Below are 56,925 nucleotides of genomic sequence, written 5' to 3'. Positions count from 1 at the left end.
ATGCCGCTGGGCGACAGGGTAGACCTCAACGAGCTGGCACGCACCACGTACGGCTTTGTCGGCGCCGATCTGGCGGCACTCGCCCGCGAGGCGGCGATCGAGGCGGTGCGCAAGATCATGCCGCGGCTGAACCTGTCCGAAGGGACGATCCCGCCCGAGGTGCTCGATACGCTGGCCGTGACGCGCGAGGATTTCCTCGATGCGCTGAAGCGCGTCCAGCCCTCGGCGATGCGCGAGGTGATGGTCGAGGCGCCGCGTGTCCGCTGGGAGGATGTCGGCGGGCTCGACAAGGCCCAGGCGCGCCTGAAGGAAGGCGTGGAGCTGCCGCTGAAGGATCCAGACGCTTTCCGCCGGCTCGGTATCCGTCCGGCCAAGGGCTTTCTGCTCTATGGCCCGCCGGGGACCGGCAAGACCTTGCTGGCCAAGGCGGTCGCGCGCGAGGCGGAGGCGAACTTCATCGCCACCAAGTCGAGCGACCTGCTGAGCAAATGGTACGGCGAATCCGAACAGCAGATCGCCCGGCTGTTCGCCCGCGCACGGCAGGTGGCGCCCTGCGTCATCTTCATCGACGAACTCGATTCGCTGGTCCCGGCGCGCGGTGGCGGGCTGGGCGAACCCCAGGTGACCGAGCGGGTGGTCAACACCATCCTGTCCGAGATGGACGGGCTGGAGGAACTCCAGTCGGTTGTGGTGATCGGCGCAACCAACCGGCCGAACCTGATCGACCCGGCGCTGCTGCGCCCGGGCCGATTCGACGAGCTGGTCTATGTGGGCGTGCCGGACAAGGCGGGTCGTCGGCGTATCCTGGCGATCCAGACCGGCAAGATGCCGCTGGCGGCCGATGTCGACCTCGACGAGATGGCCAGCCGCACCGAGCGTTTCACCGGCGCCGACCTCGAAGACCTGGTCCGCCGTGCGGGCCTGACCGCACTGCGCCAGGCGCTTTCCGCCACCGAGGTGACGATGGCGCATTTCGAGGAAGCGCTGGCCGATTCCCGCGCTTCGGTGACGCCGGAGATGGAACGGGAATATGAGCAGATGGCGGCGCGACTGAAGCAGGAAGCCTCAGCCATCCAGCCGATCGGCTTCATCTCCCCCGGCCAGCTTCGTCCCCATGGGCCGAAGGGCAATGACTGACGAATCCCGCAAGGCGAACCAGCAATAGCCTAGCAGCAGAAGGAGCGCGGCACCCGCTGTCAGATAAGGCAGTGCGTGCTGCGCCTCATATAGCCCGACCCCGATCGACGGCCCGAGCACGAACGAGGCGCCGTTGATCGAGGTCACTTTGCCCGCGACCGAGCCTTGCGCGGCATGCCCGACCGCAAGCGAGGAGCCGGCGGTGAAGCCCGGCCGGGTGAAGCCAAAACCGATCGACGCCAGCGCATAGGCGGTCGCGATGCCGTAGAGCGAGGTCGCGATGCCGGTGAGCGCACACCCGGCCGCGCCGACGACCAGGCCGGTCAGCATCAGTTGGCGTGGCTTCATGTCGAGCAGCGGGATGATGCCCCATTGAACGAGCAGCGCGGCGCCCGCGCCCATCATCAGGACGATGCCGGTCGGCTGGAGCGCTTCGGCCGGCGCGAGGTTCAGCCGGTCGATGACGAGGAAGCCAATTGCCTGGCTCGTCATCGCCTGGGCATGACCCATCACCAGCCCGGCGATCATCCAGTTCCGGACGCGTGGATCGAAATAACCGACCCGCTCGCTGTGCGGCTCGATCGCGGCGGTGATGCTGGCGCCGGTGCTCTGACCGCCGATCGAGGGATAGGCATTGGCGGCGCCGTGCGTGCCCGGCTGCGCCGTCCGGTCGTTGGGCAGGCGCTTGACCACGGCGACATAGATGAAGGCGGCGAACAGCGCGAAGATGAAGGCGGGGCCCGACAGGCCGATCTCGACCGCGCCGATGCTGCCCAGGATAAGGAAGGGCGCGATCGCCGGCCCGAGAATCGTGCCAAGCCCGAAAGCCGAGCCGAGCAGGGTCAGCGCGCGCGTGCGCTCCTCACGGCTGGTGCTGCCGGCGACCAGCGCCTGAACCGCCGGTGGCGCCGCCGCGCCGAAGGTGCCGTAGATCAGACGGCCACCGATGAAGCAGATAAAGGCGGCGGTGCCGCTGATCCAGCCATTGATGCCGGCAGCGAGGAACAGGCCGCACAGCAGCAGCGACACGCAGAAGCCGCCGATGCCGAGCAGGATCATCGCCCGCCGCCCATGCCTGTCCGAGCGGTTCGCCCAATAGGGCGCTGCGATCACCCAGAGCAGCGCCGACACCGAAAAGGCGGCGGCGACCGCGCTGTCGGGCACTTTCAGCGAACGGCCGAGCGCGGGCAGGATCGATTGCAGCGCGGTGTTGCCAGCCGCGATCGTCAGCATCACCAGGAACAGCAGTGCGAAATCGCGATTGACCTCGGGCGCTTTCACCCCTTTTTCCAGGCATAGGACCGCTCGGCCGCGCAGACGATCACTTCGTAGCTGTCGTACCAGCGATCGCGTCCGCGATCGCGGATCGCCTTGTGCTCGGGATGCGCCCGCCAGGCGAGCGCGCTTGCCTCATCGGCCCAGAAGCTGAGCGTGATGCCGTGTCGGTCGGTACCGCGTGTGCTTTCGATGCCGCGATAGCCGGGCTGGGTCTTCGCAAGCGCGTCCATCGCTTCGGCGGCGGCCGCATAGCCTGCATCGTCCACGGCAGTGCGCCGGGAGAGGAAGATCACCACGATCTGGCCGGTCCGGTCGTCGCGCATGCGCCTCGCTTAAGCGCTTCCCGGCCGTGCGCAACCCCGAACGGGGTGCTCATCGCGCGTCAGGCGGACCCTAAGACTTGAATGTTCGTTACAGGATTGCGACAGACGATCGTGAATCATGACAAACAAGGATCGCCAGTGACCGTTTCCACCACTGCCGCGCGGCGTCAGCGCCGGGCCGCCGCCGGAGTGTCCTCACCCTGGGCCATGTTCCTGAAAGGGTTCATGAAACATCCGGTGATGGTGGGATCGATCGTCCCCTCCTCGGGTAAGCTGATCCGCAAGATGCTCGGCCCGGTCGACTGGCAGAACACGAAGCTGTTCGTCGAATACGGCCCCGGGGTCGGCACCTTCTGCCCGCACATTCTCGAGCGGCTTGCCCCTGACGCGACATATATCGCGATCGACACCAATCCCGATTTCATCCGCTACCTGCGCCATGAGATCACCGATCCCCGTTTCCTCGCGGTGAGCGGATCGGCCGCCGATGTACGCCAGATCGTCGAGGACCATGGTTTCGACCATGCCGATTATGTGCTGTCCGGCCTGCCCTTTTCCACGCTGCCTGCCGGTGTCGGCGATGCGATCGGCCAGGCGACCGCGGACGTGCTGCGTCCCGGCGGTGCCTTTCTGGTCTATCAGTTCTCGCCCAAGTGCCGCGACTTCATCGAACCCTATATTCCCAAGGTCGATCACGACATGGAGTGGTGGAACGTGCCGCCGGCCCAGCTTTACTGGGCGTGGAAGGAATAGGGCTCAGGGCTTTTCGGTGAGCCGCCGGCGCGGCCCGAAATTGAGCCCCTTCGTCACATTATAGTCGAGCACGGTCATCACGAAGAAGGCGGCCGCCTGCTTCGTGCGGACCCACCAGTTGGTGCGCGCCTTGTAGAGCTCGGCGGTGATGCGTTCGGACTGGGCGACCTCGCCATCGACATAGGCGCGGACATGCGCCGCGAAGACCTTGTCGTCGATCCGCAGCATCATCTCCAGGTTCAGGAACAGGCTGCGGATGTCGTAATTGGCCGATCCGATATAGACCACATCGTCGATCACGAAGAGCTTCGTGTGGAGCTTGGTCGGCTGATATTCATAGATCTGCACCCGCTTGCGCAGCAGGCCGGCATAGGTGAAGCGCGAGGCCCATATCGCCGCGCCATGATCGTTCTTCGACGGCAGAACGATCCGCACCCGTCCGCGCATGCCGGCACTGTCGAGCCGTTTGAGCATGCCGGAACTGGGCGCGAAATAGCCGGCGATGATATCGATCGCCTGCGCTGCCTGAAGATCCTGCTTCACCGCGCGCGCCCAGGGCGACAGGCGCCTCGTGGGGCCGCCGAACAGCCAGCGTGCCTTGCCCTCCGGCTCGCTCCAGGTGCCGAGCGCGCGGCGGAGCGAGCGGAGCGGCGCCTTGGGCTGTTTCGACCAGCGCGACAACGCGTCGAAATAGCCGGCGATATGCTCGGCGGCGGGCCCCTCGACCAGCAGCCCGAGATCACGCCATGCCTGTTCCGCCGGCGTGCCGAAATAGCTGTCCTGCACGTTGAAGCCGCCGATGATCGCCCGCGCCTCGTCGGCCAGCGCGAGCTTCTGGTGGTTGCGCAGCAGGTAGCGCCGGCCCCAGCGCGGCACGAAGCGGCAGACATTGACCCCTGCATCGCGCAGCGGCTCGAAGAAATGATGCTGCTCGGCCTGTTCGCTGCCAAGGCCATCGACCACGAGCGAGACCTTGACCCCGCGCGCCGCCGCATCGAGCATCGCCTGGCGCACCCGGGCGCCGGCATCGTCGTCGACATAGATGTAGTAGATGATGCGCAGCGTGCGTTCGGCGCCCGCGATCAAGGCGATCAGCGCCTCCAGTCGACGCGGTCCGGTATCGAGCATCGTCAGTGTGTTGCCGTCAACTGTGAAGCTCGGCTGGACGGCGGGTTCGGTCATCTGGCTGATGTGGCCGTCCGCGGAGACGGGGGCAAGCCGGATTCCTTGACTCTTTGCCAGTCGCGCCCTAGATCGCGGGTCTTCATTCTATCGTTGTTTGCGAAGGAAGCCATTCATGGCGCGCGTCACTGTCGAGGATTGCGTCGACAAGATTCCCAACCGGTTCGATCTGGTGCTGTTCGCAGCCCAGCGTGCGCGGCAGATTTCCGGCGGCGCCGATCTGACGATCGACCGCGATCGCGACAAGAACCCGGTCGTCGCGCTACGCGAGATCGCCGAAGAGACGGTGCGTCCGAATCACCTGGAAGAGGCGGTCGTTTCCGGCCTGCAGCGGGTCCAGGTCGATGACGAGGACACGCCCGACGAAATCGGCTCGCTGGCCGCTTCGGCCGAGGCGCTCCGCCTCACCGCCGCAGCACCGCCGCGCAACCAGAATCTGGGCGGCGACTACGAGGGCTGAGGCCCTTTGGTCACCGGACGAACAAAAAGGCCCGCGGAGCGATCCGCGGGCCTTTTTGTTTCCTCCTGTCGCCACGCTGGACGGCCGACATCCTTACGAGGCTGATTCACTTTCGGGTGCGGCGTCACGCCGCCCCTTGAAGCCCTGCGCGACCACATACCACTCGGACGAACCCTTGCGGCTGGCGGGGGGCTTGGCGTGCTTCACCGTCTTGAAGTTGCGCTTCAGCTCGGCAACCAGCGAGGCGTCGGCGCCGCCAGCGAAGACCTTGCCGACAAACACGCCGCCCGGCTCGAGCACGTCGACCGCGAAGGCAAGCGCGGTCTCGACCAGCGCCATCGTCCTGAGCGCGTCTGTCTGGGGATGGCCGACGGTATTGGCCGCCATGTCCGACAGCACCAGATCGGGCGCCCCGCCAAGTGCTTCGGTGAGTTTCCCCGGTGCCGCGTCATCCATGAAGTCCATCTGGAAGATCGTGACATCGTCGATCGGATCGACCGGCAGCAGATCGATGCCGACAATGGCGATCTTGGGCGAGCGGCGCCGTATGACCTGGCTCCAGCCGCCCGGCGCGATGCCGAGATCCACCACGCGCTTCACGCCGCGCAGAAAACCGAATCGCTCATCGAGCTCGATCAGCTTGTAGGCGGCACGGCTACGATAACCCTCCGCCTTGGCGCGCTTCACATAGGGATCGTTGAGCTGCCGATCGAGCCAGCGCGTCGATTGCGCGGTGCGCCGTCGCGCCGTCTTGACGCGGACCCGCAGCCCGCCACCGTCCTTGTTCACAATATCACCTTCATAGCGCCTTCCCACCGATCAGTCGGCGCAAAATGCCTTCGCGGATGCCGCGATCGGCGACGCCCAGCCGTTCGGCGGGCCATAGATCGAGGATCGTCTCGAGGATCGCACAGCCGGCCACGACCAGATCGGCGCGCTCATTGCCGATACAGGGCAAGGTAGCACGCTCGGCAAGGCTCATGCGCGAAAGGTCCGAACTGATGCGGCGCATCGAGGCCGCCGGCACGATCAGCCCGTCGACCGCCGAGCGATCATAATGCGACAGCCCCAGATGCACGCTGGCAAGCGTCGTGACGGTGCCGCTGGTGCCGAGCAGCCGCGGAGAGTCCAGGTTGGTCGGCAGGCGGCTGGCGAAGCCGGCAAAGCTCTCGGCGACCAGGCTCCGCATATGGGCATAGGCAGCGGCCAGCCCGTCGGCCCCGGTGCCCCCGCCCGCGAACTCGGTGAGCGATACGACACCCCAGGGCGCGCTGTGCCAGTCGAGCACCACCGGCACCTTCGGCCGGGTATCGACCAGCACCAGTTCGGTCGAACCACCGCCGATGTCGAACACCAGAGCAGGGTCCTCACCCGGCTCGATCAGGGCATGGCACCCGAGCACGGCAAGCCGCGCCTCCTCCTCGGCCGAGATGATGTCGAGATGGATGCCCGTCTCTTCATAGGCGCGCGCGATGAACTCCTGGCCGTTGGTCGCGCGCCGGCAGGCCTCGGTCGCGACCGAGCGCGACAGGGCGACATTGCGGCGCTTGAGCTTGTCCGCACAGACCTTCAGCGCGGCGAGGGTCCGGTCGATCGCTGCATCGCTCAGCCGGTTCGTTGCGGCGAGCCCCTCACCGAGGCGCACGATTCGCGAAAAGGCATCGACCACGGCAAAGCCATTGCCCTGCGGCCGCGCGATCAGCAGGCGGCAATTATTGGTGCCGAGATCGAGGGCGGCGAAATGCCGCGCCTCGGGCCAGCGCGCGCGTGGTGCCCCCGCTGTCTTGCCGGGGGGCGGCGCCGAACGGGCAGGTCTGTCCTGCCGGTACGGCATCTTGGGCGAATGATCCCCCATGCCGTCTGTACTCGCTTTTTATGTTCTGCCGTCGCGGCAGGCCTTTATGACCTGACGTTCGGTGCTTGGCCAAAGAGGTAGCGCAGCCTGTCATGCACGGCAAGCAGCGCACCCACAGTTGGTTGACAGCCTCCGCCGAGGCCCCTAGATCGCCCCCCACGTTGCCCCGTCGTCTAATGGTAAGACTACGGACTCTGACTCCGTCTATTGAGGTTCGAATCCTCACGGGGCATCCATCTACCATCGCCATGTATGTGATATGTAACGGCATTTCGCCAATATGGCGTATTCGTTCCCACATTCGCTCCCACTTTGCACATTTGAAGCAGTCGGGCGAATGGCTTATTGAGCGCGAGGGTTGCGCGAAATCAGCCCCCAGGCGGAACGGTCAGAGTCGGACGTGCGGCAATCCATTTCGATGAGCAACTCTGCTGTCGCGTCCACCGATGCGCCGATCGAGGCCGACAATGTGTTCATGCTCCTGAACTGATATTTCGGGTCCATGAGCAGTTCCCGGAGCCGAGTTCGCCTCTTCTCCGCCAGGCCATTGGCTCGCCTGCCGCTCAACCAATGCGTTACGATGTTGCCACCGATTGTCGCCGCAAAGCCCAAGGCTGCGCCAATTATGCCAGCCCACCCAGCGTCCAATTGCATGGCTCCTCCGCAATTTGGGTCTCAAATCGGCTCGAGCTTAACCCGGAAACCCCATCTGAAACGTTCCATCGGTTCGGAGGTGTAGGGAGCCCTGCCCAATAATGTCCATCCCGAGCAATACATCGAAGAATCGATTGTTGCCCACATCGATCCCGACGATCTCATCGCCGATTCCAAAGACAGTCTGTGGCGTACCATTCTCAGCTTCTGGCCAGATTCCAACGTGAAACATGTACGTCCAGTGCAGTTCCGGTCGCTTTATGTTCCATATCTCTTCGCGGCCTCGGCGTTGGAGCCCAAGCTTCTGTACAACATTTTCAGTGACGCACGTGCGCGTTGCGCCAGTATCTACCAGAGCAATGAACTGGGTATATTCGAGCGCAAACGGGGTCGAATTACCGTCGACGGGACTGTAGTCCCGAAAAGGTCTGATACCGACCTTTATCCGAATGCGGCCGCTTTCCAGCTTACCCGTTATATAACGCATATGAATAGAAGCCTAGATCAATTGGCTCATCGGTTACAAGCTGAACCGAATATGGAGCTTCTTTGAACTGGGCATATCCGGCGCGCTCGGCATCGCCAGGAGTGGCATAAATGCCCTTAAGCTCTTGATCGTGTAGTAATGCGTAGCTGCCGGCATTCTGCGGAAGAAGCTTCGCGAGCATGTCCTTGAACGCAGCGAAATTGCGTTCAATTTCGACCTCGATCGCGTGAGCCATGCGTAACACTCCCTTTCCATTTGAGATGCTACGCCTGACGCCACACGATGTCACGATGAACCGAGACAAAATAGCGGTGAGCCGACTCATCCGCGCGGTGAGGCACTTTATCCACAGCCTGCGATTAAAAAATGATTGCGACGCGTCGGATATGCCTTCGTGGTTGGCGCGGCGATCACCTGACGATCGCGGCTACTTTTTAGCTCGAGGCGCCTTGGGAAGAGCGCTGGTCTGCTCCTTAAGTGCGATGATGTTCTTGTCAGCCTCCATCTGGCGCTCAGCTTTGCGAGCCGCGCTATAGATCTCATACTGACGTTCAGCGCGCCGCTTTGCATCGCTAGCCGACACGCTTCCGCCGTGGGTGAGCAAGACGCGCCCGAGAGACTGCAGTTGCTGGTCGAGGATCCGCCGCGCGTCGTCCATCATCACAAGTCGGCCCAGGTCGGCCTGGTCCTCGAAGATGTCGAGAAGTATGGTAGTGAGGCGGTTAAGCTCCTTAACCTCCGCATCCCCAAAATAGTTCTTAGAGACGGTTACGTCGTTTTTTCGAATGTTGTCATGAGGCCAGGTCGTGAGCCCCATGTTTGGCTGTCTCGCATCTGCTCTGGTTTGGAGGATCTCCGCGGGCGTGTGAGATGTGACGGCATAGACGATCTTCGCCTGCGTTTTCGTGTAAAAGTCCCGCCAAGCTTCGGATTCGCCATCATAATCCTGGCACATCGCGCATATGCTTCGCAGTTCGCGATAGACGTTTGCCTCATCCGATCGGATGTCGCGAATAATCTCGCGCAGCTCGGCAAGGCGGTCGGCATTCTCGGGTTGCTTAAGCCGCGTTGAATCGATCACGAAGCCCTTCGTCGCAAACTGAACGAGCTTGTCGGTGGCCCAGCGGCGGAAGAGGGTGCCTTGTTTGGTCGAGACGCGATAACCAACCGCAATGATCGCATCGAGGTTGTGGATCAGCGTGCGGCGGTTCACCTCACGGCCACCTTCCTCTCGAACCTGCAAGATTTCCTTGCAGGTTGCGGCCCGGTCCAGTTCGCCCTCCTCGTAAATGTTGTTGAGGTGGCTATTGACGCCTTGCCGGGTCACACCAAACAGGTCGGCAATCTGGGCTTGGGTCATCCAAAGCGAGTCCCCCTCGTACCGAATGTCGAGACGAAGCCCCTTATCCGTGCTGTAAACGAGGAACCGATCCCCAGTTTTCTCGTCCTCCTGAAGGACCACGGGTTCCATCTCAATCATCTGACGCCTTCCGAGGCCTTGGGGCGCTCACGATTCGAAGAGAGAACAATCTAGGAACGGGTCGCTTGAAGCAAGGGTTTGCAGATGCGTTGATGAGCGCCATCGGTCTAGTATGTGAGACCGATACGCAGTGTGCAAAAAGTTGCCGACCCCCTCCTTGCTTATGGGAGTCGGCATCCGTCACAATATTAGCCACCACAGGAGGATGGCATGGCGACGGGGCAGGACGCAATCGAAGGACGGCGGTTCGTCACCATGCGGTTCAAGCGCATCAAGACGTGGGGCCACGTCTATCATATTCGTCGTCACAACACGCGGGAGATGGAGTGCCGGCACGTCGAGAAGGACGCGCCGCCGCCGCAGATGCTGGTAGGCTGCCCAAGCTGCCATAGGCGTGATCCTCGAGCGACGAGAGGAACGATGCGGCATGCTTCGGCGCCCATCCCGTGGAAAGCGCCTCATGGGCAGCGATCGCCACCTCCTTGAACGTCGGGACGCGGGTGCGATCCTTGTCGCGCTCGGTGATCGGATCCCGTCCGGCCTTGGTGACCTTCGACAGCAGCGAGGCTTTCTCGCGCGCTTCAATGAGGGTCAGATGGCGCCGGGATAAAATCGGGATATCATCCCCGACCTGCTCCTCGTCATCCTTGCGCTTGGCCGGCGGCTGGAGGTTCACCGACCCAAGCCCGATGTCGCGGCGCTTGCCATCCTGCTGGACGCGCAGGAGCCAGGAGCGGGCGCCCGAGGGTTTGACGAGCAGGTAGAGCCCGTCACCATCGCCATGCCGGCCCGGCTTCGCATTCTTCACCGCCAGTGCCGTCAGCTTGCCCAAAGAATTCCCTCACTCGTTCCCACACTATTTGGCGGCTGCTGGCGAAAGTCAACGAACGAACACGGAACGGGGAAAGAGAATCTATCAGGAACGAAGAGGTAAACGGACGGCAGCGAAAACCGGCGGTCAAACAGTTATGATCCTCACGGGGCATCCACCATTTTCCTTTATATATGAACGCGCTATTGTCGGTTTTCCGGCGATGGCGTGTTGCACGCCGATTCCATGGATTTCCGCCGATTTCTGCGAGTCACGGCGAGTCCGTGCGACACGTACGCAACATGCGGCACGCGTTTGGCTTCCGCCCCTGTCGCCCCAATCGTCGTTCTATGCGGTCAAGGCTGTGCTCCGGTTGATCCCGCAGTGAAGTGTTCTAGCCGACCAGGCGGTTACTCGCTTCAGGAATGTGCCCGACTTCAGTTCGCTGGGTCTGTACGCAGCGAGCAATCCGCTGGCGAATGTCGAGTTCGGCGACAACACTATCCGCTCGTTCGACATGAGTCGGCCGGCGGACCACGTCGGAGATTTTTGCACCAATCCAGGACGCGGGCCATACGGCAACTCGACCCGGTCGACCTTTGCGGTCACGCAAAGAGCGAATGGTCGATTGCCGCCTCAGCGGCGGCGAGCCCGGCTGGATCAGTCGCGAGGATCGCGGATGATGCCCGTCAGGTCGGCGCGCACCCTGCGGCGGCTGCGCTTGTTCCGCACCCACCGCCGGCGCAGGTAGAGAAACGCCGCAACGGACGCTCCTCCGGCAAGCACGACAATAGCGAGGCCAACAATCTGCTGCATCTTCTCGACGAATCCCCCAATTCGTGTCCGCGATACCTAGGTTGCATTACAGACTTCTTGCAAGCGGCAAGTGATCCATGTGCTTGATCGCGATGAAATAAATAAATTGATTCCAAGCCCTCATTAGAATCGTGAAATCTTTTTCATGCGATTAGGCGCCGGCCGCACGCCGTCCGGTCGGCGGGTCCCCATGAACGGACCCGTCGATGGAAATCGTCATGCACGAGCATACGCTACGCGTGCACCGGGCCCGCGGCGAGGAAGAACGAAAGTGCGCGTTCCGCCTGCTTCAGGCGTCGCGGCGGGGGGCTCCGGCCGTGCGCGGCTCTGCCGAGACTCGGGCGGCGATGCGGATCGAGGCCTCTTCCATGCGGATACGCGACCGCTCCAGATGGACCCGCATCGCCGTCTCGGCCGCGGCCGGATCGCGCGCGAGCAGGGCGTGGATGATCTCGGCATGCTCCTGCGCGGCTTCCTGCGGCGCATTGGTGTTGAACAGGAAGCGGAAGATGTGGAGGTGCATGTGCAGCCGCTCGATCGTCTCGGCAATCAGATGGTTGCCGCTGCCGGTCGCGACCAGGCTGTGCAGCATCGCATCGGCCTCGGCGAAGCGGGCATAGGCGACGCCGGTCTCGGTCTTGATCCGGTCCATCTCCTCTTCCATCGCCGAGAGCTGGCGAAGCGTCTCGTCGTTCATCGATTCAGCGGCACGGGCAGCGGCATAGGGCTCGATCAGCTGGCGCAGCACGTACAGGTCGCTGACTTCGGCCGGCGTCATCTGCGCGCTGGCGTGGTAGCCGACGTTCGGCACCTTGATGACGAGCTTTTCCGCCTCGAGCCGGCTCAGCGCCTCACGGATCGGCGTTTGCGAAATACCGAGCTTGCGGGCAACGGCATCGATGCCGATGCGCGTGCCGGGCGCGATCTCCATCGAAACCAGCATCGACAGGAGATGCTCATGCGCCCAGGCGACCAGGGTCGGCACCGGCGCAGGCCGCGGCGAGCGATAGCCCGCGGGCGGGAAGGTAACGGGGGAGGCGGGGTTGTCCATGTAGGTCTCGAAATGCAACGGCGCCGTGGCGTCTATGCAACACCTATAGGATATCGGATCGTCTCGGGAAAGGATGATCGCAGCGCTGTGGTCAGCATGGACATGCCGGCGTCGCGAGGCTCGACGGTGCCAGCAGGCCGCTACGGAAACGGGGTTTATTGGCCCGGCGTGGCGGGACCACTCTTCGATCGCGGCGCGACATCCGTGGCAGGCGCCTGGAAAAATCGACCGGCGATCATGCCAGGCAACCGAGGGCCCATCCGCATTGGCTATTTCCAGTATTTGCCGGCGAACTTGATGAAATAGGGCCAATTCGGGTTAGGGGTGTGCCCCTCGATATGCTGGCGATATCCAATGTCGCCGTCGCCCAGATAGGTGAGGATCGGCGGAAAGGTGGATGTCTGCAGGCCCTTCTTGCCGAGCAACGTCCAGACCGGGCTGGCGGCGACCGACGACATGAACATGCCACGCGCATCGACCCAACCGTCGCCGGGCACGGCCGAGAGCGGAGTCATGATGAGAGCGCCACCGCCGATAAACAGCGGGCGCGGCGCGACCATCGCGATCAGTTCATGGCTGTCGACCGACATCTCGCTGGCATTGTGGCCCTGCGCGGCGAACTTCAGGAAATTGCCGGCGAACCAGTGAAATTCATTGACTGCCGCCAGGTTGGGAATGCCCTCGCCGAAATTGCGGCGATAGAGCGCAGCGCCGCCCGCACCGGAGGAACTGATGAATCCCGTGGCGAAACGCTGGTCATAAGCGAGCGCGACCAGCGCCGCCTTGCCGCCACGCGAATGGCCGAAGATCGCGATCTTCTTCGCGTCCACATCCGTGTCGGTCGCGAGATAATCCAGGCCGCGGCTGGCACCCCAGCTCCAGGCGCGGAGCACGCCCCAGTCATCGAGGCTGCGCGGCTGGCCCTTGTTGACCAGGCCGATGATGCCCCGGGTCAGCCCGGCGGCATTGTCCGCCTGGACGCTGTTGGTGTCGAGCGTGGCGAAACCCCAGTTCTGCGCCAGCAACTGCTCGCGGTAATCGGGCTCCGGCGGGAGCGCGGGCGCACCCGGCGGACGCGGGCGGGGATTGACCGAGCCGAACGACATCACGACCGGCACACCCCTGCCCTTCAATGCCGCAGCCGTGCTGACGTTCATCAGGATATCGACGGTGATTGCCGGGGCGGCCGCGTTGTCGACATGGCCGATCAGCTTCTTGGTGATGACCCGGGTCTTGCCGATCGTTTCCTCGACCGTTTCGGCAACGCGCCAGCTCACCACCGGGATATTGGCGGGAAGACGCCCATAGACCTCGCGGTCGAACAGTTCGGCGATCTCGGCACGGCGGGCGGGCCATCCGCTTGCCCTGGTGACCTTGATGCCAGCGACGGTGGTCAGCGGATCGGGCAGGTCGGGAAAGGGATTGGCCCGGGCCTCGTCGAAATTGGCGAAATCGGATTTGTTCGGATCCCGTGCCGACACGGTCGGGGCCAGCGCGGTGATACCGAGCAGCTTCATCTCGCGTGAACGTTCCGCCGCCGATTCAGCGATGATCCGGTCGCGCTCGGGGTCAGCCGGCAGGGCAGCCTGGATCGGGGCCTGCCCCGGGGGTGGGGATGCCTGGGCAGCGATGATCGCAGGGATCACCAGGGCGGTCGGGACCAGCAGGACGGCACCGGCGGAAAATCTGCCTTTCACGGTCTTCTCCTGGCCATGGCCCAGCGCCCGCCGTTACGGATGCTGCCACCCGATAATGAAAGGCGGCGGGACGGCGCCGAAGCGGCGCCCCGCCAAGGTATCCCGTGCTCGGGAGCGACGGGAGGGGGCCAGTACAGGCAGGCCGATCAGCGCTTGTAGAGCGGCGGCGTGCCGGCGACCTTGGTCCGGAGACGGTAGATGCTCGTCGAGCCGGTGAAATAGAGATCCTTGCCGTCGGCACCGCCCCAGGCGAGATTGGCGGCGACTTCGGGCAGCTTGATCTGGCCGAGCAGCTTGCCCTGCGGGCTGATGATGCGGATGCCGCCTGGGCCGGTGCTCCAGACATTGCCGGTCGCATCGACCTTCAGGCCGTCCGGGCCGCCCCGCCCCATGCTGCGATCATAGCTGAACAATATGCGCGGGTTGGACAATGCGCCGTTCTTGCCCACGTCATAGGCGCGCGTGAACATCTCCGGTCCATAGCTGTTGACGTAGAAGGTCTTGCCGTCAGGCGAGAAAGCAAGGCCGTTTGGCAGCTTCAGGTCGGTGACCATCGGTGTCAGCTTGCCGTTCGCGTAGCGATAGACGCCGGCAAATTCCTGCTCGAGCGGCGGCGAGGGCTCCATGTTCATCGGGCCGAAGGGCGGATCGGTGAACCAGAGCGCGCCGTCTTTGGCGAAGACCAGGTCGTTCGGGCTGTTGATCTTCTTGCCGTTGTACGTGCTGAGGAACGGCTTGATCGCGAGCGTCGCGTCGAGCCGCGAGAGATTGCGGCCACCCTGCTGGGCATAGATGATCGTGCCGTCCTTGTCGGTGACCATCGCGTTCGGCCCAAGCGTCTTGCCCGGCTTCGGATTGGGATAGCCGCCGGCATGATCGACCAGTAGTTCGACCTTGCCGTCCGGCGTGACCGCGCGGATCTCCTCGCCGCCGACATCGGAGAACCACAACCTTCCCTCACGCCACATCGGGCCTTCGACGAACTTGAAGCCGGTGGCGACCTTTTCGATCTGCGCGTCGGGCGCGATCAGCGCATCGAGCGCCGGATCGGCCCTGACCACTTCAGACACCGCGGGCGCGGCGGGCGGCGTCTGCGCGACCGCGGTGGTGACCACCGCAATCCCTGCGCCCATGACAAGCGCGTATTTCAGTACCGACTTCATCACTCGATCCTCTCCCGCAGGGCTTTTTTCGTCCGGTCGGGTTCACCCCCGCCGCAGGCTATTTCGCCGCGGGTTTGGCCGGCTCCGGCCCGAAATTCGTTGCCAGATATCCGACCACCATATTCATGTCGTCAGGCGTCAGATCGGCACCGCGATCGACCATCAGCTGCACCGTCGCCGCCCAGTCGTCGGCGCTGCGACGCTGGTTGAAGACGCTCGCTGTCGAATGGCAGGCGCTGCAGCGTTCGTTGATGACATTGAGGGCAGGGCCCGGCGGCGGAGTGGGAGCGGCGCTCGCCGCCGCAGGCGCGGCGGGCGCCGGAGCCGGCGGCGCGCTCTGCGCCTCCAGCCCACGAGTCGCCACGACCGCGAATGCCAGTCCCATCACACCTTGCGCTATCTTCCGTGCAGACATTTCGACCCGATACTCCAGTTACAGACTTGTTTCGGCGCTCATTTCGGAAGGGCGAACGCCAGCACCGCATCGCTCGACACCGGCGCCCCGTTGAAACCGCCAGTATCGACCGCGGCGACATATTGGCGGCCGCTCTTACCAGCATAGGTCATCGCAGAGCCATAGATCGCCGCGGGCAAGGTCGCGGTCCACAGGACTTTGCCGGTGCGGGTATCGAAGGCGCGCATCTTGTTCTCGTCGGTGCCGCCGAAGAAAGCGAGCCCGGTTGCGGTGACGATCGGTGCGCCGGAGCTCAGCCGACCGGTGTCGCGCTTGCCTTCGGGCAGGCTGTCGGTCGTGCCGAGCGGCACACGCCAGGCGATCTTGCCGCTGTTCACGTTGACCGCGACCATCTCGCCCCAGGGCGGCGGGCCGCACGGTGTGCGCGTTTCGCGATCCCAGAAATACACATAGCCGCGCGCCAGATCATAAGAGCCGTTGGCCTGCTTGGCGAGTTGCTGCGGGCTCGCCAGCGAGTTCACATTGGTGATGTACAGGCCCTGCTTGGGATCGAAGGCGCCGCCCCCATAATCGATGCCGCCCAGGCTTCCCGGGAAGAACGCGACGGCAGAGTCGGCCCGTAGCGGCTGGAACATCTTGCTGGGGACGATCTTGAAATCGCTCACCACCTTCTCGCAGCGCTGCTTGATCTCGGGCGTTATCGCGGCGATTTCCGACATGTCGAACGACAGGCGCGTGAGCGGCGGCGGCGCCGACGGCATCGGCTGGGTCGGCGACGGGACCTCGTCCGGGATATCGGTCTCGGTCGGGACCGGCACCTCCTTCACGTCATAGATCGGCTTGCCGGTCACCCTGTCGAGGATGAACATGATCGCCATCTTGCTCATCACCGCGATCGCCGGGATGGTGCGACCGCCCTTCTTGACCTCCATCAGCGTGGCAGCCGGCAGATCGACGTCCCAGATATCGTGGTGCACGACCTGGAAGTGCCAGAGATATTTTCCGTTATTGGCATCGACCGCGACGATCGAGTTGCCATAGAGATTGTCGCCCTTGCGGTCCCCGCCCCAGCGATCGAAGCTGGGCGCCGCGATCGGCAGGTAAGCAATGCCGCGCTTCCCGTCGACGACGATCTGGGTCCAGACATTGTTACCCGACCGGTTCTTCCAGCTATCGCCTGCCCAGGTGCCGAAATTGGGCTCCCCGGGCTGCGGCACGGTATGGAAGGTCCAGACCAGCTTGCCGGACCGCGCGTCCCAGGCGCGGACATCGCCGCGCGCGCCGAGCGACGGCGTTTCCTGAACCCGCGAGCCAGTGATGATCAGGTCGCCATAGATGGCCGGCGGCCCCGACATGCCATATTGCGTATTGGGGTTGCCGTTGGTGATTTCCGGCGTCTTCATGTTGACGATGCCGTTGTCGCCAAAGCCGGGCACCGGCACGCCAGTGGCGGCATCGAGCGCGATCAGCCGGCCGGAGCGCGTGCCGAACACGATTTCCGGCTTTGCGCCCTTCGCCGTCGAGCCGGGCCAATATTGCACGCCCCGGGTCGAGGCCTGGTCGCGTTCAGGCAGCGCGTAGGTCCATATCTCCTTGCCGGTATCGGCATCCAGCGCGACGACCTTGCCGTAGGGCGAGGGGAAGTACATCACGCCGTTCATCACGATCGGCGTCGCCTGCGACGAGGAGAAACGCGGCCGTGGCGGTGGTGGCGTGTTGGCCGGCGCGTTCGGCATCGGCGGGAAGGCCGGCGCGACGAAACCGGCCGGCTTCATGTTATAGGTCCAGGCGACCGTGAGCTTGTCCACATTCTGTGGCGTGATCTGGGTCAGCGGCGAATAGCGGCCCGCCCCCTGATCATTGCCATAGCTCGGCCAGTCCTTGCCGGCCGGCGCAGCACTGATGGGAGCGGAGATGGAGGCGGCGATCGTCGCGGCGCCCGCGAGCAGCAGGGCGATCCTCAACGGGCGCCCCTCGGACGAGCAGCCTGCGCCGCCATGTAGGACGTCTTGGACGCGAGGTCCTTCGCTACACCAATCACCATCATATCCAGCGGAACCGCTCCTGTTGATTTTATGGATCGCGACTGACCGACCTCGACGGGAATGACATCACCGGTATGAATGGCCGCTGTCTCGGCGCCCACCGTCACGTCACCGTCGCCCGCAATCACGAGATAGACTTCGCTCATTCCCTCGATCGCCCGTGTGCCGACCGACGCCCCCTGGGGGATGCGGAGATGATCGACATAGGACCAAGGCGTCGAAAAGACATTGGGTTCGAACGCACGGCGATATTGTACGGTCCCGGTGCCGCCATCCATCGCCGCGACGGACCGCAACAGCGCCGGATCGAACCGCGCCGAGATGAATTGCGGGATCGGATCCAGCGTGACGTTGGTGCGCGGATCGCCCAGGTTGAAGGCGTCGTAGGTCTTGGTCAGCCCAACATTGATATTGACCCACTGCAAAGGCTTGTCAGTGGGGTTGTAGATGCCGTGCGCCTGACCCATCCGGTCGGGCACTGCGGCCGGGCCCTTGATGAGCGAGGTATGGCCGTTGATCGTGAACTGCGCCTCACCGTCGAGGATGACGAACATTTCTTCGCAATTATTGTGGAAATGCTCGCCGATGCCGCTTTTCGGCGCGATCACGCCGCGATGGACGAACAGAAGGTTGGTGCTGAGGGCATCGGTGCCGAAGATCTGGCCGAATTCCATGGAACCGGCGCCATCATGAACCGCTGCGGCATGCCGGTATTTTGTCGGGTCGGTGTGGCCGATCCGGTCGGCCAGGGCCTTGGCCGGCCGGGCGGGGGCGGATTGCCCGTGCGCCGCCACGGCAATAAACATCGGCGCGATCATCGCGCACGCCAACAGATGCTTCCTCAACCTAATATCTCCCCTCGACCATTGTCGGTGTTTACCCGGCCCGGCTCAGACGTTGTTCTTTGTTTCGACCGATGCTAGCAGGCTGGAATATCATATACAATATGATCCTGCGGCGAACGCACGGCAGGACGTCCAGCAAAAGGGGAGTGACATGACAGCCACGATGGGACGCTCGCGGGTGCGGGTCTTACTGATTTTCATGCTGTTCCTGTTGAGCGCCGTCGCGTTCCTGGACCGGACCAACATCTCCGTTGCCGGCGTACAGATGCGCCAGGAATATGGCATCGACCAGATCCACCTGGGCTGGGTCTTCAGTGCGTTCCTGATCGGCTATGCGGCATTTCAGGTTCCTGCGGGATGGCTCGCGTGGCGCTATGGCCCGCGCAAGGTCCTGACCATCGGCATCATCTGGTGGGGCCTGCTGAGCATCGCCACGGCGCTCGTCACGCCGACCGGAGCGCATGCGCTGACTCTCCTCGTCATCGTCCGCTTCCTTCTCGGCGCGGGCGAGGCGATCATGTATCCTGCCGGCAACCAGTTCATCTCGCGCTGGATCCCCGTACAGGAGCGCGGCAAGGCCAATGGCTGGATCTTCGCCGGCGTCGGCGCCGGCTCGGCGCTCAGCCCGCCCCTGATCACCATGGTCATCGCCGGCCATGGCTGGCGCGCTTCCTTCTACGCCTGCGCGATCATCGGCTTCATCGCGGCGCTCGTCTGGTTCTTCCTCGCCCGTGACAAGCCGGAAGACCACCCCAGGGTGTCCGCCAGCGAACTCGCCCATATCCGCGCAGGGCTCGCCTCGCCGAACGCGCCCGCCACCAAGCTCCCCTGGGGCGCGATCCTGTCCAGCCGCAACGTATGGGCCCTGTTCGTCAGCTATTTCTGCTTCGGCTATGTCGTGTGGATCTTCTTCAGCTGGTTCTTCATCTATCTGGCCGAGGCCCGTCACGTCGATCTGAAGGCAAGCGCCTTCTACTCGATGCTGCCGCCGCTGATGATGATGGTCGGCTGCCTGTCCGGCGGCTGGATCAGCGACCGCGTGACCGCGACGCGCGGCCTGTATGCCGGCCGGTCGGTCCTCGCCATGATCTCGTTCGCCCTCACGGCGATCTTCCTGGTACTGGGCGCGATGACCCAGAGCACCGGCCTTGCCGTTGTCGTCCTGGCAGGCGGTGCCGGCGCAATGTATCTTTCCCAGAGTTCCTTCTGGTCGGTCAGCGCCGACATCGCGGGCCCGCACACCGGCGTGGTCGCCGGTTTCATGAACATGGGATGCCAGATCGGCGGCGCCCTCACGGCGTCGCTCACGCCCTGGATTGCCGCCCAATATGGCTGGGTCGCCGCATTCGGCGTCGCGGGCGCCCTGGCCGTCCTGGGCTGCGCGGTGTGGTATCTGGTAAACCCCAACCAACAACTCGTCCCAGGCGCGCCAGAGGCGGCCGACGGGATCGAGGCGATCGCCTGAACCGTCACTAGAAGTAGAATAAGGAATCGATATGACCACGCTGCCGCTCTCGGGGATCCGGGTGCTCGATATCACCCAGGTCATGGCAGGCCCGTTCTGCTGCATGATGCTGGGTGACATGGGCGCCGACGTGATCAAGATCGAACCGCCGAAGACGGGCGATTCGACGCGGCATTCGATGGGCTTCCGCCTGAAGGGTGAGGACAGCCCCGGCTTCCTCGCGCTCAACCGCAACAAGCGCAGCATCACGCTCGACCTGAAGAACGAAGCCGACCGCGAGGTGCTCTACGCCCTGGTCAAGACCGCCGACGTGGTGGTCGAGAATGCCCGGCCCGGCGTCGCCGCCCGGCTCGGCATGGGCTATGAGACGCTGAGCGCGATCAACCCCCGCCTCGTCTATGCCAGCATCTCCGGCTTCGGCCAGACCGGCCCCTGGGCGCAGCGCCCCGGCTTCGACCTGATCGCCCAGGCAATGTCGGGCGTGCTCAGCTCGAACGGCTTCCCCGGCATGGAACCGGCCAAGAACTCGATCGCCGTCGCCGATCTCGGTGCCGGCCTGTTCTGCACCTATGGCATCCTGAGCGCGATCATCGGCCGCGAAAAGACCGGCGTCGGCCAGTATATCGACGCCTCCTTGCTCGAAGCGGCGATGGGCCTGTCGATCTGGGAGACGACCGAGCTCTGGGGCACCGGCAAGTCGCCCCAGCCGATCGGTTCCGCCAACCGCATGTCCGGCCCCTATCAGGCGGTGCTGGCCAAGGACGGCTGGTTCGTCATCGGCGCCGCCAACCAGGGCCTGTGGCTGACCTTCCTCAAGATCCTCGGTCGTGAAGAGCTGCAGGATGTGCCCGAATATTCGACCAACGCGGCGCGCGTCGCCAACCGGATCGAGCTGATCACCGAGCTCGCACCGACCTTCCTCACCCGCACCAAGCAGGAATGGATCGACGCCCTGCTCGGCGCCGGCGTGCCCGCCGCGCCGATCCTCGATTACGAGCAGGCCATGGCCAGCGAGCAGGCGCTCGCCCGCAACATGGTGATGGAGGTCGCTCACCCGGTCGAAGGCACCTTCAAATCGCTCGGCTTCCCGGTGAAGATGATGGGCACGCCGCAGGAAGTCCGCCTGCCCCCGCCGCTGATCAACGAGCATGGCGACGAGATCCGCCGCGAACTGCGCGAGCGCGGCCTGCTGCCGGAAGCGCCGGTGGACGCAGCGGAATGAGCGGCCAGACCATCCTCGAGCGCGACGGCGCGATCGCCCGCGTCCGGTTCGACAACGTCCCCGCCCACAACGCGCTGACTCACCAGATGTGGGTCGACCTGCACGACATCTGCGTGCAGCTCGCCAATGACCCGACAGTGCGTGTCGTTACCTTCCGCGGCACCGGCGGCAAGGCGTTCATCTCGGGCACCGACATCTCCGGCTTCGCCCATTTCGACAAGGGCCAGGACGGCGTCGATTACGAGAACGAGATCGACATCTTCATGCGCTCGATCGACAAGATCCCCGCCACGACGATCGCGATCGTCGAGGGCTGGGCGGTCGGCGGCGGCATCAACATCTCGTCCGCCTGCGATTTTCGCATCGCGACGCCCAATGCGAAGTTCGGCTCGCCGATCGGCCGCACCATCGGCAACTGCCTGTCGAGCAGCAGCTATGCCCGCGTCGGCGGCGCGGTGGGCGTCCAGATCGCCAAGCGCATGGTCCTGCTGGGCGAGATGATCACCGCACAGGAACTGCTCGACAGCGGTTTCCTCTACAAGATGGTGGAGCCCGACGAACTCGACGCAGCCGTCGAGGCCCTCGTGCAGCGCGCGGCGGAGAACGCCCCGCTGACCACGCGCACGACCAAGGAGGCGATCCGCCGGATGACCTTCGACAATCTGCCCGACATCCAGGACCTGATCGCCAACGTTTATGGCAGCAACGACTTCCGTCGTGGCGTGCACGACTTCCTGGCCAAGACCAAGAAGACCCCGATCTGGTCGGGAGATTGACCTGACCGCCGCCATGCTGGACTCGTTCCGGCATGGCGGTTGAATTGAAGTCCGGACAAACAAAGACGGCCGCCCCCTTTCGGGAGCGGCCGTTTTGCCGTGTGCCAGCCTTTACCAGCTGACGGCGATGTACTTGGCTTCGGTATATTCGTGCAGGCCGTGATGCGAGCCCTCGCGGCCGAGGCCGCTCTGCTTGACGCCGCCGAACGGCGCCGCAGCATCCGACACAAGGCCGCGGTTGAGCGCGACCATGCCGGCCTCGATCCGCTCCGAAATGGCGAGGCCCTTCTTCAGGTCACCCGTGAAGACATAGGCGGCCAGGCCGAACTCGGTCGCATTGGCGAGGCGGATGGCATCCTCCACGTCGTCGAACACGGTGATCGGCGCCACAGGGCCGAACACTTCAGTCGTGAGGATCTCGGAATCCGCATGGATGTCGGCGATCACCGTCGGCGGGTAGAAGAAGCCGTCGCCCGTCGGGGTCTCGCCGCCGATCAGGACGCGCGCGCCCTTCGCCTTGGCATCGGCAACCAGGGTCTCGATCTTGTCGATCGCTTCCTGGTTGATCATCGCGCCGCACTCGGTCGCGGCTTCATAGCCCGGACCGACCTTCAGCGCGCCCATGCGCTCGACCAGCTTCTGGGTGAACGCCTCATAGATGCCGCGCTGCACATAGAAGCGGTTCGCCGCGGTGCAGGCCTCGCCGGCGTTGCGCATCTTGGCGACCATCGCGCCTTCGATCGCCGCATCGAGATCGGCATCGTCGAGCACCAGGAACGGTGCATTGCCGCCCAGCTCCATCGAGGCGCTGAGCACCTGGTCCGCGCATTCGCGCAGCAGGATGCGGCCAACCTCGGTCGACCCGGTGAAGCTGAGCTTGCGCACGCGCGGATCGTGCAGCATCGCGCGGCACACGCCGGGCGCATCGCTGGTGTTGATCACATTGACGACACCGGCGGGCACGCCCGCGTCGAGCATGATCTGCGCGACGGCGAGCGCGGTCAGCGGGGTTTCCGCCGCCGGCTTCAGGATGACGGTGCAGCCCGCGGCCAGCGCCGGGGCGATCTTGCGGGTCGCCATCGCCGCCGGGAAATTCCAGGGCGTGATCAGCAGCGAGATGCCGATCGGCTGATACTGGACCATGATGCGGTTGCTGCCGGCCGGCGAGATCGACAGCTCGCCGTTGATGCGCACGGCTTCCTCGGCATACCAGCGGAAGAATTCGGCGGCATAGCCGACTTCGCCGCGCGCGTCGGGCAGCGACTTGCCATTCTCCAGGCTGATCAGCTGGGCGAGCCATTCGGCGTTCGCCATCATCTTTTCCCAGCATGCCATCAGGATCGTGGCGCGGGCGCGGGGCGCGGTGGCGGCCCAGGCGGCAGCGGCTGCCTCGGCGGCGTCGACACAGGCAAGGCCGTCTTCGATCGTGCCGTCGGCAATCGCGGTCAGCACGGCGCCAGTCGACGGATTGACCACGTCGATCCGGGCCTTTTCACGGCCCTCGACCCAGGAATCGCCGATCAGCAGATCGGTCGGAATGGCGAAGGGCGCCTGGTGCTCACCAGCGGCGGGGGCTGCGTAGGTATTGAGGGATGCCATCATACTGCCTTTTGGAGGTTCTGATTCACGCGATCGAGCAGCATCGAACGGTCGCCGGCATAGGCGGCCGCCGTGATGCTCCGCATCGCGTCGAGATCGAGGGGACGGGGATTGTTCTTGACGAGGCGTTGCGCCTTCAGGCCATTCTCCGCGACATATTCCTGCATGTCTTCGGCCAGGCCGAGCTGCTTGAGGGAAGTGGGAATACCGACCGAGGCGAACAAGTCCGCGACACCATCGATGAAGAGCTGCGACAGCACGTCCTCGTCGTCGCCCGGCGAGCCCAGGCCGACTACGCGGGCCAGTTCGGCAAAGGCCGGCACCGCCGCGGGACGGTTGAACTGCATGACATAGGGCAGCAGCGCTGCGACACCATCGCCATGCGCGGTATGGGTCAGGTTGCCGACCGGATATTGCAGGGCGTGCGCCGCTGCCGTGCCCGCCACACCGAAGGCGCAGCCGGCGGCCAGTGAGCCGAGCATCAGCTGCTCGCGCGCGACCATGTCGCTGCCATCGTCATAGGCCGCCTTCAGGCTGTCCCACACGCTCTTCACCGCCAGCTTGGCGAAATGGTCCGACAGCACGTTCTTGCCGACGAACACATGCTCCTGGGTGAGCATCGCATCGATCGGACGGGCGAGCGCCGTGAAGGCCTCGACCGCATGGGTCATCGCGTCGGAACCCGAACAGGCGGTCAGCCCCTTCGGGCAGGTGACGGTCAGTTCCGGATCGCAGATCGCTGCCGCCGGGATCAGATAGGGGCTGGCGATGCCAACCTTCGCGCCGAGCGCATTGTCCGAGACGACGGCGACCGGGGTCACTTCCGAGCCGGTGCCCGAGGTCGTCGGCACGGCGACCAGCGGCAGGACCGGGCCGGGCACTTTGAACTCGCCATAATAGTCGCTGATGTTGCCGCCATGCGCGAGCAGCACGGTGACTACCTTGGCCAGATCCATGCAGCTGCCGCCGCCGATGCCGAGCACCACATCCGCGGTGAAGTCGCGGACCTGTTCGACACATTCGAGGATCGACTCGACCGGCAGGTCGGGCTGGGTCTGGTCATAGACACGGGTCTCGACCCCGGCCTCTTCGAGGTCGGCGAGCATCGCCTTGAACATCGGATCGGCGCCGAGACGGGCGTCGGTGCAGATCAAGGCGCGCTTGCCGAACGAGGCGGTCACCTTGCCGATGGCGCGGCGCTGACCGACGCCGAACAGGACCGAGCGGGGAAGACGCATGGCGCCGAAAATATTCATTATATGCCTGCCGAACGAGAGAGTGAGGGGATACGCATGTCGTGAGTCCTGGAGTTACTTCTTGGCGCTGTTCTGCTTGAGATAGGCGATCACGTCCGCCTGATCCTGCGGCTTGGGGAGGCCGATAAAGATCATCTTGGTGCCTGGGACCGCCTGGCGGGGCCCGGCGAGGAAGCGGGCGAGGTTCTTGTCGTTCCAGACCAGCCCCGACGTCTTCATCGCAGGCGAGTAATTGAAGCCGGCAACCATCGCCGCCTTGCGGCCGGCGATGCCGCGCAGATTGGGCCCAAGGCCGTTCTTACCTGTCGGATCGACGCTGTGGCACGAAGCGCACTTCTTGAAGATGACGGCACCGTTCGCGGCATCCCCCGGTGGTGCGGCGGAAATGGCGGTCGCCGCGCCGCCCACAATGACTAACGTTGTCAGACCTGCAAGATACTTCATTTCGCCCTCCCTGAGGACAGGAACCCCTGCCCCGGACTCGTTTTCATGGCTGTCGACGCGCCCCGCATAGCCCTGCTCCGCTCACTCATGCGCGGGTTCGGGGATGAGCTGGCGCGACGCATCGATCGTGAACATCAGCAGCGCGGCGATGCCGCAAAGGACAGCCAGCACGGCGAACGCCGCACCCCAGCCGCTTGCCTTTAGGATATAGCCTGTCGCCGCTGCAGCGACGGTGCCGCCGAGATTGCCCACGGTGTTCATCACCGCCGACACCGATCCGGCGAACTCGCCGCCGATATCGAGCGTGACCGCCCAGGATACGCCCACGGTCAACTCGAGGCCGAACAAGGCGAGGCAAAAGCAGGCGATGCTGACGACATGATTGTCCGACGCCACGGCGAGCGGGATCATGGTGCCGGCGATCACGAAACCGATCACCGAGACCCACCGCCGGGCAAAGCGCAGGCCACGCCCCTGCTTGACCAGATGATCCGAAACCCAGCCGCCGGCGAGATCGCCGAGCACGCCCGCCATAAGCGGCATGCTGGCAAACAGCCCCATCATCGCGATGTCATAGCCCCGAGCGTCGTGAAGATAGGTCGGAAACCAAGTCAGGAAGATGTTGATGCAATAAGCGTAGCAGAAGTACATCGCCGATAGCAGCCAGAGCTGAGGCCGCGCGAGCAGCTTGGCCCAGGGAACCGACGCCTTCGCCCGGCCCGCACCCAGCGATCCTTCGATCATCTGCCGCTCGGCTTCATTGACCGAGGCATGTTCCCGTGGGCTGTCGCGATAATACCAGAACCAGAACAGCGCCCAGGCCACGCCAACGACGGCAAACAAAACGAAAGGAATCCGCCAGCCGAAATCTACGATCAGAAGCGCCACGAAGAACGGGGTCACCGCACCGCCCAGGCGCGCGCCGGCATGAGTCAGGCCCTGCGCCCATCCGCGCTCCGACGGCAGCATCCAGCGCGAGAGCGACCGGGTCGCGATCGGGAACGCGCCCGCTTCGCCCATGCCGAACAGGAACCGGCAGACGATCATCGATCCCGCCGACCAGGTCAGGGCCGTGGCGGCGGTGAAGGTCGACCACCAGAGCACGACACCGGTCAGCGCGCGGCGCGGACCGAACCGGTCGCCTAGCCACCCACCGGGAATCTGGAAACAGGCATAGGCGATCTGGAAGGCTGCAAAAATCCAGCCCTTGGTCACGTCGTCGAATCCGAATTCCTTCTGGATCGACGGCGCCGCGGTCGAGATGACGACGCGGTCCATATAGGTAATCAGATAGGCGAGCACCGTCAGCCACAGCACTTTGTGGCGGACAAGCGTGGGCCGGGGGGCCCGCACGCCCGAGTTGGCCTCAGTCACTTGGGTCCGCCGGTGCAGGCATCGGCGGCGCGGCCGGTGCAGGTCTGCCAGATCGTCGGAACCTGCTCACCCGCGAGATAGACGCTGTCGATCGCGCGCGTGTTGCGGATGTCGGCCGTCGGATCCTTATCGAGCACGAGCAGGTCGGCAGCCTTGTTCGGCGCGATCGTGCCGACATTGGTGGCGCCCATGAACGTCGCGTTGCTGCTGGTCGCCGCCGTCAGCGCCTGGAGCGGCGTGATGCCCGACTTGACCATCAGCTCGAGCTCCCAATGCGCAAAATAGCCGGGAAAACGTGCCGAAGGGCCGCTATCGGTGCCCATGCCGTAGGGAATGCCGGCCTTTGCCTCGCGTCCGAAATTCTCCATCGCGGTCGTCAGGGCCGCCGGATATTGCGCGAAATGGGCGCCGGCCTTGAGCCGCTGGCGGCGCTCGGGATTCTTCAGATCGCTGATCACCGACGGACTCACGCCCCGCGCGAAGAAGGGATCGTCCACGAACGGCAGAAGGTCATAGGTGAAGCTCGCTTCGCGGCTGAGCGTCGCGGCAATCTGCCACACGCCCTTCGCCTTCATCGCACTCAGCAGCGGGGCATCGACCGCCTTGTCGCGAACCGAATGCGCAAAGCCGTTGACGCCCTCGCGGGTCAGTTCCTTGGCGTTGTCGTAATAGAAGATATGGGCGACGGCCTTCTTGCCGTCCTTGTGCGCCTCGGCGATGACGGCGCTGCTGATCGCCGGGGGCATGCGCTCGGCGATGTCGCCGAACTCGTCGTCGACCCACAGCTTGATGAAGTCAGCGCCCTTGGCGACTTCACGATCGACCATCGCCGTCGCTTCGGCCGGCGTCGCGACCTGAGCAGGCAGCCCGGCGACACCGCCATAGGAGCCCTTGAACACCACACCACGCCCGGCCGTCCAGACGCGGGCGCGCCCCGCCGGATTTGCGCGGACGTCGCGCACGATGTCGTGGATCTCGTCCTTGTCGGTACCGAGCACCTGGACCGAGGTGACGCCATATGCCGCATAGAGCTTCAGCTGCTGCTCGACATTCTCGCGCGTATAATATTTCAGGTCCTGGGTGATGCCATCGACCAGGCCGAGATGGACGTGGCTGTCGATGATGCCGGGCATGACGAACTTGCCGGTCAGGTCCTGGACCTGGACGCCGGCGGGCGCCTTGAGCCGCGCGGCCGGGCCGACCCAGCTGATCTTGCCGTCGGTGATGATCAGTGCCGCATTCTTGACCGGAGCGCGACCGGTGCCGTCGATCAGCGTGAAGTGCGACAGGGCCACGGTCTTCGCCATGGCAGGCGCAGCCGTCAGCGCCCCCGCCATCAGCGCCGCTACGGTCATGAATTTGCAGGCACGCATACGATCCGCTCCGTTTTTTCCGTGGACGTTGTTCGTCCGCTTCATTGTTTTCGTGGGCGTCACCAGCTCGCACCCAGCCGAAAGGCAGGATCGGCGGTAATCGCAAGAACCGCTCCGGGGCGGCCATCGCTGCGCATCGGCGCGATCAGGGCGCGCAGGCGGTAAATTCGAAAGGGAAGAGTATTCGCATGCGCCGCCACCAAGGTGCGCGGGTGGCTCGCCCGGGCCTGGCCGGGTCTGGAATATCGTTTCGCGGACGGTCGTACAGCGGCGAAACCAGCGCCGGGGATCATCCCCTCGCGCCTCTTTTCCCGCTTGCAGAAAATCATGACCGTCTTGTTCCGCTTGGTAGAGAAAAGGCCCGCCCGCTCCCCGGAAGGAAGCGGGCGGGATGTAGGGGATTAGAACTTCGTACGCAGACCCACCGCGATCTGGCGGCCGAGCGGGTTCGATACGAACCCGTTATAGCCCCAGGCCCCACCGAGGATGCCGTTGGTGTTGCCGTTGTAGAAGGGCGGTTCCTTGTCGAAGAGGTTCTTCACGTCGACATAGGCCTGCCAGCCGTTGAACATGCCCTCGCTCTTCACCGTGTACTGGAGATGAAGGTCGAAGGTATTGTCGGCCTTGACGGTATCGCCACCGCCCGTCGGATTGCCGACCGAGTTCGTCGTGATCGGGATCACCGAGGTGCTGATCCAGTTCTTGTACGATCCGGTGTGGTTCCAGAACAGGTCGGCCGAAATGCCGCCCAGTTCCCAGCCGAGCTGAGCGCGGTGCTTGTACCGAACCGACGGGAACGTCGTATTGTAGCCCGAGGTGTTCAGGATGCTGAACGAGGTTCCCCCGCCGAAGTTCTGCTGGAACTTGGTGAAGTACGTCCCGCTCATGCCAACCGTGAAATTGCCCAGGTTGCCGATCGGGGCGCGATAGCTGGCCTGGAAGTCGATGCCTTCCACGATCAGGTTGAGGGCATTGCGCGAGCTCTGATCCAGGAAGAAATAGATCTTCTCCGGGATCGCACCCGAGATGGTCGAGCCGTTCGCGATGTTGGCGAACGTATCGATCTGCTGCTGGCTGCAGCTTCCGTCTGCATTCGCCCCCGGGGTGCCCGGGCAGATGGTGAGCAGGTTACGCAGGCCGGCCGAGTTCACGATCGCGGTCGGGCTCGGCGAGCTCACACCGCCGTCGAACGTGTTGTGGAACCAGGTGACCGCTGCCGTGAAGCCCGGCATGAAACGCGGCGCCAGGTCGAGGCCGAACGAATAGCTCGTCCCCTTCTGCGGCACCATGTTGGAGAAGCCGCCGCCAAGCTGACGGCGCATGCCCGGATTGGCAGCCAGGCCGATCTGGCAGGTTGCTGCAGCCGCGGTGCAGGGAGTGCTGGTATTGCTCACGACGGCGCCCGGCACGTTCACGATGCTGGGATAGTTCGCGACCGGTACGACGATCTGGCCCTGGTTGCCGACGCTGCCCGATGCATAGAGATAGCCCTGGGTCGGATCGCCGATGACCGCCAGCGGCGGGGCGACGAACGCCGTCGCATAGTTGCCGCGAAGCTTGACGCCTTCGAACAATTCCCAGTTCGCCGCGAACTTCGGGTTCGTGGTGTCACCGACGTCGCTGTAGCTGTCGTAGCGGCCCGAAACGTTCAGGTCGACCCGGCGGAAGAACGGGATCTCCATGTCCGGCGAGATCACCGGAACGACGATTTCCGCATAGGCCGAATTGACCGTGCGCTCGTACATGTACTGGCGGAAGCTCGCGCCGTTTACGGACGGGCCGGTACCGTTGGAACCGTTGATCTTCTGAACTTCGTCCGCCCAGTAATGCTCGCCACCGAACGCGACCTTCACTTCGCCGGCCGGCAGGTTGAAGACGCCGCCCTGGAAGTCGAGCTTCATCTGGTTGAACGTGTTGAAGTTCGTGTTCTGGCTGTCGGCTCCATAAAGCGAGCGGAGCACCGCTGCCGACGTACGGTTGGCCGAACCGGTCCGCCACACGTCGAGCGCATTGCCCGCGTTGAGCGGCAGGTTGAGCGCGATCACGTTCTGCCCGGCAACGTCGCTCGTCGTCGGATTGCCGCTGAGCTGTGCCGTACCGTTCAGGGCGAGCAAGGCGCAGGAGCTGCAGAAACCATCGATCGTGTTGAGCGCGGAACGGTTGCGACCGAAGGCGTCGCTGAACTTCACGGTCCAGCTGTCGCTCAGGTCATATTCCGCAACGAACGTGGCATAGATCGAATCCGCCTCGGACTCGCCATAGCCGTAGTTGCCGTCGTCACGCAGCGCCAGCCAGCTGAGCGATTCCTGGTTGGCGTCGGGGGTTCCGGCAGGTGCCACGAAGAACGGGTTCACCTGAGGGAATGCGGTTACCGTGCCATTGGGCGCAGTGTAGGAGGCAATGCCGCGACCCAAGCCATAGGCGGTCGCATTGGTGATCGTGCCCGGCGCGTTGGGCGATTTCGTCTTCTGGATGTTGTAGTTCAGCATCGCGGTGATGCGGAACTTGTCGCCGAATTCGTTATACACCTTCATCATGGTGTTGGCACGCCACTGGCCCGGCACCAGAACGCCATATACCGAGTTGTTGCACGGGGCGTTGACCGCGGTGTTGGCGACCGTGGTGGTAGCACTCGGCGACAGATAGACTCCCGACGGATTGGGGAGCCCCCCAGCGCGGCCCGTAACCTGGATCGTCGGCGGGCTGCAGGCGTAGCTGTTGGTATTGGTGCCGCCAACGGGCCGGAAATCACCAAGGCTGGCGAACGGCCGGTCCCGGTTCATCAGCGTGCTGCCCTTGCTGTACGACCCGGCGATATAGACGCCGCCCGTATCCCACTTGGTGCCCCAGATGCCGTTGATGTCGTAATTGTGGTAGTTGTCGGAGAAGCCGTAGCGCCCGTTCACCTCGAGGCCGTCATAGGTGCGACGGGTGATGAAGTTCACCACGCCCGCGACCGCGTCCGAACCATAGACCGAGGACGCGCCGTCGGCGAGAACCTCGACACGCTCGATCGCACTGACCGGGATGATGTTCGGATCAGTCTGGGCGAACTGGGTACCGCCGCCCGGCAGGCGAAGGCCGTCCATGATCACCAGCGTGGTGTTGGACGACGAACCGGCGAGGCTGTGGATCTGTGGCGAATAATAGGAATAGGCATTCTCGCCCTGGGCCAGCGAGCCCGAGGTCGTGATCGCCGGAACGGTGTTGACCAGCTGCGATACGTTGACCGGCGCGGTCTTCTCGATGGTTGCCTGGCCGACAGACACGAGGTTGGAACCGATCGGCGCCACGCCCTTGATGCTGGTGCCGGTGACGACGATGTCTTTGCTCAGATCGGACGCGGAACCATCCGACAGGGTTTCCTGCGGCAGCGTCATGTCTTCGGCCGGAGCCGTCGCTCTTTGCGTGGTCGAGGGCGTGTTCTGCGCGAAGGCGATACCCGGCGCGAAAACCATCGCCGCCGTTAGTGCAATCACGGAACCGCTCACTTTGATCTTGGACGAGAATCGCATCTCGCTCCCCCTTTCAGACTGGTTATCCTCTCAACCCCCGAGCCGATCTATTTATTATTTGATATGATATAGGATCGGGAATCGCGACGTTCCTACGGTCGCTTCAGACGGTCGTCAAGCGAGTCGCTGACCAGTTTGCCCTGGTAAGTCTGACCCTGATGCAAAAATGGCACGATTCGGCCCTATCGGCTTCGGGCACGACAGCGGCAGCGGCTACACGTCGTGCGCCGCACAAATTGGGGTCTATATTTCCGTGACCTCGCGAAGGCGCGATGCCGTATGACCGGTGCCGATGGCCGCGGCCGGATTGCCGGATCAGCGCGCCTCGGCGAGCAACGTGCGCGCGGTTGGCGTGGTCCAGTCCATGCCGCCCGTCATCCGCCACACTTCATGGCCTGTCGAATCGTACAGGATGCTGGTCGGCAGCTCCGCATTCAGCGTGACGCTGAGGCCGACCTTCGGGTCGAGATAGGGTTGGAGCTGCTTCAGGCCGGTCTTGGCGAAGAACGGCCCGACCTTTTCGGCACCGCCAAGATCCTGGCTGACCGCCACGACCTTCATCGTGCCGGCGAGCTTGTCGAGCGTGGGCATTTCGGCGACGCAGGGCGCGCACCAGGTTGCCCAGAGGTTGAGCAGCACCGGCTTGCCGGCAAAGGCGGCCATCGTCACCGGCTTGCCCGCCGGATCCTGGAACGCGACCGTCGGCGCCGCCTCTCCCTTGTGGGTGCGGTCGAGCGTGCCGATGGTATCGGACTTGGCCTGATCGGCGCCGGCGGGGCTTGCCGGTGTTGCCGGTACGGCCGGCGAGGGCTTTGCTTGCTCCGGCGCGGAGACTTGCCTATCGCAGCCGCCGATCAGCAGCCCGGTGGCCAGGAGAGATACGATCGTCGAGCGGAAGGACATGTCGGACCGATCCAATGCCATGTGGGGCGGCCGCTTCGCCGAAGGGCCGGCAGCGGTAATGCGCGAGATAAATGCCTCGATCCCGTTCGACAAGCGCCTGTGGAAACAGGATGTCGCGGGATCCAGGGCGCATGCGGCCATGCTCGGCGCCCAGGGCATCGTCTCGGCTGACGATGTCGCGGCGATCGTCGCCGGGCTCGACACGGTCGCGGCCGATTATGAAGCGAACGGCGTCGCCGAGGATCTCGCCCTCGAAGACATCCATATGCAGACCGAGGCGCGACTGGCGGAGGCGATCGGCCCGGCGGCCGGCCGGCTGCACACCGCCCGGTCCCGCAACGACCAGGTCGCGACCGATTTCCGCCTGTGGGTGCGTGACGCGATCGACTCGGTCGATGCCGGCCTTGCGCATTTCCAGCAGGCGCTGCTGAATCGCGCCGAGGAACATGCCGCCAGCGTGATGCCCGGCTTCACCCATCTGCAGAGCGCGCAGCCGGTGACGCTCGGCCATCATCTGATGGCCTATCATGAAATGATCGCGCGCGACCGGGGGCGCTTTGCCGATGCCCGCGTTCGGATGAACCGGTCGCCGCTCGGCTCGGCCGCGCTTGCCGGCACCGGCTTTCCGATCGACCGGGAGATGACGGCGGCGGCGCTCGGTTTCGACGGGCCGATGCGCAACTCGCTCGACGGCGTGTCCGACCGCGACTTCGCGATCGAATATCTGACGGCCGCGGCGCAATGCGCGCTGCACCTGTCGCGGCTGGCCGAAGAGTTCATCCTCTGGGCGTCGCAGCCCTTCGGCTTCGTCTCCCTGTCCGATCAATGGTCGACCGGGTCGTCGATCATGCCGCAGAAGCGCAATCCGGATGCGGCCGAGCTGGTGCGGGGCCATTCGGGCCGGATCATCGGCTGCCTGACCGCGCTGATGATCACCATGAAGGGTCTGCCGCTCGCCTATTCGAAGGACATGCAGGACGACAAGCCGCCAGTGTTCGAGGCGCATGACCTGCTTGGCCTGTCGATCGCGGCAATGACCGGCATGGTCGAGAGCGCGACCTTCCGCACCGACCGCATGCGCGGCCTGGCCGAGGCCGGCTTCTCCACCGCGACCGACCTGGCCGACTGGCTGGTGCGCGAGGCGGGCGTGCCGTTCCGCGAGGCCCATCACATCACCGGCCGCGCCGTGAAGCTCGCCGAAGAGGCCGGCATCGCGCTCGACAGGATTCCGCTGGGCGACCTGCAGGCAATCGATGCGCGGATCGACCAACGCGTCTATGACGTGCTCAGCGTCGATGCGTCGGTCGCCAGCCGGATCAGCTTCGGGGGCACGGCGCCGGCACGGGTACGCGACGCGATCGCCGCGGCGAGAAAGGAAAGCGGATCATGAGGCTCGCCATCATCCTGGGTGCGGCGCTGGCCGCGACGGCCCTGTCGGGCTGCGGCGTGCGCAACGACCTGAGGCCGCAAAAGGGCGAATCCCTGCCGATGGCGCCTTATGGGGCAAAGGAGAAACCGACGCCCCAGCAGTTGCTCAAACCGAGCAACCAGGCGCGCCCCGCCCGCAGCGACGACCTTCTGAGGAGCTCAGAGAGCAGGCGCAGCGACGATTTCGACCTCCCGCCGAATTGAGACCATGGACCATTTCAGTATTATCGACGGCGCGATGCACGCCGAAGGCGTTCCGCTGGAACGCATCGCCGACACGGTCGGCACACCGGTCTATGTCTATTCGCGCGCGACGCTGACGCGGCATGCCCGCGTGTTCCGTGAGGGACTGGCAGGCGTCGAACGCGCCCATTTCGCCTATGCGATCAAGGCCAATCCCAATCTCGCCGTGCTCAAGGTGCTGGCCGACGAAGGCTATGGCGCCGACGTCGTCTCGGGCGGCGAGCTGTCGCGCGCGCTCGCCGCCGGCATGAAGGCGGAGGACGTCGTCTTCTCCGGTGTCGGCAAGACGCGGGTCGAGCTGCTGCGTGCACTCGATGCCGGCCTTGGCCAGTTCAACCTCGAGCTCGAGGAAGAAGGCGAGGCGCTGTCCGGCCTTGCCGCCGCGATGGGCATCCGCGCCAACGCGACCTTGCGCGTCAATCCCGATGTCGATGCCGGCACTCATGCCAAGATCTCGACCGGCAAGCGCGAGAACAAGTTCGGCGTGCCGATCGACCAGGCGCCGGCCATCTTCGGCCGGCTCGCCGCCCTGCCCGGCCTCGCGATGCGCGGCATCGCCATCCATATCGGCAGCCAGCTGTTCGACCTCGCCCCGCTCGAAGCGGCCTATCGGCGCGTGGGCGAACTGGTCGCGCAGCTCCGTGCCGCCGGCCACCCGATCGAGCGGGTCGATCTCGGCGGCGGGCTCGGCGTGCCGTACAAGGCGGGCGACAACCCGCCGAGCCCGGCCGAATATGGTGCGATGGTCGCCCGGGTGACCAAGGGCTGGAACGTCATGCTGATGTTCGAGCCAGGCCGCGTGATCGCCGGCAATGCCGGCATCCTCCTCACCAAGGTGATCTGGGTAAAGCCCGGCGTGACCAATCCCTATGTCATCGTCGACGCCGCGATGAACGACCTGGCGCGCCCGGCGCTGTACGATGCCTGGCATGATTTCGCCGCGGTCCGCCCGACCGGCGAGAAGATGATCGCCAATATCGCGGGGCCCGTGTGCGAGAGCGGCGACACCTTCGCCATGGCGCGCGAGATCGACGCGGTGAAGTCGGGCGATCTCGCCATATTCCGCACCGCCGGCGCCTATGGCGCGACCATGGCCAGCACCTATAACAGCCGTGCGCTGGTGCCCGAGGTGATGGTGGATGGTGACAAGTTCGCCGTCGTCGCCGACCGGATCGAGCCCGAGACGATCATCGCCGCCGAGCGCCTGCCGGAGTGGCTGACCGCGTGACCCTGCACAGCCTGCCGCTGTTCGTGCGGCTGGCGGGCCGGCAGGTGATCCTGCTGGGCGAGGGCGAAGCGGCCGACGCGAAACGGCGGCTGCTGGAGCGCGCAGGCGCGGCGATCGGCGACGAGGGTGTCGATGCGGCGCTGGCGATCGTGGCGATATCGGACGAAGCGCTTGCCGGACAGGCCGTCGCTCGGCTGAAGGCGCGCGGCATCCTGGTCAACGCGGTCGACCGGCCCGACTGGTGCGATTTCACCCTGCCCGCGATCATCGACCGAGACCCGGTGCTGGTCGCGATCGGCACGGGTGGGGCCTCGGCCGGATTGGCCGCCGCGCTCCGCCAACGACTCGAGACGATCCTGCCGGCAAGCCTGGGCAGACTGGCCGACGCGCTGCATCGCGCGCGCACCGACCTTCGGCGAAAACTGCCGCTGATCGATGACCGCCGGCGCGCGCTCGGCGCCGCGCTGGCGAGCGGCGGCGCACTCGATCCGCTGGCCGCGACCGCGGATGCGGTAGGCCAATGGCTGGCGGCCGGCGATACCGCGACCCACGACCGGCTGGTGACGATCCGCCTGCGCTCGATCGATCCGGATGATCTCACCATCGGCGAGGCACGGCTGATCGGCCTGGCCGACCACATCTACCACCGCGCCGACGTGCCCGCCGTCATTCTGGAGCGGGCACGAGCGGATGCGGCACGGACCCTTTGCAGCCACTCGCCGGTTGAGCCCGGTCCGGGACTGACGATCTATATGGAGCTGGCATGAGCGGTTTCGCCTATCGCGTCTGTAACCGGAAGGCCGAGCGGATCGAGATCAAGCAGGCGCTGGAGAGCGATGCCGACCTGATCTGGGTACATCTGACCACCAATAACGAGCATGCCCAGGCCTGGCTGACCGACGATGCCAAGGCGCCCGACTATATCGTCGATGCGCTGACCGCCACCGAGACCCGGCCGCGCTGCGATGCGCTGGGTGACGGCGCTTTCCTCAACATGCGCGGGCGGTCGAGCGAGGAGACGCTGACCTCCGAACCGCTTGCCTCGGTGCGGATCTGGGCGACGAAGGGGCGGGTGATCTCGGTCACAAGGCGGGCGCTGATCGCGGTCGACGACGTGATCGAGACGATCGAGGGCGGGCAGATCCATGATCCCGGCGACCTGATCGCGGAGTTCGCCACGGCCATCACCCGCAACCTCGATCCCGAAGTCGCCGATCTGGGCGATGTGCTGGACGATTGCGAGGCCGATCTCGATGCCGACAAGGTGTTCGAGCTGCGCCGCAACGTCACCAAGGTTCGAGTCGCGGCGATCGGCTATCGGCGGTTCCTCGCACCGCAGCGGACGGCATTGGAGAAGCTGGCGGCGCTGCCGTGCGACTGGCTGCAGGACGACGACCGGCTCCATCTCAGCGCCGCCGCCGACCGCGCCGCGCGCATGGCGGAGGAACTCGAGAGCATTCGCGAACGGGCCGCGCTGATGCACGAGGCGCTGACCGACCTTCGCGCGGAACAGATCGACAGCCGCTCACTGATCATCTCGATCGCAGCGATGATCTTCCTGCCCCTGACCTTCATCACCGGCCTGTACGGGATGAACGTGAAGGGCCTGCCCTATGCGGAAGAGCCCTGGGCATTCGACGCGATCATGGCCGGATGCACCGTGATCTCGATCGGAATCATCATCTATTTCGTGCGCAAGCACTGGTTCGGGCGCGGATGACGCGCCAGGGGACGGGACGGGTCAGCCGGCCTGGGCGCTGAGGCGCTCGACCTCGTCGTTGAGCGCCTGGATCGAGGCGATCAGCCGCTGCCGGTCGGCGCGGGTGGCGGCCAGGGCCGACTTCGCCTCGCCGAGTTCCATCGCGCGCGCGGCGATACGGGCATCGAGCGTCGCGTTGGAGCGCTTCAGTTCGGCGATGTGCCGGGCGCGGGCCAGCACCCGCTCGATCCGCGCGGCGAGCACCTCGAAGGCGAAGGGCTTGGCGATATGGTCGTCGGCACCGGCAGCCAGCGCCTCCACCGCCGCAGACGGGTCGCTCCGGCCCGTGAGCATGATGACGGGCAGGTCGACGGTGTCGCGGCTGCCGCGAATCTCGCTGAGCACATGCACGCCGGACATGCGCGGCATGACCATGTCGAGCAGGACCAGATCGAAACCGCGCGCCGTGATGAGATCGAGCGCCTCGGCGCCATTGTCGCACAATATGGTGAGATAGCCGAGATGCCCGAGCCGGCGGCCGATGACGCCGAGATTGGTCCGGCTGTCGTCGACCGCGAGGATCGTCCGCACCGGCCCGCGCGGCGGTGACACTGCATCCAGCCTGCCGAAAATATCCATCTGGGCTGCCCTGTTGTTACGGTCGCGACCCTAGGGCCGGGCGGGTCACAATTTGGTTAACGACGCGGCAATGTGGACCGTCTCAGGCGGCGCGGGCGCTGCGCCAGGCCTGGCCGATCTCCTCCAGCATCGACGCGACTTCACGGAACGGGGCCGGATCGCTGCCGATGCTGGCGTCGACGACCATGCGGCGCGCGCCGGCATAGAGCCTGGCCAGAGTCTGGGCGACATCGCCGCCTGCGTCGTGATCGAGATTCGCCTCGAGCGCGAACATGATCGCGGTGGCGCGCGTCACCTTGTCGCTCTTGGTCCTAGCCTGTTGATTCTCCGTGGCCCAGGCGGCGGCGCGGAGCGCGTGGATCGCCTCCTCGTACAGGAGCTGGACCAGGGCCGGGCCGTCCGCCTGGGCGGTGCGGCCGACCAGATCGATCTGGCGATAGGTGGCGTCGGGGTCGCGCAGGGCGCTGGCGTAGTTGCTCATCCCTTCGCGTTCCAGGCGTCGACCTGCTGCTTCATATAATCCTGGGTCGCCTTGTAGGCAGCGATGCGCGCATCCGTCGCGGCGAACTGCGCGGTCAGGCGGGTGCGGAGCTTGTCTTCCTGATCGGTGATCTTGTCCTGCGCGTCGGCGTTGTCCGCCTGCGCCTTGGTATAGCGGTCGACGCTGGCCCCGAGGCCGTATTTGGCATTGGTCGCATTGTCGGTGATCGCGGCGAGCGCGCCGCCCAGGCCCTTGCCGGACGCGCCCGTCCCGTCGGCGAACAGCGCCTCGACCGCCGCCGGATTCTTGGCCAGCGCGGCAGTGAGCCGGTCGGCATTGACCGACAGCGTGCCGTCCCGGTTGGTGGCGACGCCGATATCGGCGAGCGTCGTCGGCCCGTCGGTGGCGCTGCCGGGCACCAGCCGGGTCACGGTGAGCTGCGCCAGCACGCGGGTAAGCGATTTCGTGGCCGGATCCGCACCGAGCGTGCCGGTCTTCGAATCGGTCTGCGCCTTGATGACCGCCAGGATCTGATTGTAGGTCTCGACGAAATTGGAGACGGCCTCGGTGATGTCGGCACTGGCCGGGCTGTTGCCGAGCGTCACATTGGTGCCGACCGAGGCGCCGACCAGATCGAGCTGGACGCCGTCGATGAGATCCTTGATCGAGTTGGTCGGGCGCTTCACCGCGACGCCGTCCACCGCGACGATCGCGTCTTTCGCAGTGCTGCCGATGGTCGTGCCGGTCGCCCCGACGCCGACATTGAGCGCCGAGAGGCCCTCGGACCCCTGATTCTCGGTGGCGGTGAGCGTGAAGGCCTGGGTCGTGCCGGTGCTGCCCTTCAGCACCAGCCGCGAACCATCGCCATCGCTGACGATCGAGGCGGTGACCCCGGCGTTGCGCGCATTGATCGCGGCGGCGACGCCGGTGAGGCTGTTGTTGGTCGAGGTTATCGCGATGTTGATCGGGGTGCCGCTGCCGGCGGTGAAACCCGTCATCGCGCCGTCGGCAACGGTGGCGGTGCCGAGCGTGAGGGTGAGCATGCCGGTGCCGACCGGCGCCGCCTTGTCGGCGATCGGCCCGGTCGCGGCGGACTGGGCGGTGGCGAGCTGGCGCACCTCGATCGAGCCGGAAAAACCGGTGAGCTTCGCGCCGGGCAATGCGCTCGTCTTGACGATCGAGGTGTTCGAGCTGGTTGGTTGAGTCATCAGCGAGCCACCCTTGATGAGGGTGGTCAGGCTGGTCGAAAAGGCGGTGATGCCGCCCTTGATCTGCCCCGCGCCTGAGATCTGCGTGGTGAGCTTCGTATCGCTGGCAGTGAGGCTCTTCAGCTTGGTCGCGAATTGCGCGTCGACGAGCTGGTTGGCCAGGGCAACGAAGTCCACACCTGACCCGGCGCCGAGCGTGTTCGAGATGGAGGTGCCCGCCATGATTCAACCCTTGAAGCTTCGTCTGGGAGAACGGCTGCAAGGGGGGATTCTTTAGGCGGGAATTTCATCGGAAGGATGGGGAATGATTGGCTTATGACAGCCGTCAGCGCATTCCGGACTCGCGGGTCTTGCCGCGCAGGCGTTCCCAAGCGCACGACCTGCGGGCTAGATCAGAAACTCAGCCGCAACCCGGCCCTGCCCTCGCCACGACGATCACCCGTGCCGAGCTGGCCACCGAGTGCACCGAACAGCGCGAGCCGCGAGGACAGTGCGATGTCGCCGCCCAAGGTTGCCGTGGCGACCACGGGCGCACGCGACGCACCTTCAGCAAGCAGTCCGTAGCCACCGCCGCCCATGGCGGCCAGCGCGTCGGTGCCGCGACCCTCTGCCTGATAACGAATACCGACCGTCAGATAGGGCCTGACCGTCGCATCAGACTGGCTGTTGCGGCGGAAGGTCACCGCGCCATCGACGAAAGCGGCCGTATCTCGGCTGCGCGCGACCTCCAGGGCGAACGGGCTGCCGCCACTCTCGCTAGTCGCGCCGCGCGTGGAGCGGATCACGGTCGCACCGAGGCTGGGGACGACGGCCCATTGCCGACCGAGCGGCATCGCGTAGTCGACGAAGATGTCGCCGGTCCAGCCGTGCAGTCCGTAATGGCCGATCGCCATGCCGCCGGGCACCACCCGCCGCGTCGTGGCCGATCCACCGTCATAGGCCATGGTCGCCTTGAGCCCGAAAGCGCCACTGGCCACGCGACCATGAACGCCGACCACGGCGCCGTCGGCGTCAGTCTGCGCACCGAGTCCCTCGATCCGCTGGCGATTGTCGAGATAACCGGCAAAGACGCCGACCGCCCAATCGCTGCTGCCCCAGCCAATGCCGCCGAGAAAGCCATAACCATTGGTCTGCGCGCGAGCGGTCCCGCGGCCCGCATCGGACGCGAGAGAGTGCGTCGTCGCAAGACCGCTGCCGAAGGTGAAGAAGCCGGGCGTATCGTCATAGGCCGCGAAGCCATCTCCGCGTCCGGCATCCGCCAGGGTGAGGCCGTTCTGCACCCCGAGCTGACGTACCGAGGCATAGGCTTCGGGCGTGATCTCCGCGAACGCGCCCGGATTGGTGCCGGACCCGTTCATCAACTTTGGCAGCGCCGCGAGCAAACCGGCCTTCGCCTGGCCACCCGTCAGCACCGCATTCACATAGCTGATGCTGCGCTGGACCTGTGGCGAGAAGCGCGCGTCGCTCAGGAACTGTCCGACGAGCTGAATGCGCTTGGCATCCTGAACCACGAAGCCGAACAGCGAAGTCGGCCTCACGACATTGGCGTAGCTGCCGGTGATACCATCACTGGCGACGATGAGGTCAACCGTCGCGCCGGGGGTAACCGCCTGGGTCCCGACAAGCTGCAGGGTGGCGCCGTTCGCGATGGTGAGGGTGCCGTTGACCAGCAGCTTGTCCGAGATCGTCGGCGTGAATTCGAATATCGAGGTCGATCCACCGCTAAGCGACACGTTGCCGTTCACCGTCATCGTGCCCGGCGATGCGCCGGGACTGAGCGTGCCGACGACGACGACATTACCGTTTACCGTACCGGCCGAGCCGAAGGTTGCCCCCGCACCCACCATGATCTGTGGCGCCGTGATCACCGATCCGGCAAGCCCGACGAGCCGACCGCCGCCGAGGTGCATCGTGCCGAAGGAGCCGGTGCCGGCGATCGTGGCGAAGCCGCCCGTCATGCCGAAGCTTTCGACATTGGCGATCGAGCCGAACGCCACGGGCACGGCCTGGCTTCCACCGGATAGCTGGATGCTGTCCGTGCCGGCGCCACCGTCGACGGAGCCGCTGAAGACGCCATCAATGATGAAGCGATTGTCGCCCGCGCCGAACCGGAGCTGCCCGGCAGCCAGCGACGCGCCGGTCGCTACCGTCAGGTTGCCGGCCAGGTTCAGGCGGTCCAGGGCGAAGGCATCGGTCAGGGTCAGCGTCGCGCTGCCTTCGGCTGACAATATCTCGAAGTCGCGCACCGTGTTGCCGGAGAGCGTCGTGTCGGTTGCCAGCTCGAGAATGAGGCTGTCCGTTCCGGTCCCGCCGCTGACCGGTCCCTGCACGATACCACTCGCGGACCAGCGGAAACTGTCGTTACCCGCGCCGAGATCGACCGTACCAGCAAGCACACCGCCGGCGGCGAGGGTCAGCGCCTGATCGCCGTCGCCGAAGGAGAGCTGGCCGCTGACGGTGCCGAGCGCGCCCTGCACGGTCAGCGCGTTACCGGCGAGCGCCACACGTTCGAAACCGGTGGCGCTCCCGGCCAGCGTCACAGGGCCGGTGCCATCGAACTGCAGTGTATCGAGCCCAAGGCCGCCGTCATACTGGCCGGTGGCACGGTTCGTCCCGAGCGCAAGCAGATCGTTGCCTCCGCCCAGCGCCGCCGCACCCACATCGCCATCGACCGCCAGCGTCTCGGCAGCGTCGCTGCCGGTGACCTGGCCGATCGTGAACCCATTGAGCCGCGCGGAGAGGCTGGTCCCGGCCAGCGTCACCGACGCGAAATTCTGGTCTAGGCCAAGCGAGAGGGTGCCGGTGCCGGTAAGCACCAACTGCTCGAAATTGCTGCGCTGGCCGATGCCGCTACGATCGCCCGCCAGGACGACACGATAGGTGTCGGTGCCGGCGCCGCCATCGACCAGGCCGGCCACATGACTGCCCGCGCCTTCGGTGAAGCTGTCGTCGCCGCTGCCGAGCGCGACCGAGCCGCCGATAAGGCCGTTGTTGACGACATTGTCGCTGCCGCCGTCGAGATCCACGCCGCCGGCGATGGTGCCGTTGTTGATGACCGATTCACTGCCAGCGCCACCACTGATCGTGATCGCGCCGGCACTGGTGAGGGTCTCCCCCTCCGCCACGCTTACCGTACCACCCGATACGTCGATCGTGTTGAAGGCAAAGGTGCCGGAATAGGCGACAGAGCCATTACCGGTCTGCATGAAGCGCTCGAAATTGACGAACTGATCGCCGTTGATCGCACCGCCGCCAGTCGCATCGACGATGAAGGTATCGACGCCCGCACCGGCATCAACCGTACCGATCAAGGTCGCGCTGGCGCGCTGCGTGAACGTGTCGTTTCCGGCGCCAAGGAAAACGTTGCCGTTGATCGTACCGGTGTTGACGATGCGATCGTCTCCGCCGCCAAGATCGATCGAGCCGGTGATCGTGCCGCTGTTCGTGATGCTGTCCGCCACGGAGCCGAGCGACTGGATCGCCCCGGCAAGATAGGTGGTGCCGGCGGTTATGGCATAGCCGTCATTGGCCGCAAGCGTGCTTCCCGCGCCGCCGGTGATCGTGCCGGCGTTGTCGAGCACCAGCGCCGGACCTGCCGTCGTGATGGCGGTGGAAAGAGGGCCCTTCGCCTCGACGATGCCGGTTGCCGCGTTCGTGATCGTGGCCGCGGCGCTGGCATCGCCTTCGACATGAATGCCGAAAGCGGGAAGAGTGAAGGTCCCGATCTGCCAGGGAAAGGGGTTCCTGGACACCACGCCACCATCATTGGCCTGGATCGTGCCGCTGTTGGTGACCGAGAACTGCGTGCCCGCCGCATAATCCAGAAGGCCCACGCCTGTAGAGACCAGACCGTTTGACGTGATCGTGCCGCTGTTGTCGACGGTCAGCGTCGCGGCCGACGTGGAGCCGAGCTCGCCGATCAACCCGCCGCCTTCGATGATACCTGAGTTCGTCACGCTGAGCGTGTTGACGTCGGCACCTCTCAAATAGACCGAGACCGTACTCGCCCCTGACGTGATCCTTCCGCTGTTGGCAAAGGCGAGCCGACCGCTCGACTCGATCTCGACTGCGGAAGCACGCAGCGCCGCAGATCCGACTGTGCCGCTGTTCGAGAAGCTGTGGGTGGTCGCGAGGATATGACCCTGGACGGTCGCCTTGTTGGTGAGGGACTCGAGCATCTGCACGCCGGAATAGGGCAAGTAATATCCCGAGGGCCGCTGGGTAATCAGGCCACCCGTTATATCGACGCCGTTCACGATGTTGCCGTCACCGCCCAGATAGAGGTCGCCCATGAGCGGACCTGCGGCCGTCGTGGTGACGGTGGTGTCCGCCCCAAGCGCCTCAACATATTCGGCCTCGAAGTTGATCGCCTGGACAGCCCCGAGAGTCACGGTGCCGCTGGCCGAGCGCGAATGGCCGAAAGTATCGAAGCCGGCACCACCATCGATGACCCCGCTGACGCCCGTGCTACCTCCGGTTTCAAGGAACAGATCGTCGGCCGAGCCGAAGCGCAGATTGCCTGTGAGCGAGCCGCCCTGCGCGATATAGGTCCCGTTACCAAACCAAACGCCGCCATAGGAAGTGTAGGCAAGATCGACATCGCCGATGATGCTGCCCGCGTTAGCGAGGACACCGCCACTCATTTGCACCGCCGGCTGCACTGCGGACCTGATAACGCCCCCAGCGAGATTGGTCATGGATATCTGGGTGCTCGCGCGAACCGCGCTGCTGCCGGTACTGGCGAGCGTACCGGAATTCTGCAGCGATCCGTTGTAGCTATTGTAATCAAAGAACACCGCTACGCCGCTGACCGAGATCGCCCCGCTGTTGGCAACTGTCGAGATATTCTCCACCCCACGAGCGACGCCGCCGCCGCCGAGTTGCGTGATCGTGCCGGTGTTCGTGAAATTAGTAGCATAGCGAACGGCGACACCGTTGTTCAACGCGATCGTTCCGCTGTTGGTGACAGCGTTCCCCCCGGCGATCGCCGCGATGGTCGAGGTGTCGCTGGCCTGCGCATCTCGCAACGTGATCGTGCCGGCATTCGTGAACTTGTCTGTCGAGCCGAGCGCGACGATCGCGTAGGGAAAGCCAGCCTGACCGGCCGTATCGAGCGTCAGATTGCCGCGGCTGGTGATCGAAAGCGCGTTAGGCGTGCCGTAGAAGCCGCCAGGACCGAGCAGCCCCTGAGTCCTGATCGCCGGTTGATTGCCGACTGTAATATCAGCGGTGATATCCACCGATCCGGTACCAGCAAAAGCGACCGGTATGGTCGTCGGCGCCGTTCCGACCAGCGTCAGGCTGGCATCGTCGAACAGTTCATAGGCGACCGACTGGAACCCGCTTTGCGGGACACCAAATCCAGCAGTCGCGTCAGTCCTTACCCGATAACGCAGATTGGCACCCGACGCGGTCACCGTCCCCGTGATGCCCGCGAACTGGCCGGTTCCGGTATTGACCAACTCCGTCACCAGATAGTCGCCCATCCCGAGGGCGAGATTGCCGTTGAGGATACCGCCCGGCAACGCGAAGAAGCTGTTGTTGGTTGGGAATCTGTAAGCTCGGACCGTCAAGGACACATTGCCATTGATCGTACCGGCATTGACGACCGAGGCATTGAGGAGGGAGGAGGCGTCAACGCCAGGCCCAATCGCCCCAAGGCCACCGCTGATGATTCCGCCAGCGCGATTATCCAAGATACTATTCCACTGCAGTACCACCCCCGTACCGGCAGATTGAATCGAACCCATATTGACGAGACTGCCCGACAGCGTTGCCCCGACGACCGCGCCCTCAATGCGCCCCCTATTCGATACGTCGCTGCCGGATGAGAACATAATTTGGACAGCCGTGCCGACGGTCGATCGGATGACGCCAAGGTTGTTAAAATTCCGCCCCCAAAACGATACTCCGGTGCCCCCCGCAGTGATCGTGCCGGCATTCGAAAAATCGCCTCCGAACCGCAGGGAAACACCGTCTCCTGCAGTGTTGATGGTTCCGTTATTGGCGACATCGCCGGACGAATAGAAGGTCAGGCCAAAGAGATCTGGCCCGACGACGGCGCTCTCGATTGTCCCTTCGTTAGAAAATTGTACAGAGTCCGCGGAAAATGACGTGACCACCGCCTGGCCGGCGGTGCGAATCGTCCCTCGATTGACGATCTTGCCAGCCCCGGCGGCCTCGATCGTCGTGGTCCCGAGAAAACCTGCTTCCAGCGTCGCGGTGACTCCGGCCGCCGGCGCCAGCCCGAGACGTTCGAAATTGGGCAAAAGATCTATCGGCGTCGTCACCGAGGTATCGGTATCGAAGCGGATTTGAACGGTGTCGATTCCGTCGCCACCGTCGATCGCACCGGTGATGCCAGTGCTCGGTGTCCGTCCGCCCGTATAGCGTGCGACGAGATAGTCGGCGCCGCTGCCGAACGTCACGTTGCCGGCAATCACACCATTGGCCGAGTCGACCGTGCTGGCCTGGCCAAAGCTGCCCGTCGTGCCGATGAAGATGTTTCCGGAAATCAGCCCGGCATTGGTCAGCCTCAGGGAGTCGGTCGCATTGATGGCAGTGGTGCCGATCGTCGCAATCCGCCCTCCGGCCGCGTTGGTCACATTGATGCTGCCACCGTCAAGTGCCGGCCCAGTACCATCATTGATGACAGACCCACTGTTCGTGATTGCCTGAAGGAAGCTTATTTTCGCGATCGTTGCCGCACTGCTGGTGGAGCGGATAATCCCCGAATTGGTGATCGGAGCAGGAACTGGACCGCCAATATTGGCAAAGGCGAATTCGATGGCACTCAAGCCGCCGCCATTGATGGTGCCGGCATTCGTCAATGTGCCAACGGGCGCTGAGATCGCGCCGATGAAACCCGTCGCGCGATTAATGATCGAGCTGAAACCAGCAACGCTGGGCGCAGTCGACAGGAGCGCGATGCCGCTCGTTCCCGTGATACTGCCGGCATTGTCGATGGTCGCCAGCGCCGACGCGAAGCTGTTGCCGACGCTCTGGCCCACGGTCACACCGTTGGTGCCGGTCACTGTTCCACCTTCGGCGACGTTCAACGTCAGACTGGTGCTGTTGAAGTCGAAGGAGCCAGCCCCGACTGCGCCCGAAAGGAGGCTGATCCCCGCCTGACCGCCGCCGTCAACGCGCCCGGCAACCGAGACGGTCGCGACACGCTGATAGGGGTAGCTGGCAACAGGCATTTCGATGACGATGGCCGGCGCACCGATGGCAGTGACGACGGCGGACGGCGCGATCCGCACGGTCGTGTTGTTCGTGGTGACACGCAGGCCATCGGTATCGGTGCCGACGCAGTTGGTCGTGCCGCCCACCTGGGTCGGATCCGGCATGCATTGCGCGAAGGCGGGCGCCGCCGAGAGCAGGACACTGGCAATTGCGCTCGTACCCAGCGCAAGCCGACGAACCCGACACGCGCGCGTCGGAACCAGACTATCCATGCTTTTGTAAACCCCCACTAATCTCTCGAGCGGCTAGGCTAGGGGCAATCTCCTGTCCAGTAGGCAGGCAGCATGTGACGCAACCGTTTTGGAGGTAATCGGCGGGGCCCGCCGTCGCCTACCCCTGCTTCACCCCATTCTCGTCGAACCGCGCACTGTCCGGCACCGCCACCGGCGGCGGGGTGCCGCCGGCCTGGGTGTTGAGGCCGAAGACGAAGGCGAGGATCGTGGCAATCGCCTGGTACAGATCGTCGCGGATCTCCTGCCCTTCGCGGCTGGTATAATAAAGCGCGCGCGCGATGGCCGGATATTCGAGGATCGGCACGGCGGATTCGCCGGCCAGTTCGCGAATGGCGAGCGCCATGACGCCGCGGCCCTTGGCCACGACGACCGGCACCTGGTCCGCACCGCGATCATAGCGCAGCGCGACGGCGAAATGAGTTGGGTTGGTAAGGATGACGTGCGCGCCCTCGACCGCCTGGCGCATGCCGCGCTTCATCACCTCGCGCTGGCGCTGGCGGATCGCCCCCTTTGCCTCGGGCGAGCCCTCGGTTTCCTTGTTCTCGTCGCGCACCGCCTGCTTGGTCATGCGCAGCTTGCCGAGCAGGCGGATGATCTGGATCGGCAGGTCGATGCCCGCGATGATCAGCAGCCCGCCGGCCATGACGAACAGGATCGTCATCAGCGAACCGCCCAGCGCGCCGATCGCGCCGTTGATGTCGGAGGATACCAGGCCGATCGACGTCTTCGCCGCCTGCATCAGCATATGATAACCGATCGATCCGAGCAGGACGACCTTGAGCAATGACTTGCCCAGTTCCATCCAGCCCTGCGGCCCGAAGATGCGCTTCAGGCCCGAAGCCGGGTTGATGCGCGACGCCTTGGGCGCGAGCAGCGATCCGTTGAAGCTGAGCGAGCCCAGGCCGGCCTGGCTGAGCACCGCGGCGACCAGGGTGACCGCGAACAGCGAGATGATCGACGGCGCCAGTTTCCAGCCGGAATCGAGCAGCGGGCGGAAGGGCGAGAAATCCTCGATATCGGCGCGGCCGAACTGGAAGCTCGACGCCATGACGGCCTTGCACGCCCCGACCAGCGACGGACCGGCGAGCGCAAGCCAGCCGCAGCCCGCCAGGATGACGAGCGCGGTGGCGAATTCCTTCGAGCGAAGGACGTCACCCTGTTGTGCGGCGTCCTTCTTCCGCTTGGGTGTCGGGGCTTCTGTCTTTTCGCCGAATTCGTCTGCCATCAGCCGAGCACCAGGCTCTGGGTGGCGGCGAGGCCCTGGGTGACGATGACCATCATGTAATCGCCCATCGCCGGGAAGGCCAAGGCGAGCGCGACCACGCCGACCGCCAGGCTGGTCGGCAGGCCGATGGCGAAGAGGTTGAGCGCCGGGGCCGAGCGCGACAGCATGCCGACGACGAGGTTGAGGCACAGCAGCAGGAACCCGACCGGCAGCGCAAGCAGCAGGCCGGCAAGGAAGGTGTAGCCGCCGAAAAAGGCGATGTCGCGAAGCTGGGTCGCGGTGAGCCAGGCGGCGCCGACGGGTAGCGCGTCATAGCTTTTCACGATCATCTCGACGAGCACGAGATGGCCGTTCATCGACAGGAACAACAGGGTCAGCATCATCGAGAAGAACTGGCCGAGCGCCTGGGTCGAGCGGCCGTTCTGCGGATCGATCGCGGTGGCGAAGCCGATGCCCATCGACGTGCCGATGACCTCGCTCGCGATCATCGGCGCGGCAAAGGCGATCTGCAGGATGAAGCCCATGGCGAAGCCGACCAGCGCCTCCGCCGCGATGGCGAGGAACGTGGCGAAGGCGAAGATCTCGGCAGGCGGCACGACCTTGTGCGTGGCGAGCACGAGCACGCCGATCGCGCCAGACAAGGTGACGCGCACCGTGACCGGGATCGACACCGCGCTGAACACGGGCGCCGCGATGAAGGCGGCGCCGATGCGCACCATCACGAAGATGAGCGCCCAGAGCTGCGGTTCGACGGAGAGGCCGAAGCCTAGCGGGCTCATTCCTGCGCGCCCGACGAATTTTGCAAAACGACGAGGCGCATGATCGCCTCCTTCGTCATGCCGGACTTGTTCCGGCATCCATCGGCCCGCAAACGCTGCCATCGTTGCGCATAGGGAACCATGGACCCCGGAACAGGTCCGGGGTGACGGTGCGAGGTGGGGAAGGCGACGCCCTTCAGCATGGCCCTCACCCCTTGGCCGAAAGAGAAGAAGAACGCATCGTGCGCTATCGGACCAGGTCCGGGATCCGCTCGAAAATGCCGATCGTGAAGTCGCTGAGCAGGCCGAGGATCAGGCCGCCGAAGATCATGATCGAAAAGGCGACGACGATCAGCTTGGGCACGAAGGACAGGGTCTGCTCGTTGATCGAGGTCGCCGCCTGGATCATGCCGGTGATGAGCCCGGCGAACAGCGCCGGGATCAGGATCGGCGCGGCGGCGAGCGCCAGGACCCACATGGTCTGGTTGGCGACCGTCAGGAAATAATCCGCGTCCATGCCGCTAACTCACGAAACTGTTGGCGAGGCTGCCCATGGTCAGCGCCCAGCCGTCCACCAGGACGAACAGGAGCAGCTTGAACGGCATCGAGATCATCGTCGGCGACATCATCATCATGCCCAGCGACATCAGCACGGTCGCGACGACCAGATCGATGACGATGAAGGGCAGGAACACGAGAAAGCCGATCTGGAAGGCCGTCTTGAGCTCGCTGGTGACGAAGGCGGGGAGCAGGACCGAGAAAGGCACGTCGGCCGGCTTCGCATAGGGGCCGGACTTGGCGATGTTCGCGAACATCGTCACGTCCTTCACCCGGGTCTGCTTGGTCATGAAGGCATGCAGCGGGACCGACGCGTTCTTGATCATGTCGGTCGCGCCGATCCTGTTCTCGGCATAGGGCTGGATCGCGACCGTGTTGATCTGGTTCACGACGGGCGCCATCACGAAGAAGGACAGGAACAGCGACAGGCCGATCAGCACCTGGTTGGGCGGGGTCTGCTGAAGGCCCAGCGCCTGGCGCAGGATGGCCAGCACGATGATGATCCGCGTGAAGCTGGTCATCATCAGCAGGATGCCCGGCAGGATCGTCAGCAGCCCCATGATGATGAGGACTTGCAGCGACAGGGCGAGCGGGGCGTTGCCGCCGCCGAGATCGCCGAGCGCGCGATCGACCGCATCGCCGGCGCCCGGAGCGGCCGGGGCAGCGACGGCGGGCGCTGCGGGGGCGGCCTGGGCAAAGGCGGGATGGACCACCATCACCGCAAAGACGATGCCGAGCAGCAGCAGCGCGAGCTTGCCCCAGGACAGCGTCGCGCGCGGCTTGGCGGGCTTGATCAGCGCCGGGCCGGTGCCCTTGCGCGTAACGGTGACGGTCATTTGTCGCCCTTGTCGATCAGGGTGACGCCGGCGCGGCTTACCGAGACGAGCAGCTTGCGGCCCTCGAACTCGACCACGGCGAGGCGCAGGCCCGGCGAGATCATCATGGTTTCCTTCACCGCCATCATGCGGTTGGCCGGCTGGCCGGGCATGCGCGATTCAAGCCGGCGCCAGAGATAGAGACAGCCGATCATCAGGCCGCAGACGAGCGGCAGCAGCACGACCAGCTTCAGGACATAGGACCACATCATGGCGGATCAGGCCCGCTTCTCGGGGTTGACCAGCTCGGTCATGCGCACGCCGAAACGATCGCCGACCATCACCACCTCGCCGCGGCCGATCAGGGTGCCGTTGACCAGCACGTCGAGCAGCTCATTGGCCTGGCGGTCGAGTTCGATCACGCTCGATTCGCCCAGCGCCAGCAGCTCGCGCAGCGTGAGCGAGGTCGATCCGATCTCCACGGTCAGCTTGACGTCGACATCCTGCAGCAGCCGGAAATTGGCCGCGAGCGCCCCGTCGACGGGAAATCCGCCGGTCATGTCGTTCATTGCAGTTCCTCTAGTTTTTCGCGCGAGATCGAATTGAGACGGATGGCGGCATGGCCGTTGGAGGTGCCGACGGTGCCGGCGCCCAGCCGGTCGCCGCCGACCATCACCGGCACGTCGGCGCCGAGCGTGATCGGGATGACGTCACCCGGCTTCAGGCTCATCAGCACGCTGAGCGGGACCATCGGTTCGGCCAGGACCGAGCGAATCGGGAAACGCACGCCCATGACGGCGCGGGTCAGGCTGTTGCGCCACGCCGGATCGGGCTCGGCCGTCTTCGCATGGACCTTGCCGGTGAGCGACGGTGCGTGCGGCTTCAGCGCGGCGACCGGATAGATGATGTCGACGAAGACCGGCTTGGCATTGCCGGCGGCGATGCCGAACCGGGTGATGACCAGCGCATCGTCACCGTCGAGACCGGGCAGCGTCGCCGGATTCGACTCGACATGACCAGGCTCGAACTCGATTCGGGCGAGCGGTTCCCAGGCGGCCTTGAGCGGTCCGGTGAGCATCATGCCCAGCCGCCCGATCATCGCCTCCGCCGCGGGGGTGAATTCCACCGGCATGTCGTGCGGTACGGCGCCGGTGCCGCCGAAGAACAGGTCGAGTATCTCGAGGACGAATCGCCCGTCGAGCACGATCATCGCATGGCCGGGCGCCTGATTGGGTTGGGGCGTCATCGCCATCGGCAGCCAGGCGGTCAGCCCGTCCGGGCGTTCCGCGCGGTAATCGGCGAAGCGCTGGACGACCAGAGGCTCGGCAAAAGTACGGATTTCCTTGCGCAGCAACGGCTCGAACACACCGCGCATGCTCCGCGCGAGACGCGCCGAGAGATGCTGCAGCGTGTGCAGATCGCCGAACGGGTTGAGATTTGCGACACCCAGCGTGGCGTGATCCGCCATTTGCCGGGGTCGTTCCCGCCGTTCGTTCGATTGTGGTGAAGAACCGTTAACCATGCCCGGTCACTGAACAACAAAATTGGTAAAGTAGACGTTACCAACCCCGCCGAATCCTTCCTTTTCCTTCAGCGTGTCGTTGATTGCCTTGGCCAGGCGGCGTTCCAGCTGCTTCTTGCCGTCGCTGGTGAACACCTGGTCCTCGGTCGCGTCGCCGAGCGCCATCAGGATCGCGGAGCGGACGGCGATCTCGTTGGTCTTGACGTTCTCGATCACCGAATCGTCGTACGGCGTGGAGATCGCCAGGCCGACCTGGATGAAATGGACGCTGTCCTGAAGGTTGGAGGTGAACTCCTTCTCCATCGCATAATAGTTCGACGCATATTTCTCGCCGCCCTCGCCGCTCGGCCGCTTGGAACCGGCGCTCGCGCCCTCGCCATGCCCGCCACCCTCGCCCGAGGCGCTGACGCGCTTCTGCTCGCTCTTCGGGACGAGCTTCGGGCCATTGCCCTCGGCGGCATGCGCGCCGCCGCCGAACATGCCGCTGCTCCAGGCGAAAAAGCCCCCGCCGGCACCGCCGCCGAGCACGATCAGGCCCAGGGCCATGATCAGAAGCCTCCCCTTGCCCTTCTTTTTCTTGGGGGCCTCGGCAGTGTCACTCATCATTGCGCTCCTTCAGTTCAGGCAAGTCGTTGATCGGTGGGTGCTGGATCGGCAGCCGGAACGGATGCCGATCCAGGCGCGCGCGGTGCTGCCGCGCGCTGCTGGTGATGGGTATGATTCGCGTTGCCGCCGGCGCCGGTATCGACGCTGGTCTGGCCGAGCTTCACGCCGCGGGCGTCGGCCAGCTCTGCCAGGCGCGGCTGGGCGTCGGTCAGCAGGGTGCGGGTCGCCTGGGTATCGGCGGTGAAATGGACATGGAGGGTATCGCCGTCCTTGCGCAGCGAGACGTCGACACCGCCGAGCGCATCGGGCACCAGCCGGATCCGGGTATCATTGGCGTTGGCGTCGTCGCGGAGCATCTCGATCCGGTCGATCATGCCGTGCAGGCCGCGATCGTCGCGCAGATCGAGCGCCGCGTGTTTCGCATCGGCGGCCGCCTGGACCACGGGGCGGGCCACGGTATCGGCCTGCGCGGCGGCGGCGAGACCGACGAGACTGCGGCCCCCATCGCGATCGTCGTCGCGCGCCGGGCGGTCGTGATTGGCGAGAGCGGCGGCGATCGCCGCGGCGAAGGTCTGGCCGGCGGGTTGAGTCGTAGCGGCGGTCGCCGGTGACGGCGTGCCCGTCGTCTTCGACAGCGGATCCGGCGCGGCGGTATCCAGCTTCGCGGCCAGGTCGGCGGCCGGGATCGGCAGTTCTTTCACCGCCCCGTCGGTCTTTCCGCTGCTCATGCCGTCCGCCGGGATCAACGCCCCCATGATGGCCAGCGTCGCCGGGCCGGGCAGAGCGCCCGCAGCTGGCGCCCCCGCGCCGGCCTCGGGCGGCAGGACGATCGGCGGCGCGGCGGGTGCGGGCAGCGGCAATCCCAGCGGTAGCCAGATCAGCGCCGGATCGATCGGCTTGCCGTCATCGGCAAGGGCGGCAGGCACCGGCTTGCCGTCACCGGCAAGTCCCTGCCGGTCGCCCGGCAGCCCGGCACCGGCCGGACCATCGGGCGCGGCCGCGTCGCCCGCATCCAGAAAGGCCGCGAGAAGCCGCACGAATCCGCCAGCCGCGCCCCCCGGCGCGGCTGGACCGGAAACCGGTGTGGTCGTCTGTGGTATCTGGGTCGAAAGCTCGATCATCCATCCATCCCGTTCGGCACAATCCGCCGATCAGGGTTTCAGCAAGGATCGTGCCGAATCTTGCGGGTGGGCGGCGACGCCTCGAGCGCGCGGATCGCCTTGAGCGCCGCATCGGCATCCGCACGGGCGATCAGCTTCTCGATCGCGTTCTGATCGCGCCTGGCCTCGCGCGTCGCCTCGGCGGCACGCTCGACCACGCGCTCGGCGGCGCGCAGGCGCCCCTCGGCCGCTTCGGCGGATTGCTGGAGCCGGTCGCGGAAATGCGCGGCGGCGAGCATGGAGAACCCTTGGGTCGGGGCCGATTGCGGCGCGACCCCCTCGGCGAGCTGGGCGATCCGGCTCTTGAGCGTCGCCTCATTGTTGAACCTTTCCTGCGCGCGCACTTCCTCGGCGCGGACCAGGCCGAGCTGAAGGGTCCGGACACGCAACAAGCGGTCGAGCTTGGCCGGTTTAGGCATCGCCGAACACGCCGGTCAGCTCCATCACCGCATCGGCCAGCGACACGACCTCGTCGGGATCCTGCTTGATATATTCCATCACGGCCGGATGGCAGGCGATGGCGGCATCGATCGCCGGATCCGCGCCGGCGCGATAGGCGCCCATCAGCACCAGATCGCGATTTTCCTCATAGGTCGCGAGGTGGCGGCGCAGCACCCGCGCCGCCTTTTGCTGTGGTTTGCCGACGATGTCCGTCATCACGCGGCTGACCGAAGGGCCGATATCGATGGCGGGATAAACGCCATGTTCGGCAAGCGCGCGCGACAGCACGATATGGCCGTCGAGGATGGATCGGGCGCTGTCGACGACCGGATCGTTGCCATCGTCGCCATCGGCAAGCACGGTGTAGATCGCGGTGATCGAGCCACCCGAGGTGACATCGGTGCCGGCGCGTTCGATCAGGTTGGGCAACATGGCGATGGCCGATGGCGGATAACCGCGCGCGCTGGCCGGCTCGCCGAGCGCAAGGCCGATCTCCCGGCCGGCATGCGCGACACGCGTCAGGCTGTCCATGATGAGCAGCACCTTCTTGCCCTGGGCGCGGAACGCCTCGGCAATGGCATGGGTGCGCAATGCACCGCGGATGCGGAGCACGGGCGAGTGGTTGGCGGGAACGGCGACGACCACGGCGCGCTGGCGCGCCTCGCCCGCGACCTTGGTTTCCAGGAAGTCGGCGACTTCGCGGCTGCGCTCGCCGATCAGACCGATCACGATGACATCGGCCTGGGCCGCGCGCACGATCATGCCGAGCAGCACCGATTTGCCGACGCCGGACCCTGCCATGATGCCGATCCGCTGGCCCTGGCCGACGGTGAGCAGGCCGTTGATCGCGCGCACGCCGACGTCGAGTGGTTCGAGCACGCGGCCACGGTCGAGCGGGCTTTGCAGCTTGCCTGCGAGCGGCCAGCGATCGGCGCCACGGATCGGGCCGAGCCCGTCGATCGGCCTGCCCGCGCCGTCGACGACGCGCCCGAGCAGGGAAGGACCGACCTCCGCCTCTCCCGGCGCGCCCAGCGGGCGGACGGGCATTTGAGGGAGGAGCGGCGCTGGCCCGCCGAGATTCATCAGGAGCGTACGCCCATTACGGAAGCCGATCACTTCGGCCTCGACCCCGGTGCCGCGGGTGCCGACCTGGCAGACGGTGCCGACCGGCAGGGTCAGGCCGACCGCTTCCATCAGCAACCCGTCGAACGACGCCAGGCGACCGGATATCGTCGGGTTGGGGTTGAAATCGGGGACGCCGAGCGATTCGAGATAGTCGTGCGTGAAGCGGTTCAGCATGTCGGCACGGCCACCCGGTCGATCGCCTGGGCAAGTTGTTCGAGCCAGAGTTCCGGACCGTCCTCGACGATGGTCGAGGCGGATTCGAGCACGAAGCTGCCGCGCAGGACATTGGCGTCACCGACCGCGAACACCGTCTTCGGCAATTTGCCGTCGAGCAGCGCGACATCGTCGGGGTGCACCCGGAGCAGCGCGGCTTCGGTATTGTCGGCGAGCATCTCGGCGGCGGCATCGATCCGACGAGCGAGAATATCGGGAGAGATGCCCACGTCGCCGATCAGGCGGGACACCAGGAACATCACGGTTTGGCGCAGCTGGCGCGCCATCGCTTCGCGGTCGAGCCGGCTGTCGCTTCGCAACGCCTCGGCCAGTTCCGCCAGCAGAGCGCGATCGCGACCCGCGGTCTCGCCGATCTCGGCGATCGCCGCCGCCATACCGTCGGCGAAACCGGCGGCGTGCGCGGTTGCGATCGGATCGACGAAAGGGGCCGGTGGTGGCACCGGATCGGCCGTCTCGAACGGATCCCAGCCTTCGGTCGGGTTGGCATTCGGATCGGCCGGCGAGAAGTGCCGCGGCCCGTCCGTTTGTGGCGAGAAGGATACCGGACCCGTACGGCCCTTACGGTCCGCGCGCCCCGTGGCCCATGTCCTGGGGTCGGCGGGCGCGAAGCCCTCCGGCGGGACCTCGAAGGCCTGGTGAAGCGCCTGCGCCACCGCTTCGTGGCGGGCGACGAAACCGGCGGTGAAATCAGACATAGTCGTCATCGCCCCCGCCCATCTGGATCGTGCCGTCCTTGGCCAGGTTGCGCGCGATCTGGATGATCACCTTCTGGGCTTCCAGCACCTCGGACAGTTTCATCGGGCCGCGTGCCTCCATCTCGTCGCGGATGCCGTCGGCCGCGCGGCTGGACATGCAGCCCAGGAACCGCGCGCGCATCGATTCGTCCACGCCCTTGAGGGCGCGCGTCAGGATGTCGCCATCGATGTTGCGGATGAGCGTGCCGAGATTCTTGTCGTCGAGCTCGAGCAGATTGTCGAAGACGAACATCGCCTCCTCGATCGCCTTGGCGACCTCGCGGTCGATCTTGAACAGCTTGGGCATGACCCTGAGTTCGGTCGCCTTGCGCCCGCTCGACAGGATCTTGGCTGCATCCTTGGTCCCGCCAAGCGTGACGCCGGCAGGCTGCTGCGTCGTCCCCACCCGGCCGGCGAGCACGGTCTTCAGCGTCTCGACCGCCTCGGGCGTGATCGGCCCCAGCCGCGCGATGCGGTGAAGGATGTCGGGCTGCGCCGCATCGGGCAGCAGTTCGAGCACCTGCGCCGCGACCGTCGGATCGAGGTTCGCGATCAGCACGGCGGCGATCTGTGGATGTTCCTTCTCGATCAGCCCGGCGATCTCGGTCGCATCGAGCCAGTCGAGCAGGTCGATCTGGCAGGCGTCCTCGGCCGGGATGATACGCGACAGGACGCTGTCGGCCTTTTCCTGGCCGAGCGCGCGGGTCATCATGGTTTCGATCTGCGGGCGCGGATCGAACGAGATGCCGGTGCGCTCCCGCGCCCTGCCGACAAAATCGTCGAGCACATATTCGACCTCGGTCTCGCTGACATCGGCGACGGCGAACATTGCCTTGCCGAGCTGGCGGACTTCCTCCGGATCGAGCTTCTGCAGGATCGCAGCCGCCTCCTCCTCGCCGACCAGCATCATCAGCACGGCGGCGCGCTCGACGCCGGTATAGGTGCGAAGGGGGGCGTTCATGAC

53 protein-coding genes and 1 tRNA gene (2 of these 54 cut by a window edge) are annotated in these 56,925 nt (G+C 65.2%); 13 read left to right on the top strand and 41 right to left on the bottom strand.

Translation table 11 applies throughout. The features are described from left to right. A protein-coding gene (locus AC1DT7_RS02480; RefSeq protein ID WP_478033972.1) for a CDC48 family AAA ATPase crosses the window boundary here: on the top strand, positions 1-1,137 show its 3' end. Its footprint begins 1,158 nt before the window's first position; 1,137 of the gene's 2,295 nt are visible here — the last part of the coding sequence; its start codon lies beyond the left edge, outside the window; the stop codon is at positions 1,135-1,137. On the opposite strand, the gene AC1DT7_RS02475 is transcribed toward AC1DT7_RS02480, so the two are convergent. Together AC1DT7_RS02475 and AC1DT7_RS02470 are read right to left on the bottom strand one after the other, a co-directional pair. Further along, on the bottom strand, positions 1,066-2,370 hold the full coding sequence (locus AC1DT7_RS02475; RefSeq protein WP_478034240.1) for an MFS transporter: 1,305 nt from the start codon (positions 2,368-2,370) through the stop codon (positions 1,066-1,068). The genes AC1DT7_RS02480 and AC1DT7_RS02475 overlap by 72 nt on opposite strands. A 44-nt stretch (positions 2,371-2,414) precedes the next feature. Next, positions 2,415-2,738 carry an antibiotic biosynthesis monooxygenase family protein gene (locus tag AC1DT7_RS02470; protein WP_478033970.1) on the bottom strand — a complete coding sequence of 108 codons (324 nt, stop codon included), beginning with the start codon at positions 2,736-2,738 and terminating at the stop codon, positions 2,415-2,417. Positions 2,739-2,876: 138 nt separating this feature from the next. Here AC1DT7_RS02470 and AC1DT7_RS02465 point away from each other — a divergent pair, with 138 nt between their 5' ends. Continuing rightward, positions 2,877-3,491 carry a class I SAM-dependent methyltransferase gene (locus tag AC1DT7_RS02465; protein ID WP_478033969.1) on the top strand — a complete coding sequence of 205 codons (615 nt, stop codon included), beginning with the start codon at positions 2,877-2,879 and terminating at the stop codon, positions 3,489-3,491. 3 nt (positions 3,492-3,494) lie between these two features. Here AC1DT7_RS02465 and AC1DT7_RS02460 read toward each other — a convergent pair whose 3' ends face one another. Then, positions 3,495-4,673 carry a phospholipase D-like domain-containing protein gene (locus tag AC1DT7_RS02460; RefSeq protein ID WP_478033967.1) on the bottom strand — a complete coding sequence of 393 codons (1,179 nt, stop codon included), beginning with the start codon at positions 4,671-4,673 and terminating at the stop codon, positions 3,495-3,497. Positions 4,674-4,788: 115 nt separating this feature from the next. Between AC1DT7_RS02460 and rpoZ the strand changes: the two genes are divergently transcribed. Further along, positions 4,789-5,133: a DNA-directed RNA polymerase subunit omega gene (rpoZ, locus tag AC1DT7_RS02455; protein ID WP_272624204.1), complete on the top strand. Its 345-nt coding sequence runs from the start codon at positions 4,789-4,791 to the stop codon at positions 5,131-5,133. Positions 5,134-5,226: 93 nt separating this feature from the next. Here rpoZ and AC1DT7_RS02450 read toward each other — a convergent pair whose 3' ends face one another. After that, complete coding sequence (locus AC1DT7_RS02450) at positions 5,227-5,922, bottom strand: RlmE family RNA methyltransferase (protein WP_478033966.1); 696 nt, start codon at positions 5,920-5,922, stop codon at positions 5,227-5,229. A 10-nt stretch (positions 5,923-5,932) separates the two neighbouring features. Then, a complete protein-coding gene (locus tag AC1DT7_RS02445; protein ID WP_478033965.1) occupies positions 5,933-6,988 on the bottom strand; it encodes a Ppx/GppA phosphatase family protein in 1,056 nt (351 codons plus the stop codon). 162 nt (positions 6,989-7,150) lie between these two features. Between AC1DT7_RS02445 and AC1DT7_RS02440 the strand changes: the two genes are divergently transcribed. Further along, positions 7,151-7,224, top strand: a tRNA-Gln gene (locus AC1DT7_RS02440). Positions 7,225-8,109: 885 nt separating this feature from the next. Here the strand turns inward: AC1DT7_RS02440 and AC1DT7_RS02435 are convergent. The 10 genes from AC1DT7_RS02435 to AC1DT7_RS02390 all read right to left on the bottom strand — a co-directional run bounded on the left by AC1DT7_RS02435 (position 8,110) and on the right by AC1DT7_RS02390 (position 18,161). Next, entirely contained in the window at positions 8,110-8,364 is a 255-nt protein-coding gene (locus AC1DT7_RS02435) for a hypothetical protein (protein WP_478033963.1), read from the bottom strand. A 192-nt stretch (positions 8,365-8,556) separates the two neighbouring features. Continuing rightward, a complete protein-coding gene (gene rhuM, locus AC1DT7_RS02430; RefSeq protein ID WP_478033961.1) occupies positions 8,557-9,609 on the bottom strand; it encodes a RhuM family protein in 1,053 nt (350 codons plus the stop codon). A gap of 271 nt (positions 9,610-9,880) precedes the next feature. Beyond that, on the bottom strand, positions 9,881-10,441 hold the full coding sequence (locus tag AC1DT7_RS02425; RefSeq protein WP_478033959.1) for an Arm DNA-binding domain-containing protein: 561 nt from the start codon (positions 10,439-10,441) through the stop codon (positions 9,881-9,883). A 639-nt stretch (positions 10,442-11,080) separates the two neighbouring features. Further along, positions 11,081-11,236: a hypothetical protein gene (locus AC1DT7_RS02420; protein WP_478033958.1), complete on the bottom strand. Its 156-nt coding sequence runs from the start codon at positions 11,234-11,236 to the stop codon at positions 11,081-11,083. Positions 11,237-11,525: 289 nt separating this feature from the next. Beyond that, complete coding sequence (locus tag AC1DT7_RS02415) at positions 11,526-12,287, bottom strand: GntR family transcriptional regulator (protein WP_478033956.1); 762 nt, start codon at positions 12,285-12,287, stop codon at positions 11,526-11,528. A 269-nt stretch (positions 12,288-12,556) separates the two neighbouring features. Beyond that, on the bottom strand, positions 12,557-13,984 hold the full coding sequence (locus AC1DT7_RS02410) for an alpha/beta hydrolase family protein (RefSeq protein ID WP_478033954.1): 1,428 nt from the start codon (positions 13,982-13,984) through the stop codon (positions 12,557-12,559). A gap of 146 nt (positions 13,985-14,130) precedes the next feature. Then, positions 14,131-15,147, bottom strand: coding sequence for an SMP-30/gluconolactonase/LRE family protein (locus AC1DT7_RS02405; protein ID WP_478033953.1), 1,017 nt, complete (start codon positions 15,145-15,147; stop codon positions 14,131-14,133). A gap of 58 nt (positions 15,148-15,205) precedes the next feature. Then, positions 15,206-15,562: a c-type cytochrome gene (locus AC1DT7_RS02400; RefSeq protein WP_478033952.1), complete on the bottom strand. Its 357-nt coding sequence runs from the start codon at positions 15,560-15,562 to the stop codon at positions 15,206-15,208. Between the two features lie 38 nt (positions 15,563-15,600). Then, entirely contained in the window at positions 15,601-17,526 is a 1,926-nt protein-coding gene (locus AC1DT7_RS02395; protein WP_478033950.1) for an outer membrane protein assembly factor BamB family protein, read from the bottom strand. Continuing rightward, positions 17,523-18,161: a cupin domain-containing protein gene (locus tag AC1DT7_RS02390; protein ID WP_478033948.1), complete on the bottom strand. Its 639-nt coding sequence runs from the start codon at positions 18,159-18,161 to the stop codon at positions 17,523-17,525. Before AC1DT7_RS02390 ends, AC1DT7_RS02395 begins: the two co-directional genes overlap by 4 nt. Between AC1DT7_RS02390 and AC1DT7_RS02385 the strand changes: the two genes are divergently transcribed. From AC1DT7_RS02385 to AC1DT7_RS02370, 4 genes are all read left to right on the top strand, one after another. Beyond that, the gene (locus tag AC1DT7_RS02385; RefSeq protein WP_478033947.1) at positions 18,114-18,530 is read left to right on the top strand and encodes a hypothetical protein; all 417 of its coding nucleotides are present in this window, start codon (positions 18,114-18,116) and stop codon (positions 18,528-18,530) included. The genes AC1DT7_RS02390 and AC1DT7_RS02385 overlap by 48 nt on opposite strands. Before the next feature lie 73 nt (positions 18,531-18,603). Beyond that, positions 18,604-19,917 (top strand): MFS transporter, encoded by a 1,314-nt coding sequence (locus tag AC1DT7_RS02380; protein WP_478033945.1) that lies wholly within the window; start codon positions 18,604-18,606, stop codon positions 19,915-19,917. Positions 19,918-19,948: 31 nt separating this feature from the next. Continuing rightward, positions 19,949-21,139, top strand: a complete 1,191-nt coding sequence (locus AC1DT7_RS02375) for a CaiB/BaiF CoA transferase family protein (protein WP_478033944.1) — start codon at positions 19,949-19,951, stop codon at positions 21,137-21,139. Next, the gene (locus tag AC1DT7_RS02370) at positions 21,136-21,915 is read left to right on the top strand and encodes an enoyl-CoA hydratase (RefSeq protein WP_478033942.1); all 780 of its coding nucleotides are present in this window, start codon (positions 21,136-21,138) and stop codon (positions 21,913-21,915) included. Before AC1DT7_RS02375 ends, AC1DT7_RS02370 begins: the two co-directional genes overlap by 4 nt. A 111-nt stretch (positions 21,916-22,026) precedes the next feature. Here the strand turns inward: AC1DT7_RS02370 and AC1DT7_RS02365 are convergent, their stop codons facing one another. The 7 genes from AC1DT7_RS02365 to AC1DT7_RS02335 all read right to left on the bottom strand — a co-directional run bounded on the left by AC1DT7_RS02365 (position 22,027) and on the right by AC1DT7_RS02335 (position 32,379). Beyond that, positions 22,027-23,514, bottom strand: coding sequence for an NAD-dependent succinate-semialdehyde dehydrogenase (locus AC1DT7_RS02365; protein ID WP_478033941.1), 1,488 nt, complete (start codon positions 23,512-23,514; stop codon positions 22,027-22,029). Next, on the bottom strand, positions 23,514-24,770 hold the full coding sequence (locus AC1DT7_RS02360; RefSeq protein WP_478033940.1) for an iron-containing alcohol dehydrogenase: 1,257 nt from the start codon (positions 24,768-24,770) through the stop codon (positions 23,514-23,516). The genes AC1DT7_RS02365 and AC1DT7_RS02360 overlap by 1 nt, the downstream gene beginning before the upstream one ends. A gap of 54 nt (positions 24,771-24,824) precedes the next feature. Further along, complete coding sequence (locus AC1DT7_RS02355; protein WP_478033938.1) at positions 24,825-25,214, bottom strand: c-type cytochrome; 390 nt, start codon at positions 25,212-25,214, stop codon at positions 24,825-24,827. Between the two features lie 81 nt (positions 25,215-25,295). Next, positions 25,296-26,588 carry an MFS transporter gene (locus AC1DT7_RS02350; protein WP_478033937.1) on the bottom strand — a complete coding sequence of 431 codons (1,293 nt, stop codon included), beginning with the start codon at positions 26,586-26,588 and terminating at the stop codon, positions 25,296-25,298. After that, entirely contained in the window at positions 26,585-27,961 is a 1,377-nt protein-coding gene (locus AC1DT7_RS02345) for an amidohydrolase family protein (RefSeq protein WP_478033936.1), read from the bottom strand. Before AC1DT7_RS02345 ends, AC1DT7_RS02350 begins: the two co-directional genes overlap by 4 nt. Before the next feature lie 401 nt (positions 27,962-28,362). Next, on the bottom strand, positions 28,363-31,440 hold the full coding sequence (locus AC1DT7_RS02340) for a TonB-dependent receptor domain-containing protein (protein ID WP_478033935.1): 3,078 nt from the start codon (positions 31,438-31,440) through the stop codon (positions 28,363-28,365). A 351-nt stretch (positions 31,441-31,791) separates the two neighbouring features. After that, a complete protein-coding gene (locus AC1DT7_RS02335) occupies positions 31,792-32,379 on the bottom strand; it encodes a TlpA family protein disulfide reductase (RefSeq protein WP_478033934.1) in 588 nt (195 codons plus the stop codon). Between AC1DT7_RS02335 and argH the strand changes: the two genes are divergently transcribed. From argH to AC1DT7_RS02310, 5 genes are read left to right on the top strand one after another with little or no spacing between them, the layout of a single operon-like run. Next, positions 32,378-33,769 (top strand): argininosuccinate lyase, encoded by a 1,392-nt coding sequence (gene argH / locus AC1DT7_RS02330; protein WP_478033933.1) that lies wholly within the window; start codon positions 32,378-32,380, stop codon positions 33,767-33,769. The two genes, AC1DT7_RS02335 and argH, sit on opposite strands and share 2 nt — an antisense overlap. Further along, positions 33,766-34,011, top strand: a complete 246-nt coding sequence (locus tag AC1DT7_RS02325; RefSeq protein WP_478033932.1) for a hypothetical protein — start codon at positions 33,766-33,768, stop codon at positions 34,009-34,011. Before argH ends, AC1DT7_RS02325 begins: the two co-directional genes overlap by 4 nt. Before the next feature lie 4 nt (positions 34,012-34,015). After that, a complete protein-coding gene (lysA, locus tag AC1DT7_RS02320) occupies positions 34,016-35,278 on the top strand; it encodes a diaminopimelate decarboxylase (protein ID WP_478033931.1) in 1,263 nt (420 codons plus the stop codon). Next, entirely contained in the window at positions 35,275-36,045 is a 771-nt protein-coding gene (locus AC1DT7_RS02315; protein WP_478033929.1) for a precorrin-2 dehydrogenase/sirohydrochlorin ferrochelatase family protein, read from the top strand. Before lysA ends, AC1DT7_RS02315 begins: the two co-directional genes overlap by 4 nt. Beyond that, positions 36,042-36,998 (top strand): zinc transporter ZntB, encoded by a 957-nt coding sequence (locus tag AC1DT7_RS02310; protein WP_478033928.1) that lies wholly within the window; start codon positions 36,042-36,044, stop codon positions 36,996-36,998. The genes AC1DT7_RS02315 and AC1DT7_RS02310 overlap by 4 nt, the downstream gene beginning before the upstream one ends. Positions 36,999-37,019: 21 nt before the next feature. On the opposite strand, the gene AC1DT7_RS02305 is transcribed toward AC1DT7_RS02310, so the two are convergent. The 19 genes from AC1DT7_RS02305 to fliF all read right to left on the bottom strand — a co-directional run. After that, entirely contained in the window at positions 37,020-37,616 is a 597-nt protein-coding gene (locus tag AC1DT7_RS02305; RefSeq protein ID WP_478033927.1) for a response regulator, read from the bottom strand. A gap of 82 nt (positions 37,617-37,698) precedes the next feature. Further along, a complete protein-coding gene (fliS, locus tag AC1DT7_RS02300) occupies positions 37,699-38,097 on the bottom strand; it encodes a flagellar export chaperone FliS (protein WP_478033925.1) in 399 nt (132 codons plus the stop codon). Continuing rightward, complete coding sequence (fliD, locus tag AC1DT7_RS02295) at positions 38,094-39,527, bottom strand: flagellar filament capping protein FliD (protein ID WP_478033924.1); 1,434 nt, start codon at positions 39,525-39,527, stop codon at positions 38,094-38,096. Before fliD ends, fliS begins: the two co-directional genes overlap by 4 nt. A 170-nt stretch (positions 39,528-39,697) precedes the next feature. Continuing rightward, a complete protein-coding gene (locus AC1DT7_RS02290) occupies positions 39,698-46,654 on the bottom strand; it encodes an autotransporter outer membrane beta-barrel domain-containing protein (protein ID WP_478033923.1) in 6,957 nt (2,318 codons plus the stop codon). 226 nt (positions 46,655-46,880) lie between these two features. Next, the gene (locus AC1DT7_RS02285; RefSeq protein WP_478033922.1) at positions 46,881-48,008 is read right to left on the bottom strand and encodes an EscU/YscU/HrcU family type III secretion system export apparatus switch protein; all 1,128 of its coding nucleotides are present in this window, start codon (positions 48,006-48,008) and stop codon (positions 46,881-46,883) included. Next, complete coding sequence (gene fliR / locus AC1DT7_RS02280; RefSeq protein WP_478033921.1) at positions 48,008-48,787, bottom strand: flagellar biosynthetic protein FliR; 780 nt, start codon at positions 48,785-48,787, stop codon at positions 48,008-48,010. The genes AC1DT7_RS02285 and fliR overlap by 1 nt, the downstream gene beginning before the upstream one ends. Next, positions 48,784-48,969 (bottom strand): hypothetical protein, encoded by a 186-nt coding sequence (locus AC1DT7_RS02275; protein ID WP_478033920.1) that lies wholly within the window; start codon positions 48,967-48,969, stop codon positions 48,784-48,786. Before AC1DT7_RS02275 ends, fliR begins: the two co-directional genes overlap by 4 nt. A 44-nt stretch (positions 48,970-49,013) precedes the next feature. Beyond that, positions 49,014-49,283 carry a flagellar biosynthesis protein FliQ gene (gene fliQ / locus AC1DT7_RS02270; RefSeq protein WP_372856542.1) on the bottom strand — a complete coding sequence of 90 codons (270 nt, stop codon included), beginning with the start codon at positions 49,281-49,283 and terminating at the stop codon, positions 49,014-49,016. A gap of 4 nt (positions 49,284-49,287) precedes the next feature. Further along, on the bottom strand, positions 49,288-50,160 hold the full coding sequence (gene fliP, locus AC1DT7_RS02265) for a flagellar type III secretion system pore protein FliP (RefSeq protein ID WP_478033919.1): 873 nt from the start codon (positions 50,158-50,160) through the stop codon (positions 49,288-49,290). Further along, the gene (locus AC1DT7_RS02260; RefSeq protein ID WP_478033917.1) at positions 50,157-50,411 is read right to left on the bottom strand and encodes a flagellar biosynthetic protein FliO; all 255 of its coding nucleotides are present in this window, start codon (positions 50,409-50,411) and stop codon (positions 50,157-50,159) included. Before AC1DT7_RS02260 ends, fliP begins: the two co-directional genes overlap by 4 nt. A 6-nt stretch (positions 50,412-50,417) precedes the next feature. Next, positions 50,418-50,708 carry a flagellar motor switch protein FliN gene (gene fliN / locus AC1DT7_RS02255; RefSeq protein WP_478033916.1) on the bottom strand — a complete coding sequence of 97 codons (291 nt, stop codon included), beginning with the start codon at positions 50,706-50,708 and terminating at the stop codon, positions 50,418-50,420. Beyond that, positions 50,705-51,661, bottom strand: a complete 957-nt coding sequence (locus AC1DT7_RS02250) for a flagellar motor switch protein FliM (RefSeq protein ID WP_478033914.1) — start codon at positions 51,659-51,661, stop codon at positions 50,705-50,707. The genes fliN and AC1DT7_RS02250 overlap by 4 nt, the downstream gene beginning before the upstream one ends. A 6-nt stretch (positions 51,662-51,667) precedes the next feature. Further along, complete coding sequence (locus AC1DT7_RS02245) at positions 51,668-52,264, bottom strand: flagellar basal body-associated FliL family protein (protein WP_478033913.1); 597 nt, start codon at positions 52,262-52,264, stop codon at positions 51,668-51,670. Positions 52,265-52,281: 17 nt separating this feature from the next. After that, entirely contained in the window at positions 52,282-53,388 is a 1,107-nt protein-coding gene (fliK, locus tag AC1DT7_RS02240) for a flagellar hook-length control protein FliK (protein ID WP_478033912.1), read from the bottom strand. Between the two features lie 38 nt (positions 53,389-53,426). Further along, on the bottom strand, positions 53,427-53,846 hold the full coding sequence (locus AC1DT7_RS02235) for a hypothetical protein (RefSeq protein WP_478033911.1): 420 nt from the start codon (positions 53,844-53,846) through the stop codon (positions 53,427-53,429). Further along, entirely contained in the window at positions 53,839-55,167 is a 1,329-nt protein-coding gene (locus tag AC1DT7_RS02230; protein ID WP_478033909.1) for a FliI/YscN family ATPase, read from the bottom strand. The genes AC1DT7_RS02235 and AC1DT7_RS02230 overlap by 8 nt, the downstream gene beginning before the upstream one ends. Beyond that, positions 55,161-55,931 carry a FliH/SctL family protein gene (locus tag AC1DT7_RS02225; protein WP_478033908.1) on the bottom strand — a complete coding sequence of 257 codons (771 nt, stop codon included), beginning with the start codon at positions 55,929-55,931 and terminating at the stop codon, positions 55,161-55,163. The genes AC1DT7_RS02230 and AC1DT7_RS02225 overlap by 7 nt, the downstream gene beginning before the upstream one ends. After that, positions 55,915-56,922: a flagellar motor switch protein FliG gene (fliG, locus tag AC1DT7_RS02220; protein WP_478033907.1), complete on the bottom strand. Its 1,008-nt coding sequence runs from the start codon at positions 56,920-56,922 to the stop codon at positions 55,915-55,917. Before fliG ends, AC1DT7_RS02225 begins: the two co-directional genes overlap by 17 nt. Continuing rightward, on the bottom strand, positions 56,919-56,925 hold the 3' portion of the coding sequence (fliF, locus tag AC1DT7_RS02215; protein ID WP_478033906.1) for a flagellar basal-body MS-ring/collar protein FliF. The gene runs 1,721 nt beyond the window's last position; only the last 7 of its 1,728 coding nucleotides appear in the window; the start codon falls outside the window, past its right edge; its stop codon occupies positions 56,919-56,921. Before fliF ends, fliG begins: the two co-directional genes overlap by 4 nt.

It is taken from the genome of Sphingomonas sp. P3_C6 (assembly GCF_056402595.1).
This window is presented reverse-complemented; position numbering and strand designations above follow the sequence as displayed.

Excerpts from the sequence above, each read along its gene's own strand:
- AC1DT7_RS02475 (WP_478034240.1), bottom strand. The coding sequence starts at position 2,370 with ATGCTGACGATCGCGGCTGGCAACACCGCGCTGCAATCGATCCTGCCC.
- AC1DT7_RS02470 (WP_478033970.1), bottom strand. The coding sequence starts at position 2,738 with ATGCGCGACGACCGGACCGGCCAGATCGTGGTGATCTTCCTCTCCCGG.
- AC1DT7_RS02460 (WP_478033967.1), bottom strand. The coding sequence starts at position 4,673 with ATGACCGAACCCGCCGTCCAGCCGAGCTTCACAGTTGACGGCAACACA.
- rpoZ (WP_272624204.1), top strand. The coding sequence starts at position 4,789 with ATGGCGCGCGTCACTGTCGAGGATTGCGTCGACAAGATTCCCAACCGG.
- AC1DT7_RS02445 (WP_478033965.1), bottom strand. The coding sequence starts at position 6,988 with ATGGGGGATCATTCGCCCAAGATGCCGTACCGGCAGGACAGACCTGCC.
- AC1DT7_RS02435 (WP_478033963.1), bottom strand. The coding sequence starts at position 8,364 with ATGGCTCACGCGATCGAGGTCGAAATTGAACGCAATTTCGCTGCGTTC.
- rhuM (WP_478033961.1), bottom strand. The coding sequence starts at position 9,609 with ATGATTGAGATGGAACCCGTGGTCCTTCAGGAGGACGAGAAAACTGGG.
- AC1DT7_RS02420 (WP_478033958.1), bottom strand. The coding sequence starts at position 11,236 with ATGCAGCAGATTGTTGGCCTCGCTATTGTCGTGCTTGCCGGAGGAGCG.
- AC1DT7_RS02415 (WP_478033956.1), bottom strand. The coding sequence starts at position 12,287 with ATGGACAACCCCGCCTCCCCCGTTACCTTCCCGCCCGCGGGCTATCGC.
- AC1DT7_RS02405 (WP_478033953.1), bottom strand. The coding sequence starts at position 15,147 with ATGAAGTCGGTACTGAAATACGCGCTTGTCATGGGCGCAGGGATTGCG.
- AC1DT7_RS02400 (WP_478033952.1), bottom strand. The coding sequence starts at position 15,562 with ATGTCTGCACGGAAGATAGCGCAAGGTGTGATGGGACTGGCATTCGCG.
- AC1DT7_RS02385 (WP_478033947.1), top strand. The coding sequence starts at position 18,114 with ATGGCCGTTGATCGTGAACTGCGCCTCACCGTCGAGGATGACGAACAT.
- AC1DT7_RS02390 (WP_478033948.1), bottom strand. The coding sequence starts at position 18,161 with ATGTTCGTCATCCTCGACGGTGAGGCGCAGTTCACGATCAACGGCCAT.
- AC1DT7_RS02380 (WP_478033945.1), top strand. The coding sequence starts at position 18,604 with ATGACAGCCACGATGGGACGCTCGCGGGTGCGGGTCTTACTGATTTTC.
- AC1DT7_RS02375 (WP_478033944.1), top strand. The coding sequence starts at position 19,949 with ATGACCACGCTGCCGCTCTCGGGGATCCGGGTGCTCGATATCACCCAG.
- AC1DT7_RS02370 (WP_478033942.1), top strand. The coding sequence starts at position 21,136 with ATGAGCGGCCAGACCATCCTCGAGCGCGACGGCGCGATCGCCCGCGTC.
- AC1DT7_RS02365 (WP_478033941.1), bottom strand. The coding sequence starts at position 23,514 with ATGGCATCCCTCAATACCTACGCAGCCCCCGCCGCTGGTGAGCACCAG.
- AC1DT7_RS02360 (WP_478033940.1), bottom strand. The coding sequence starts at position 24,770 with ATGAATATTTTCGGCGCCATGCGTCTTCCCCGCTCGGTCCTGTTCGGC.
- AC1DT7_RS02355 (WP_478033938.1), bottom strand. The coding sequence starts at position 25,214 with ATGAAGTATCTTGCAGGTCTGACAACGTTAGTCATTGTGGGCGGCGCG.
- AC1DT7_RS02345 (WP_478033936.1), bottom strand. The coding sequence starts at position 27,961 with ATGCGTGCCTGCAAATTCATGACCGTAGCGGCGCTGATGGCGGGGGCG.
- argH (WP_478033933.1), top strand. The coding sequence starts at position 32,378 with ATGTCGGACCGATCCAATGCCATGTGGGGCGGCCGCTTCGCCGAAGGG.
- AC1DT7_RS02335 (WP_478033934.1), bottom strand. The coding sequence starts at position 32,379 with ATGTCCTTCCGCTCGACGATCGTATCTCTCCTGGCCACCGGGCTGCTG.
- AC1DT7_RS02325 (WP_478033932.1), top strand. The coding sequence starts at position 33,766 with ATGAGGCTCGCCATCATCCTGGGTGCGGCGCTGGCCGCGACGGCCCTG.
- lysA (WP_478033931.1), top strand. The coding sequence starts at position 34,016 with ATGGACCATTTCAGTATTATCGACGGCGCGATGCACGCCGAAGGCGTT.
- AC1DT7_RS02310 (WP_478033928.1), top strand. The coding sequence starts at position 36,042 with ATGAGCGGTTTCGCCTATCGCGTCTGTAACCGGAAGGCCGAGCGGATC.
- AC1DT7_RS02305 (WP_478033927.1), bottom strand. The coding sequence starts at position 37,616 with ATGGATATTTTCGGCAGGCTGGATGCAGTGTCACCGCCGCGCGGGCCG.
- fliS (WP_478033925.1), bottom strand. The coding sequence starts at position 38,097 with ATGAGCAACTACGCCAGCGCCCTGCGCGACCCCGACGCCACCTATCGC.
- fliD (WP_478033924.1), bottom strand. The coding sequence starts at position 39,527 with ATGGCGGGCACCTCCATCTCGAACACGCTCGGCGCCGGGTCAGGTGTG.
- AC1DT7_RS02290 (WP_478033923.1), bottom strand. The coding sequence starts at position 46,654 with ATGCCGGATCCGACCCAGGTGGGCGGCACGACCAACTGCGTCGGCACC.
- AC1DT7_RS02285 (WP_478033922.1), bottom strand. The coding sequence starts at position 48,008 with ATGGCAGACGAATTCGGCGAAAAGACAGAAGCCCCGACACCCAAGCGG.
- fliR (WP_478033921.1), bottom strand. The coding sequence starts at position 48,787 with ATGAGCCCGCTAGGCTTCGGCCTCTCCGTCGAACCGCAGCTCTGGGCG.
- AC1DT7_RS02275 (WP_478033920.1), bottom strand. The coding sequence starts at position 48,969 with ATGCTGAAGGGCGTCGCCTTCCCCACCTCGCACCGTCACCCCGGACCT.
- fliQ (WP_372856542.1), bottom strand. The coding sequence starts at position 49,283 with ATGGACGCGGATTATTTCCTGACGGTCGCCAACCAGACCATGTGGGTC.
- fliP (WP_478033919.1), bottom strand. The coding sequence starts at position 50,160 with ATGACCGTCACCGTTACGCGCAAGGGCACCGGCCCGGCGCTGATCAAG.
- AC1DT7_RS02260 (WP_478033917.1), bottom strand. The coding sequence starts at position 50,411 with ATGATGTGGTCCTATGTCCTGAAGCTGGTCGTGCTGCTGCCGCTCGTC.
- fliN (WP_478033916.1), bottom strand. The coding sequence starts at position 50,708 with ATGAACGACATGACCGGCGGATTTCCCGTCGACGGGGCGCTCGCGGCC.
- AC1DT7_RS02250 (WP_478033914.1), bottom strand. The coding sequence starts at position 51,661 with ATGGTTAACGGTTCTTCACCACAATCGAACGAACGGCGGGAACGACCC.
- AC1DT7_RS02245 (WP_478033913.1), bottom strand. The coding sequence starts at position 52,264 with ATGAGTGACACTGCCGAGGCCCCCAAGAAAAAGAAGGGCAAGGGGAGG.
- fliK (WP_478033912.1), bottom strand. The coding sequence starts at position 53,388 with ATGATCGAGCTTTCGACCCAGATACCACAGACGACCACACCGGTTTCC.
- AC1DT7_RS02235 (WP_478033911.1), bottom strand. The coding sequence starts at position 53,846 with ATGCCTAAACCGGCCAAGCTCGACCGCTTGTTGCGTGTCCGGACCCTT.
- AC1DT7_RS02230 (WP_478033909.1), bottom strand. The coding sequence starts at position 55,167 with ATGCTGAACCGCTTCACGCACGACTATCTCGAATCGCTCGGCGTCCCC.
- AC1DT7_RS02225 (WP_478033908.1), bottom strand. The coding sequence starts at position 55,931 with ATGACGACTATGTCTGATTTCACCGCCGGTTTCGTCGCCCGCCACGAA.
- fliG (WP_478033907.1), bottom strand. The coding sequence starts at position 56,922 with ATGAACGCCCCCCTTCGCACCTATACCGGCGTCGAGCGCGCCGCCGTG.